The 55,028-nt window shown below is 45.3% G+C and carries 49 protein-coding genes, 9 tRNA genes and 1 other RNA gene (1 of these 59 only partly in view); 13 read left to right on the forward strand and 46 right to left on the reverse strand.

What is annotated here, in order from left to right:
• The 3 genes from NLX74_RS21125 to NLX74_RS21135 all read left to right on the forward strand — a co-directional run.
• A protein-coding gene (locus NLX74_RS21125; RefSeq protein WP_254329938.1) for a hypothetical protein crosses the window boundary here: on the forward strand, positions 1-443 show its 3' portion. Its footprint begins 64 nt before the window's first position; only the last 443 of its 507 coding nucleotides appear in the window; its start codon lies beyond the left edge, outside the window; it ends in the stop codon at positions 441-443.
• A gap of 108 nt (positions 444-551) precedes the next feature.
• Complete coding sequence (asnB, locus tag NLX74_RS21130) at positions 552-2,786, forward strand: asparagine synthase (glutamine-hydrolyzing) (protein ID WP_254329939.1); 2,235 nt, start codon at positions 552-554, stop codon at positions 2,784-2,786.
• Between the two features lie 643 nt (positions 2,787-3,429).
• Entirely contained in the window at positions 3,430-3,945 is a 516-nt protein-coding gene (locus NLX74_RS21135) for a hypothetical protein (protein WP_254329941.1), read from the forward strand.
• Positions 3,946-4,269: 324 nt separating this feature from the next.
• Here the strand turns inward: NLX74_RS21135 and NLX74_RS21140 are convergent, their stop codons facing one another.
• Together NLX74_RS21140 and NLX74_RS21145 are read right to left on the reverse strand one after the other, a co-directional pair.
• Positions 4,270-4,695: a hypothetical protein gene (locus NLX74_RS21140; protein ID WP_254329942.1), complete on the reverse strand. Its 426-nt coding sequence runs from the start codon at positions 4,693-4,695 to the stop codon at positions 4,270-4,272.
• An 83-nt stretch (positions 4,696-4,778) separates the two neighbouring features.
• Positions 4,779-5,024 (reverse strand): hypothetical protein, encoded by a 246-nt coding sequence (locus NLX74_RS21145; protein WP_063212121.1) that lies wholly within the window; start codon positions 5,022-5,024, stop codon positions 4,779-4,781.
• A 228-nt stretch (positions 5,025-5,252) separates the two neighbouring features.
• Between NLX74_RS21145 and NLX74_RS21150 the strand changes: the two genes are divergently transcribed.
• Positions 5,253-6,293 (forward strand): hypothetical protein, encoded by a 1,041-nt coding sequence (locus NLX74_RS21150; protein ID WP_254329944.1) that lies wholly within the window; start codon positions 5,253-5,255, stop codon positions 6,291-6,293.
• A gap of 33 nt (positions 6,294-6,326) precedes the next feature.
• Here the strand turns inward: NLX74_RS21150 and NLX74_RS21155 are convergent, their stop codons facing one another.
• On the reverse strand, positions 6,327-6,689 hold the full coding sequence (locus NLX74_RS21155) for a helix-turn-helix domain-containing protein (protein WP_254329945.1): 363 nt from the start codon (positions 6,687-6,689) through the stop codon (positions 6,327-6,329).
• A 535-nt stretch (positions 6,690-7,224) separates the two neighbouring features.
• Here NLX74_RS21155 and NLX74_RS21160 point away from each other — a divergent pair.
• The 7 genes from NLX74_RS21160 (at position 7,225) to NLX74_RS21190 (ending at position 15,605) form a co-directional block, all read left to right on the forward strand.
• Positions 7,225-8,847 (forward strand): hypothetical protein, encoded by a 1,623-nt coding sequence (locus NLX74_RS21160; RefSeq protein WP_254329947.1) that lies wholly within the window; start codon positions 7,225-7,227, stop codon positions 8,845-8,847.
• Positions 8,848-9,001: 154 nt separating this feature from the next.
• Positions 9,002-9,490, forward strand: coding sequence for a hypothetical protein (locus NLX74_RS21165; protein ID WP_254329949.1), 489 nt, complete (start codon positions 9,002-9,004; stop codon positions 9,488-9,490).
• Between the two features lie 384 nt (positions 9,491-9,874).
• A complete protein-coding gene (locus NLX74_RS21170; protein WP_254329951.1) occupies positions 9,875-10,429 on the forward strand; it encodes a bifunctional DNA primase/polymerase in 555 nt (184 codons plus the stop codon).
• The gene (locus NLX74_RS21175; protein WP_254329953.1) at positions 10,411-12,321 is read left to right on the forward strand and encodes a DNA primase family protein; all 1,911 of its coding nucleotides are present in this window, start codon (positions 10,411-10,413) and stop codon (positions 12,319-12,321) included. The genes NLX74_RS21170 and NLX74_RS21175 overlap by 19 nt, the downstream gene beginning before the upstream one ends.
• 392 nt (positions 12,322-12,713) lie before the next feature.
• Positions 12,714-13,079, forward strand: coding sequence for a hypothetical protein (locus NLX74_RS21180; RefSeq protein WP_139625352.1), 366 nt, complete (start codon positions 12,714-12,716; stop codon positions 13,077-13,079).
• 128 nt (positions 13,080-13,207) lie between these two features.
• Positions 13,208-13,657: a JAB domain-containing protein gene (locus NLX74_RS21185; protein WP_025675870.1), complete on the forward strand. Its 450-nt coding sequence runs from the start codon at positions 13,208-13,210 to the stop codon at positions 13,655-13,657.
• A 388-nt stretch (positions 13,658-14,045) separates the two neighbouring features.
• Positions 14,046-15,605: a recombinase family protein gene (locus NLX74_RS21190; protein ID WP_254329955.1), complete on the forward strand. Its 1,560-nt coding sequence runs from the start codon at positions 14,046-14,048 to the stop codon at positions 15,603-15,605.
• Here the strand turns inward: NLX74_RS21190 and ssrA are convergent.
• The 10 genes from ssrA to NLX74_RS21240 form a co-directional block, all read right to left on the reverse strand.
• Positions 15,566-15,930, reverse strand: a transfer-messenger RNA (tmRNA) gene (gene ssrA / locus NLX74_RS21195). The genes NLX74_RS21190 and ssrA overlap by 40 nt on opposite strands.
• Positions 15,931-16,180: 250 nt before the next feature.
• A complete protein-coding gene (smpB, locus tag NLX74_RS21200) occupies positions 16,181-16,660 on the reverse strand; it encodes an SsrA-binding protein SmpB (protein ID WP_013308270.1) in 480 nt (159 codons plus the stop codon).
• Positions 16,661-16,941: 281 nt separating this feature from the next.
• Positions 16,942-19,557 carry a ribonuclease R gene (rnr, locus tag NLX74_RS21205; protein ID WP_254329956.1) on the reverse strand — a complete coding sequence of 872 codons (2,616 nt, stop codon included), beginning with the start codon at positions 19,555-19,557 and terminating at the stop codon, positions 16,942-16,944.
• Positions 19,558-19,753: 196 nt separating this feature from the next.
• Positions 19,754-19,987 carry a preprotein translocase subunit SecG gene (gene secG, locus NLX74_RS21210; protein ID WP_013308268.1) on the reverse strand — a complete coding sequence of 78 codons (234 nt, stop codon included), beginning with the start codon at positions 19,985-19,987 and terminating at the stop codon, positions 19,754-19,756.
• 341 nt (positions 19,988-20,328) lie between these two features.
• The gene (gene eno, locus NLX74_RS21215) at positions 20,329-21,615 is read right to left on the reverse strand and encodes a phosphopyruvate hydratase (RefSeq protein ID WP_013308266.1); all 1,287 of its coding nucleotides are present in this window, start codon (positions 21,613-21,615) and stop codon (positions 20,329-20,331) included.
• A 63-nt stretch (positions 21,616-21,678) separates the two neighbouring features.
• Positions 21,679-23,223, reverse strand: coding sequence for a 2,3-bisphosphoglycerate-independent phosphoglycerate mutase (gpmI, locus tag NLX74_RS21220; RefSeq protein WP_254329958.1), 1,545 nt, complete (start codon positions 23,221-23,223; stop codon positions 21,679-21,681).
• 1 nt (position 23,224) lies between these two features.
• On the reverse strand, positions 23,225-23,977 hold the full coding sequence (gene tpiA / locus NLX74_RS21225; protein ID WP_013308264.1) for a triose-phosphate isomerase: 753 nt from the start codon (positions 23,975-23,977) through the stop codon (positions 23,225-23,227).
• 59 nt (positions 23,978-24,036) lie between these two features.
• Positions 24,037-25,218: a phosphoglycerate kinase gene (locus NLX74_RS21230; RefSeq protein ID WP_013308263.1), complete on the reverse strand. Its 1,182-nt coding sequence runs from the start codon at positions 25,216-25,218 to the stop codon at positions 24,037-24,039.
• Positions 25,219-25,338: 120 nt separating this feature from the next.
• Positions 25,339-26,349: a type I glyceraldehyde-3-phosphate dehydrogenase gene (gene gap / locus NLX74_RS21235; protein ID WP_165179540.1), complete on the reverse strand. Its 1,011-nt coding sequence runs from the start codon at positions 26,347-26,349 to the stop codon at positions 25,339-25,341.
• A 93-nt stretch (positions 26,350-26,442) separates the two neighbouring features.
• Complete coding sequence (locus tag NLX74_RS21240; RefSeq protein ID WP_013308261.1) at positions 26,443-27,480, reverse strand: sugar-binding transcriptional regulator; 1,038 nt, start codon at positions 27,478-27,480, stop codon at positions 26,443-26,445.
• A gap of 269 nt (positions 27,481-27,749) precedes the next feature.
• Here NLX74_RS21240 and NLX74_RS21245 point away from each other — a divergent pair.
• Together NLX74_RS21245 and clpP are read left to right on the forward strand one after the other, a co-directional pair.
• Positions 27,750-27,824, forward strand: a tRNA-Arg gene (locus NLX74_RS21245).
• Positions 27,825-28,034: 210 nt separating this feature from the next.
• Positions 28,035-28,631, forward strand: coding sequence for an ATP-dependent Clp endopeptidase proteolytic subunit ClpP (gene clpP / locus NLX74_RS21250; RefSeq protein WP_025686039.1), 597 nt, complete (start codon positions 28,035-28,037; stop codon positions 28,629-28,631).
• Positions 28,632-28,756: 125 nt separating this feature from the next.
• Here the strand turns inward: clpP and NLX74_RS21255 are convergent, their stop codons facing one another.
• The 33 genes from NLX74_RS21255 to NLX74_RS21415 all read right to left on the reverse strand — a co-directional run bounded on the left by NLX74_RS21255 (position 28,757) and on the right by NLX74_RS21415 (position 54,826).
• On the reverse strand, positions 28,757-29,860 hold the full coding sequence (locus tag NLX74_RS21255; protein WP_254329959.1) for a PdaC/SigV domain-containing protein: 1,104 nt from the start codon (positions 29,858-29,860) through the stop codon (positions 28,757-28,759).
• 239 nt (positions 29,861-30,099) lie between these two features.
• On the reverse strand, positions 30,100-30,861 hold the full coding sequence (locus NLX74_RS21260; protein WP_254329961.1) for an SIMPL domain-containing protein: 762 nt from the start codon (positions 30,859-30,861) through the stop codon (positions 30,100-30,102).
• Between the two features lie 272 nt (positions 30,862-31,133).
• Entirely contained in the window at positions 31,134-31,403 is a 270-nt protein-coding gene (locus NLX74_RS21265) for an HPr family phosphocarrier protein (protein WP_013308257.1), read from the reverse strand.
• Between the two features lie 136 nt (positions 31,404-31,539).
• Positions 31,540-32,484 carry a DNA-binding protein WhiA gene (gene whiA / locus NLX74_RS21270; protein ID WP_061830212.1) on the reverse strand — a complete coding sequence of 315 codons (945 nt, stop codon included), beginning with the start codon at positions 32,482-32,484 and terminating at the stop codon, positions 31,540-31,542.
• Positions 32,485-32,489: 5 nt separating this feature from the next.
• Positions 32,490-33,476, reverse strand: coding sequence for a gluconeogenesis factor YvcK family protein (locus tag NLX74_RS21275; RefSeq protein WP_023986485.1), 987 nt, complete (start codon positions 33,474-33,476; stop codon positions 32,490-32,492).
• 12 nt (positions 33,477-33,488) lie between these two features.
• On the reverse strand, positions 33,489-34,388 hold the full coding sequence (rapZ, locus tag NLX74_RS21280; RefSeq protein ID WP_013308254.1) for an RNase adapter RapZ: 900 nt from the start codon (positions 34,386-34,388) through the stop codon (positions 33,489-33,491).
• 66 nt (positions 34,389-34,454) lie between these two features.
• Complete coding sequence (locus tag NLX74_RS21285; RefSeq protein ID WP_013308253.1) at positions 34,455-35,405, reverse strand: ROK family glucokinase; 951 nt, start codon at positions 35,403-35,405, stop codon at positions 34,455-34,457.
• Between the two features lie 292 nt (positions 35,406-35,697).
• Complete coding sequence (gene trxB, locus NLX74_RS21290; RefSeq protein ID WP_013308252.1) at positions 35,698-36,651, reverse strand: thioredoxin-disulfide reductase; 954 nt, start codon at positions 36,649-36,651, stop codon at positions 35,698-35,700.
• Between the two features lie 39 nt (positions 36,652-36,690).
• Positions 36,691-38,460, reverse strand: coding sequence for a tetratricopeptide repeat protein (locus NLX74_RS21295; RefSeq protein WP_254329963.1), 1,770 nt, complete (start codon positions 38,458-38,460; stop codon positions 36,691-36,693).
• 237 nt (positions 38,461-38,697) lie between these two features.
• Complete coding sequence (gene hisJ / locus NLX74_RS21300) at positions 38,698-39,522, reverse strand: histidinol-phosphatase HisJ (RefSeq protein ID WP_254329969.1); 825 nt, start codon at positions 39,520-39,522, stop codon at positions 38,698-38,700.
• Between the two features lie 47 nt (positions 39,523-39,569).
• Entirely contained in the window at positions 39,570-40,301 is a 732-nt protein-coding gene (gene hisIE, locus NLX74_RS21305; protein WP_235306902.1) for a bifunctional phosphoribosyl-AMP cyclohydrolase/phosphoribosyl-ATP diphosphatase HisIE, read from the reverse strand.
• A complete protein-coding gene (gene hisF / locus NLX74_RS21310) occupies positions 40,298-41,056 on the reverse strand; it encodes an imidazole glycerol phosphate synthase subunit HisF (RefSeq protein ID WP_013308248.1) in 759 nt (252 codons plus the stop codon). Before hisF ends, hisIE begins: the two co-directional genes overlap by 4 nt.
• Positions 41,057-41,067: 11 nt before the next feature.
• Positions 41,068-41,799: a 1-(5-phosphoribosyl)-5-[(5-phosphoribosylamino)methylideneamino]imidazole-4-carboxamide isomerase gene (gene hisA / locus NLX74_RS21315; protein ID WP_023986478.1), complete on the reverse strand. Its 732-nt coding sequence runs from the start codon at positions 41,797-41,799 to the stop codon at positions 41,068-41,070.
• 96 nt (positions 41,800-41,895) lie between these two features.
• Positions 41,896-42,525, reverse strand: coding sequence for an imidazole glycerol phosphate synthase subunit HisH (hisH, locus tag NLX74_RS21320; RefSeq protein WP_254329977.1), 630 nt, complete (start codon positions 42,523-42,525; stop codon positions 41,896-41,898).
• A 3-nt stretch (positions 42,526-42,528) separates the two neighbouring features.
• Positions 42,529-43,137: an imidazoleglycerol-phosphate dehydratase HisB gene (gene hisB, locus NLX74_RS21325; RefSeq protein WP_061830248.1), complete on the reverse strand. Its 609-nt coding sequence runs from the start codon at positions 43,135-43,137 to the stop codon at positions 42,529-42,531.
• Positions 43,121-44,434 (reverse strand): histidinol dehydrogenase, encoded by a 1,314-nt coding sequence (gene hisD / locus NLX74_RS21330; protein WP_254329978.1) that lies wholly within the window; start codon positions 44,432-44,434, stop codon positions 43,121-43,123. The genes hisB and hisD overlap by 17 nt, the downstream gene beginning before the upstream one ends.
• A gap of 69 nt (positions 44,435-44,503) precedes the next feature.
• A complete protein-coding gene (hisG, locus tag NLX74_RS21335; RefSeq protein ID WP_061830205.1) occupies positions 44,504-45,148 on the reverse strand; it encodes an ATP phosphoribosyltransferase in 645 nt (214 codons plus the stop codon).
• Positions 45,145-46,350, reverse strand: a complete 1,206-nt coding sequence (locus NLX74_RS21340) for an ATP phosphoribosyltransferase regulatory subunit (RefSeq protein ID WP_254329980.1) — start codon at positions 46,348-46,350, stop codon at positions 45,145-45,147. The genes hisG and NLX74_RS21340 overlap by 4 nt, the downstream gene beginning before the upstream one ends.
• Before the next feature lie 340 nt (positions 46,351-46,690).
• Complete coding sequence (locus NLX74_RS21345; protein ID WP_235306898.1) at positions 46,691-47,842, reverse strand: acyltransferase; 1,152 nt, start codon at positions 47,840-47,842, stop codon at positions 46,691-46,693.
• A 137-nt stretch (positions 47,843-47,979) separates the two neighbouring features.
• Positions 47,980-48,474 (reverse strand): acyltransferase, encoded by a 495-nt coding sequence (locus NLX74_RS21350; RefSeq protein WP_165179525.1) that lies wholly within the window; start codon positions 48,472-48,474, stop codon positions 47,980-47,982.
• On the reverse strand, positions 48,471-49,124 hold the full coding sequence (gene ppaX, locus NLX74_RS21355) for a pyrophosphatase PpaX (protein ID WP_254329982.1): 654 nt from the start codon (positions 49,122-49,124) through the stop codon (positions 48,471-48,473). The genes NLX74_RS21350 and ppaX overlap by 4 nt, the downstream gene beginning before the upstream one ends.
• Positions 49,121-50,176, reverse strand: a complete 1,056-nt coding sequence (gene lgt / locus NLX74_RS21360; RefSeq protein ID WP_254329988.1) for a prolipoprotein diacylglyceryl transferase — start codon at positions 50,174-50,176, stop codon at positions 49,121-49,123. The genes ppaX and lgt overlap by 4 nt, the downstream gene beginning before the upstream one ends.
• 43 nt (positions 50,177-50,219) lie before the next feature.
• On the reverse strand, positions 50,220-51,158 hold the full coding sequence (gene hprK, locus NLX74_RS21365; RefSeq protein ID WP_254329990.1) for an HPr(Ser) kinase/phosphatase: 939 nt from the start codon (positions 51,156-51,158) through the stop codon (positions 50,220-50,222).
• A 347-nt stretch (positions 51,159-51,505) separates the two neighbouring features.
• The gene (locus NLX74_RS21370) at positions 51,506-52,630 is read right to left on the reverse strand and encodes an ABC transporter ATP-binding protein (protein ID WP_250241705.1); all 1,125 of its coding nucleotides are present in this window, start codon (positions 52,628-52,630) and stop codon (positions 51,506-51,508) included.
• A 103-nt stretch (positions 52,631-52,733) separates the two neighbouring features.
• Positions 52,734-53,876: a PucR family transcriptional regulator gene (locus NLX74_RS21375; RefSeq protein WP_254329992.1), complete on the reverse strand. Its 1,143-nt coding sequence runs from the start codon at positions 53,874-53,876 to the stop codon at positions 52,734-52,736.
• A 158-nt stretch (positions 53,877-54,034) separates the two neighbouring features.
• Positions 54,035-54,107: transfer RNA gene (locus NLX74_RS21380), tRNA-Lys, on the reverse strand.
• Positions 54,108-54,114: 7 nt separating this feature from the next.
• Positions 54,115-54,200 (reverse strand) — tRNA-Tyr (locus tag NLX74_RS21385).
• A 9-nt stretch (positions 54,201-54,209) separates the two neighbouring features.
• Positions 54,210-54,282, reverse strand: a tRNA-Phe gene (locus NLX74_RS21390).
• A gap of 78 nt (positions 54,283-54,360) precedes the next feature.
• A tRNA-Asp gene (locus tag NLX74_RS21395) sits at positions 54,361-54,437 on the reverse strand.
• Positions 54,438-54,460: 23 nt separating this feature from the next.
• Positions 54,461-54,536 (reverse strand) — tRNA-Thr (locus NLX74_RS21400).
• 4 nt (positions 54,537-54,540) lie between these two features.
• Positions 54,541-54,616, reverse strand: a tRNA-Val gene (locus NLX74_RS21405).
• A gap of 10 nt (positions 54,617-54,626) precedes the next feature.
• Positions 54,627-54,703 (reverse strand) — tRNA-Met (locus NLX74_RS21410).
• A 31-nt stretch (positions 54,704-54,734) separates the two neighbouring features.
• A tRNA-Ser gene (locus tag NLX74_RS21415) sits at positions 54,735-54,826 on the reverse strand.
• Between the last annotated feature and the right edge of the window lie 202 nt (positions 54,827-55,028).

Consider the following 55,028-nt stretch of genomic DNA (forward strand, 5'->3'; position numbering starts at 1 on the left):
AAGAGCGTGCTAGTGGAATATTTAATTATATTATAATGATGGTCGCGCTCGCACGCGACCATCATATGCAACATCAAGATTTAGTGAATTGGATTCACAGACATTTTGAAGAGCGTGGTTATTATGAGGAAACTTTATTGAAATTTGGATCGGGCAACACAAAGTTGTTTTTACAAGATTTTGTAATAGGACGTAGCCTATTATATGAAAATATCGAAGTTTTTATCCACGAAAATGGTAATTATGAAGTTCAAAGTACTTCATGGTGGTTAAATCAACCAACCGATGCTTGTTTCTATTTTGATATGGAACCTGAAGAGATTGTAAAATATGTACAGTCACTTGCTTGCTCCAAAGCAGATCGTCTTGGGATAACTCTAAAAATTTCTCATAACAATGGAATAGAACAAGCATTGATATGCAAAAAGGACACTATTATATAATTCTTGTTTTAAATGTAAAGTGGTTAAATCATGACTCTCTGAAATAGCTCTGATAATGTACTATCCCTAGTATTAATCTACAAAAAATTATTATGGAGGATTTGTACTATGTGTGGAATTGCTGGTGTAGTTAGATTAGACGGTACCTCTTTACCCCAAAATGTAGATACTATATTGCAAAATATGGCCGAAGAAATTTCATATAGAGGACCTGATGATGAACAATTCTTTATAAAAGGACCTTTGGGTTTCGCTTTCCGTAGGCTTTCAATTGTAGATATTAATGGAGGAAAGCAACCTCTTACAAATGAGGACGGTACAATTGTGCTAATTGCAAATGGGGAGATTTATAACAGTACGGAGTTAAGAGCAAAATTATCTTCAAGGCATCAATACAAAACTAATTCAGATTGCGAAATTATCTTGCATTTGTATGAAGAGAAAGGAATAGATCTACTTCAAGATTTAATTGGTATGTATGCATTTGCTCTTTGGGATTCTCGGAAGCAAAAAATGTTTATAGCACGGGACCGTTTTGGGATCAAGCCATTATTTTTTACTGCTAACCGTGAGAGATTGGTATTTGCTTCGGAAATAAAATCATTGATGAAATATCCCGATTGTCCACGATCTCTTGATTGGAATAAAGCTTTAACTGATCCATGGTTGAGTGGCTATATCGCAACTGATCTATCTGATCCTTCTTCATTTTTTGAAGGGATAGAGCATTTACCAGCTGGATGTGCAGTAGAAGTCGACGTTAAGAAGGGCAGTTGGAAGCAAATTCGCTATTGGGATTTATTAGCGAACAATAATCAATCATTTGCAGAACTCAGCGATCAAGAAATTATTAATTATTATGCCAATTTACTTGAAGATTCGGTCCAAAAGTGTTTGCAAAGTGATGTAGAAATTGGATTATTCCTAAGCGGGGGGATCGATTCGGCGTCCATTGCTGCAATAACATCAGAGCGACAAAATATCCATACATTTTCAGTGTTAAGCCAGAGCACCCTAACGAATGAAGATGCTAAGTATGCACATATTACTGCTAAGTACTTAGGACTTCCAAATCATCAAGTCTTATTTCATTGGGATGAGAATGACTTCGAACCAAACCATTGGAGAAAATTGTTATGGTTATGTGAATCACCACTTTGTGGTCCAGAGCAGTTGTACAAATTCCATTTACATCGCTATGCTCGCTCTGTTTGCCCCGATCTAAAAGTAATTTTAACTGGTCAGGGAAGTGATGAATTTAACGGTGGTTACAGTAGTGTTTTAGCTCCTGCTTGGGAGAATAATTGGGAAGGGTTTACAAAAAACCTTAACCGTCTAGAAATGGGAAGATACATGAGTAATTTACCATCTAAACTCTTTGTCTGGGAAGAACACTTTGAGCAATCACCACTCTCAGAGAAATTTATTTTATCTAAGAGCAGTGAGGTTCGTAGGGAAAGTTCTTGGGAAGCCTACATATTAACGAAGTTTAGAGATATCCAAATGTATAATTGTTGGCTTGAGGATAGAATAGCTGCGGGTAATAGTATTGAAAATCGTGTACCCTTTCTCGATCACCGAATTGTTGAATTTGCTCTATCTATCCCGTCCGCTAGGCGAAAAGGACTTTTTTGGGATAAAAAATTACTACGATCAGGCATTCGAAACCGACTCCCCTCAGAATTATATAAGAGATCTAAAGTACCATTCTTTTATGGTGAAGATGCAAGGTTTACACTTCGTATGATGCTGGATCTCTTATTAAAACAGAAGAGCGTATTACTTGAAGAAGCAGTGGCTTCCTCCAAATTTTCTGATTTTATCGATACTGATGCTTTCTTCTCAATAGCTCATCAGCTATCACAAGACCCAGAGGTAACTAATATGGAATATTTTCTCCGTATAGTAAATATGGGTTTATTGCAGCACATGGTTGAGCAAACGAATGTTAAGTATGAAGACTCAGACAATTTTATTATTCTTTCTAACCATCCTATTGAAAACTGGGAGAAAAACGAAGAAGAAATTCACTTGAAATTATCCAAACGCCGTGAAGCAATTAAATTAGAGGACATTCCTTTATTTGCTCCAGAAGTATTTTTGATGCAACGAGATGACATTCAAAAAGATAATCATGCCTATTTAGTTGTGGATAACCATCTTACATACGCTCTTTCTGAAGATGAAGCCGGGCAGTGGTTACGGGTTTTAAGGAAAATAAACGGGGAGCAATCTTTGAAAGAAATTTTGTCTGATTTAGATATAACTGAATCTGAGATTAGAAAATTTTTAGAAGAAGCAATTGACTTTGGTGTTATAACTATGAAACCAATTGCTAACTAAATTTAATATACAAGCTCTTATATAGAGGGAGAAAGCTCGTTTAATTTGTATTTTAAGGTAGGCTGAATTAAGATAACCTTTTAATATACATTCTCATTTTCTCTCATGGCATTTTACAGTAAAACCCACTTCAACTTTTTTCTAGATTCAAACCACTCTTTTTGGGATAATACTGGTTAAATATCATAAAAATGCCTTTATTATAAAATAAAATAGATATTATTACTTTGAAAGGCCATCTATTGATGGTCTTATTTTCTTTTAGGAGGTTACATTATGCGTATTATACAGACCCAGCAAGACATCGACTCACTGCAACACTCTTCGCTTTCCCCCTCTTTTTTAAAACACATCCAAGAATACTTCACTCAGTTTCGCAACTCATTCCATGACCAAGATGATCCGTATTTTTCCCTCAGCCTTCCGGCCCTATCTTCATACTAGAAGCAGGGGATAACCTACACGATCTTAGCCTCGTAGGTTTTAGACGAGAAGACGACGGACTTTTCGGTATTTGCCCTGAATACGTCGAGTTGTACGACCTCGGCAACACCCAAATCTACAAAATCGCCGTCATGAACACCAACGACTATATCATCACCCTGTTCACACAAGTCGGAATTCACCACAAGGAGGCCGAACAGTGGCTAAAAGAACAAGCAGAAGTTTAAAGGCAAATGAGGAAAACATACTGAACAAGCTAAAAGAGGTCATTGAATACAACGGGGACGTTGTAAATAATCCTGAATCGTACGGAAACACTTGGATCATGGCGCTTGCGGTTAGGCCGTTCACCCACAATCAAAAACAGCTTCTACCCGCCTGTTTGGAAGAGCATGAAGTGCTCCATCCCGAACAGGCCTTTTTTGTGCGTATGATCATCAGAACAACCGATCGGAATGGGACAAACAGATACGTGGACGGTACGAATCTATGTGTGACAATAGACCAAGATACCGGAATTGTAGATATTGCAAAAGAGGACGAAGCACTGTCAGACAGCCCTGTATTTCATGGCGGAGAAATTGCAGATGCCTTGCGTTGGGTGAACGAGTTAGCCGATCCTTATTACATCGCGCTAGAAGACCCTTTCCTTACACCGGAGCAACGCCTTCTGTTCATGCAGAGTGCAAAAGAGGATGATCCTTTTACCCTGTAAATGAATTTTTTCCAATCAAAAAGCGACAGTATCGACGAATGTGTCATTCTATGCCAGAGCCGATACTGTCGCTTTTTTCCAACCCAAAAAAACTCTACATTATTGAAAGTTGGCGAGTATTTAATTTTTATAAATTAATCTTATCAACACACCCAGAATAGTCCAAACAATAGCAATAGTTGCTTTCATTCTAAAGGAGCTGCTCATTTTCCCCATCTTGTTCACTTTATTGGAAATCCAGATAAACACTGTCGCAAACAAATATCCTATAATTAAATCAATTATTATATAAATTATTGGCAATAAAATGGACACTAGTCCTCTTCACCCTTTCAGATTAATTCTAGGTACGTTGACAAAATTGTTACTTAGAGTACTAGGACCATAACCCATTTTTTTCAAGAAAAAATCCACCCGACGTTTACTATCTTCTACCTCAATAATAGTAAACCATTTTTGAAAAATGTTAAATTCTTTTAATTGTAGTAGTGCTCTTAAATCCAACGCCCCCACTGCATATCTAGTCTTTTTACTTTTTCTCTCTAAGGTGAATGTATAAGTAGCAAGAGGAACCTCTGGCTCATCAGAAATATACCACTGGAAATTTACATCTGTTGTCGTATGAATTTCGGATAGCTGAACTAATACCTGAACGGACCCGCTCTGCTCAGGGTAAAAAGTATTCGTTATATTAATTGGTTTAAAATCTGAGGTCGTATCTTCACAGACTGTAATAGATTCTATATTCATATTCGTCCACCTGCCTTTCTATACTGTAAATCAAAAAACCAATACTCAAGTATGCCAGTATTGGTTTTTTGATTCATCTTTAATTAGTTACCTTTACCCCAAATAGCCACACCGATACCATAACGTATACCACCCGTTATTGCCCCACCAGCGGCACCAATTGTTCCTCCTAAAATGGCTCCAGGAACAGCTCCTACACCACCAGCGGCTGCGCCAGCAATACCTCCAGTTACAGCTCCTCTTGCTGCACCGGTTGCAGTGGAGCGGCCCACAACATTTCCGTCATTTGGGAACGCCTTATGTAATACAGAATTAACAGTAGAATTCATACTCACACCTCCTTTCAATATACTTTATCGGTACAATAAGGAATAAATTTAATATTTAAATTAAAAATTTTAATAATAAATTTCATAATAAGCACTTTTGTACTATATTTTTAATAATTATCTTCCAGATTCCACGGTATAATCTCACCAGCAATGGTACCCACGAATGCGTCATACTACGCCAAAGTCAGTACCATCGCTATTCCCATTTAGAAATGGAGCGGTACCATGTCAACGTTAACCTTCACGGAAAAAGAAAAACGCGCCCTTGTTGCTCTCATTCAAGAGCAAATGGACACGCATCTATCTCGCTTTCCTTTTGCCAGATACCCTGTATATCCTTTGGAAGAATGGAGGCGTCTTCTGTGTGATCCTGATGTAATCACCCCACCTCTTTTAAAGCAAATACTCGGTTGGACATTCGGGGGCTGGCAACGGAAAGACCTTTACTCTGCACAAAGTAGTGTGGTTAGAAACATCATCAAGTTGTGGTCAGAATTCATCAAAAAGATGCCCCCAACACCCGGAGACATCCTTCAATTTTGGGAAGAGCGGCTGACAGACTGGACAAATGGATTTCAGGCTGTTTCCTTCCTTTTACATCTCATGCGTCCCGATGAATACGAAATCACGGACTCTCATCGCCTTCAAGCCATGTATGAATTACTTCAAACGATCAATCACCAAGAAAACGGCCAGAGTTTGTCACGGTCGTTACTTGACCTCGAAAATTACACTAGCTTTTTCCGCGCCATCTTACCCAAGCTTTCCTTTGGTGATCACAACCGTATTCAGCTCGACCGTTTTCTAAAAGCCTACGGCAACCGTCATGCTTACAAAAATGTAGATAGCAGCTACATGACTAGTGAGCCTCACATCTGGCAATTCTCATGGAATGACGCTAAAACAGAACACTACGACTTGGAGAAAATCACTTTGCGCTCCAATGCAGATGTTCTATTTGCTTGCCTGCTCTCCTTACTGGATAAACAACCTGATGTGGGGCAAAAACTTACCATAGGACAGGTCGTTGAGCTGCTCCCTTTGGGTACTGGAGGCATTTGTAATCCCGCAAGCTTTAAATATGCTCTCATTTCCTTGTTTGGTAAGCAGAAAGGACGGGATTACTTCATTACGGAGGATTCTTCGCTCCAACAGGCTTTTACAGTACAAGCTAACCAATCGACTCGTGACATGAAGTTTTACACTCATTTTCAGGGAACAAAAATTACTGTTAATAAGAAATATATTAAGGAGCATGATCTTTGATCTAATCATCGTAAAATTACATTGAAAACTACATTATTTATTCTTTTCTTTATCAAATGTATGAAGCATGTCGCGCACAACTCTTTGAATCATTGCAACCTCCTCAAAACTTCTTTCCATGAGTAAAGAACGGTGCATTTCTATAACTTGATGCTTCTCTGTATTTCCTTCAATTCCATCTAACGAGCCGAACCTAAAAATTTCGACAGGTTCAACTTCAAGTGCAGAAGTAATTTTATCAATTGATTTCAGCGATATGTTACGCTCTCCTCGTTCAATGCCGCCAATATAGGAGTCCTGTAATTCGGACAGTTCTGCAAGCTTTGCTTGAGAAAGTCCTCGCTGCTTGCGTAAATTCCTGATCCTTGCTCCGACCAATTTTAACAAATCAGACATCTTATACACCCCTTATAAAGTAAGGGTAGTTAAAATGAATAAGGTTAAGTAATACTACTAAACTATAAAAATATCTTGTTTAAGATATTATAAGTACCCTATAATGAATTTATCTTACTTATAGTACTAGAGTAGTAGGCCAAATTGTATGCCCTCGCTATTCTACATAAGTGGCAATTTGTCTTAATCATCTTCTATTTCATACTGAAAGGATTGAATTCAATGTTAATGAAGTGGGCTATTGGGGGAGCATTCCTTGGGCTAATCGGCGCTTACCTTACGGATACAAATGTAGGGTCGGGTATAGTATTTGGTGCTATTCTCACCGTGATCATTCGTAAATGGATCTTTAGAAACCTTTGGATGTAGAACTGGTAGGTTTCTTTCAAAGATAGGAAACAAGGCCAGCCCGAAGCTGGCCTTTTGCACAAAACAACGAATAACTAAACTGGACTAATTCATAATAATACAAACCTCATAATTTATATTTATTTTCATTAGCTACGTTAAATCAATGTAGAAAGGTGTACCTCAAATGCTAACCAAGGCCGAACAAACTCCATCCACACCCAAAAATTTTAATTTTGAATGGAACGGAGGTTTCAGTTATCTTACGTACTTAAAAAAGAGAACAACCGCTACATTCGAGGGCGAAAAGCTGTTGCTCACTAGACAAAACTTCATCTTAGGCGCTTTTCCCTTACAGCCATCGACTCAGGACATTCCGCTCACCAACATCAACTCCATAGCTGTGGGCTCCAAGATCAATTGGTTTGACCTGGTATTTGCTATTTTGTTTGTATTCGTAACTCTGATCACCATGAACTTTTTGCCCTTACTCCTGACTACTCTTTTTCTGTGGCGCACCTTTAACACCAACATTCAAATACGCCAACGCTCAGGAAACAACCTGAACATCCTAACTGGTTCTAAAGGTGATGCAAACTCATTCATTCGAGTTCTAGCCGATACGATCAATCAAGTAAAGTATTCCGACAACACAGAAACGGGACAAAGTTCCATCGTTCCCCAAGTCCTAAGCAACAAGCCTAAAAAAATATTCGGCATAGTAAGTGCGGGGATTGTGGCGATTCTCATTTTACTGCTTGTCATTGCATCACGCGCAGGCTTTGATAATCCATACGTCGCCTGGGTTAAAGATGCTACGGTTCCAGGCGGCACCCATCATACGATGGACGAAGCCCTGAGCAATGACAAGTATTTTAGCAATGTCGTCTGGAAACAGGTCAACAAGGACGGCAACGAAGAAGATGTAAACAAATACGTTATGTACCAAGCCACCTACACCGATCAAGGTGTGAGCATCAACATCCAAACCGTATTTCAAGTGTTTTCCAAAAACCAATTCACTCCCGTTGCTTATACCATTGATGGAGATGGGCAGGAACTGTCGGACTGGACTTACTTTTTAGTAGAGGTCACTTCCAAACTGGATGGAAGTCCCCCATCCTCGGATAAAGGGGCTTGGCAAGAAAGCGCCTCTACTTCTTCCATATCAAAGTCCCCTCAGTCAGAACCCCCGACTCAAACCAATGTCGAAGCCAAATCATCTGAACAGGAACCCGCTCCTCCTGTGCAGGTAGCTACAACACCTGTGAAGGAAGCACAGAAAACAGCGCCAACATCCGATGCCGTCCCAACGGTGAGCTTAAAAAACTTCAACCACTGGACTCCTCCTGCTGCTGATCTCACCTATCCTGTTCATTTAGATGGGGATAACATGGACATTGTGCTGGGTTTGGATCATCCCAATGGCGTGAAAGCACAAGTTGTGGATCATGCTTTGGGGCAGGGCTGGAACATATCCTTGCCTTCCATAGAAGGCAGTAGTCCCTTTGATGAATTTGGAGACCTGTTGCCTGGTTACTCCCTGGCTGTCAAAGAACACGATTTTACTCAAGATGGAACGCCTGAAATTGTTGTAGTCGCCAGCGATGGGCAAGCCGACATGTATGTGTGGATACTCACATATAATTTCATGGCTTCAGAACAAGGAACTTCACCATTAGAACTGATGTGGAGTGGTATGGGACAATCGGATATCTTAATGTCTGGCAACCAGTTCCTACTTCCATACGGTTCGCAGGGACTGTACGAGGAATACAAGTACGCTAATGGAGTTTTTGTTAAAAACTAAACACGAATCTAGCTCCTAGTTTAATAGCAGCTAGATGTACAGAAAGACGAGCTGTGAAATCTCGTCTTTTTTATGCTCTGCAAGTCATCGTAAGTCCTTCTTAACTTTTAGCCTGCTTCCATATATACTTTTCAAGAAGGGAGAGACTACAACGATGAATCCAGCCATTAAAAGAAGCAGAGAGAAACTACGCAATAATATAGGGGCAATTATTAATAAAGCAGATATCCTGTATGCTGATTTTGAAGTTGATATTTTGGATGATCGTATTCTATTAACAATATCAGGACAAGATGAGCACGCGGCTAAGATCGTTAAGGAAATCCTAATAACTAACCAGCCAATAAAGCACTTGTACAATCAAGCTAAGTATAATGAAGTTCTAAAAATACTTAAAGAAGTTTCACAAGAAACGAATAACTTGTTAAGAAAGCTGAAACGAGAAAGAACGAATAAAAATAAGGCGCTAAAAGAAGAAGACAAAGTAGAAATGGCTGAATCCCTTGAACACCTATCCAAGAAATATTTGATTAAAATTATTATTAAATATTTTTCCATAAAACAGATCGACAAACTACGACAGATAGCTGATAAGAAAAAGAAAGAAAAAGAGAAGAACCTTAATTTGAGCGGTGAGGAGTAATTCCTCATCGCTCTTTTTCTAAAAATTTCCTCGATTCAACTATAGTTTTTTTTCAAAACGGGAGAAATTTAACGTAAAACCTCAAAAAAACGAGAAATTCATATAAAAAGCAATGCTCTTGATAGAATTTTGGGAACTTGAATACTCTCAAAAACACAACAGGGGAGCTTCAATATCCCTATTCATTTTTTTTCAAAAATTCAATCCTACTCAACTACAAAAAACGTCCTTTTATCTTTGATATTCTTATTATGCAAGCAACGCAAATTAACTTGAACAAGCTTGCAACAAGTTCTTTGATAACCAAATACGCTTAGCCGCTTTACCTTCTTCAAGAGATAGAAATGCGGTTAAGGTTTAGAAAACAGAGAGGGGAATAACATCATGAACAACCCAAATAGTCAGAATGCTACAGATCGTACGGAGGAAATACGGCGTTACTTTTACAAATACGCAGCCATGGGCTTACCTGTCATACCACTTTGCCCTCACAATCACGAAGGGATGTCTGAGAGGCATAAAGAAACATGCAGACATCCTGGAAAAGTTCCTTTGTTTAAGGGATGGCAAGAGGCTGCGCCACCATCCCAAGCCAAGATTAACCGTTGGCTCTCCAAATGCCCGTCATGTAACATCGGGTTGGTACTAGGAGAAAATAGCAGCATCATCGGCATCGATGTGGATGGAGAGAAGGGATTTGACATCCTAGAGCGCATTTCCCAAGGGTTTGTACCCTCTACATGGCAATTCAGTACCCCTAGTGGAGGAATGAGATACTTGTACAAAATCCCGGAAGGTTCGTCGTTCACTAGTTGGGTAGAGCGACACCCGACGGAGTCACATTGCGAAGTAAACGTGTTGGGAAGTGGACGTCAGACCGTTCTTCCCCCATCCATTCATACAAACGGAGGTCAATACCAATGGATCATCGAACCCTAAAGGCCAGTGCATTGCTGGCAGAAGCACCCTCATGGATTTTTCAGCATCCTACTCGGGTGCCGACCAACAAAAACACGTTTGCATCTGCACAAACCAACGTACAAGGTAACCTGAAAACCTTGTACGGTCGTTGCCCCCGTTTTGCCCAGGATTACGTCACCCAGCAACAACAGGGTCTGGATGAAGAAACCTGGTTTAAGTGGGTACAGTTACTCCCAAAGGAGTTAGCATTAGAGTTTTCTGCGCTTTCTGATAAACACGACACACATAGTCAGAATCGCATTCGTCAATTACAGCAGAACAAGAAGCCACCTACGCGCTGCCGCACGTTTGGCTGTAATGAACAACAAATCGCCACTTGCTTCCAAAACCATGTACGTACAAATGAGGAGGGAATCATCGTGAATAGTCCTGCTAAAATGTTAAGTCAACCCAAAACCAAAAAAAGTACTCGTCCTAATTCCTACATGTCCAAAACGTCCAAACTGAAGTCTCTGCATAATATAGGTCCGAAAGACGTTGGCTTTACCTTAGATAATAACAATAAGCCGACACGCTTAAACCCTAACCTATTTTCTGAATTCATCCGTCGTCATTACCTCAAAACTATTTTTGTAGCTCCTGAGCAACGTTACTATGTTTACAATTCTGGAGTATGGCGGGATCAACTTCCCGATGTACTCAAAAAGAATGTACGAAAAATTCTTCACACTTGGGTTCCTTATTTCTGGAATTCTAAAATCGAAGCGGAGTACATGACTGCCTTGACACGTGATTGCACACGGGAACATCTAATGGACGGCAAGCGCGACTACATTAACCTAAAAAATGGGATGCTTGACCTACGTAACTTCCAGTTGGACGATCATGATCCTAAGTTCTATTCCAGCGTACAGGTTCCCATCGCGTATGACCCTGAAGCTACATGTCCAAAATTTGAAGCCTTTTTGAATGATATTTTCGATCAGGACCAGGAGCGTATTGACCTCATTGCCGAAATCTTTGGCTACTGTCTGACCACATCCACCCAAGCCGAGCAAGTCTTTCTCTTTTACGGCAAAGGATCTAACGGGAAGTCTGTACTCATTCATGTGCTGAAAAGCCTGATTGGAGAACGTAATACATCGGCTCTCTCTTTAAATGACCTGGAAAAACCTTTTGCCCGTTCCGAGATGATTAACAAACTGGTCAACATCACCACCGAGAATGAAGTAGGCAGTAAGGGGATTGAAACGAGCTACCTAAAGGCTATCGCTTCCGGCGATCCCGTTCGTACGGAAGAAAAGTTCAAACAGGGCTACATGCAGGAGCTGTTTTGTAAGCTCATATTTGCAACGAACAACCTGCCCTACTCCAAGGACAAAAGCTACGGACTAATACGTAAAATGACCATCCTTCCCTTTGAAAAGACATTTACAGACGAGCAAAAAGATCCGAATTTGAAGGACAAGCTGATGAAGGAGGGTGCTGGTATTTTGAACTTCGCGTTAAAAGGATTGGAACGTTTACGTAAACACTCATACCGTTTTACAAAGTCGAAAAAGGTACAGCAACTGGCTAACCAGTACAGCCAAATGATCAACCCTGTTCAAATGTTTGTTGAGGATATGATTGAAGCTAATCCTGAGAGTAGACTGCTTAACAAGGGCCTAAAAGCTGGTTTTGTAGACTGGTGTCAGCGTGAAGGCCATAACGGTCTGTCCAACATCAGCAACCAGCAACTGACGAATAAAGTAAAAGAAGTTTTGAATGAACAAGGAATTGTATTTGAAACCAATAAGTCCGGCGGGGAACGTTTAATCAAAGGCATTTGCCTGAAACTCGCTCCTAAGCCTTCTTGGATGAAGAGCACTCAAGTCCAAGTCGTTGATAACATTGATGACCTGGATTAAACGGTAATCCGAGGCGTTGTAGGACAGTCAGGGACGAAGGTGTGGCAGGTAAATCAAAGGCACGCCACGCCTGGACTCCTTGCCTGGTAAGGGGTTTGAAGAAAGCGGGGCGCTTGTGGCTTCTTCCCCCCCCCCTGACAAATCTTTTCATCCTTAATCATCTAAAAATAAAAAGAATAGTTTTTCAGAAAAAGGATCACAAGCGCCACGACACCTAAAAAAAGCCATATCCTGCAAGGAAAGAAGGCCGTGGCACAAGATTTCACAAACGCTCCTTTCGGGTCGCTTCAACGCCACGACACTGAGCACGATTTCTTAAACGATCTTCATTTGTTTGTAATCATTTTCTATGTTGTTTTTCCAAAAACTTTTATCATACGGGGGTAATCACTATGAAATTTTATAATGAACCGTACACAATCAGTGAATTGCTAGAATACATCTATTCCAGTGTCTGCATCCTAGGGCATTACGTTATCCGTATTCCTTGTGACCAAGTACATCTCGATGACTTTTCTATACTCAAACTGACCAAGCATTTACAGGGTACCTGCGAAGATTGGAGCGTTCAGGATGGATGGTACTTCATTACCTTTGAGCCCGGAGATCATGACTATGTTATAACCTTCGAACAACATCATTTTTACACGTCTAGTGTTGTCCGCTCGGTTGCCGAATGGTTACATGTAGATGAAAGCTCTATTGATTTGGAATGTCATCTCCGGTTTACCAATGAATCACGAGATGATTTTAGTTAAGTATATTTGAATACATGTTGTTAAAAGCACGTTAAAACGTTTCAAATAAGGCTTCAAACAGAAATTATAAATAGGATGGGCCTATTAACAGCGTCTATCTTATAATATTCTGCTCTGGAGGTTATCACATGAATAACACTATGAAGCGAGTTCAAGTGATTCACTTGAAGTTAATTCGAGAAAAGTCAATGCTGTTTTCAGGTCGCAAAGTTCATAAGCCGGACGATACCGTCCAACTCTTTCGAGAGTTCATTGGTGATTGTGATCGGGAGTCCTTCTGTATTCTCACGCTGAGCACCAAAAACCAGCCGCTGGCCTTACAGCAGGTTTCACTTGGCACGCTCAATTCATCTATCTTGCATCCCAGGGAGGTTTTCAAATTTTCCATTCTTTCCAATGCAGCATCCATCATCGCTTGTCATAACCACCCGTCGGGTGACCCTACGCCAAGTAGCGAAGATATTTCCATGTCCAGAAGGCTTCAAAAAAGTGGGGAACTGCTCGGTATCGAGCTACTGGATCATATCATTTTAGGCCAGGATGGCTATGTCAGCATGAAGGAAAGGGGGCTATTTTAAATTGGAAAAGTTAATCTTGGCCCTCATCGTTGCAGCAGCTCAACTGACCATAGAGATTATTAGTCAAAATAAAAAATAAGCCATCGGGGGAGATTATCATACTCGTACATTACGTCACTCGTATTTCAAGGCATAAGCTGAAACACACCTGTACTGATCCAGATACGACGTCGTGGAACCAAATCGACCAAGTGCGGGAAACAACGGAATGTTACTATCTTCCTGCTGTGCAGATGCTGGATACCATTCTCAAAAAGCAACGCTGAACCAATAGGCTCGCTTTATCTTTATCTTTATCTTTATCTTGCTGTGCTCCTCTTTCTGAGGAGCCAGCCTTTGATTTCTATTTACTATCATTTCGCCTACATCGAAAGGGGTAATTATACCAATGACTATTCAACGCGCCGCAGCTTACGCTCGCTTTTCCAGTGACAACCAACGGGATGAATCCATCGACGCTCAGGTTCGAGCCATTGAAGCCTACTGCAAACAAAAAGGCTTTGAACTCGTTAAAGTCTATATCGACCGCGCCAAAAGCGCCACCTCAGATAAACGTCCACAGTTCCAGCAAATGATTCTCGACAGTGAAAAAGGATTATTTGATGTGCTCATTGTTCATAAGTTGGATCGTTTCAGCCGGGACAAATACGACAGTGCTAAATACAAACGCAAACTGAAGTTGAACGGTATTAAACTGTACAGCGTCACCGAAAACCTAGATGGCTCTCCCGAAAGTGTCATTCTGGAATCTTTGCTGGAAGGTATGGCTGAGTACTATTCCAAAAACTTGGCCCGTGAGGTCATGAAGGGGATGAAAGAAACAGCATACCAATGTAAACATACAGGCGGCTTACCTCCCATCGGCTATGCTGTAGATCCTGTAACAAAAAAGTACATCATTAATGAAGAGGAACGCGGCATCGTCGAAACTGTTTTTTCTATGTTCCTCGCTGGTCACGGCTATAATCAGATCATTCGAGAACTGACGGAGCAAGGCTACACATCACGTTATGGAAAACCGATCAGCAAGGGAACCTTAGGTACCATTCTTCGCAATGAAAAGTACACAGGCACCTACATTTTCAACCTCACCGACAGCAAGGATGCGGCTGGTAAGCGTAATGGCAACCGGCATAAAAATAGTGAAGATGTAATTCGTGTCGAAGGTGGTATGCCACAACTTGTAACCAAGGAAGATTTTCAGAAGGCACAGGATAAGATGAATCAAAACAAGCGCCAACCTGGCGCTTACAAGGCAAAAGAAATGTACCTGCTTAGCGGACTCATTGTTTGCGGGGAATGTTTGAAAAACGTAGGCATTCAGTATGCCATGATGGGCAATACCAAATACAGCGGTAGAAGCAAACTGAAATATGTCACCTACCGCTGCGGTAACCGTGATCGGACAAAGGCATGTAAAAACCCTGAGCTGCGCCGCGAATACATTGAAGCCTACGTGCTGGCTCAGCTTCAGGAGAAGATTTTTAACGATCAGGCTATCCCTGTTCTGGCTAAACAGCTTAATGAGTACCAGAATTCCAAGCAAACGAGCGTCAAAGCCGATCAACAACGCCTGACCAAGAGTCTGGAAGGTGTGGAGCGCCAGATTGATAACATTGTAAATGCGGTGGCTGGCGGTCTGAACAATCCTACCATTCTTGAAAAGTTGTCCTCACTGGAACAGCAAAAGATTGAGCTAGAAACGAAACTGCTTGAGGCTCAGCAGGTAAAAGAAAAAGCAGCCATCACAGAGGATGCTCTGCGACAACTGCTTTCTGGCTTTCAGGACCACATCACCAGCCGGAACCTTCCTGAGATCAAGAAGTTCATCGGCAGCTATGTAGAAAAGGTGATCGTCTACAAAGAACATGTAGAAGTCATCTTTAAACTACAAGTTGTGGATTTGATCGATGGAGGCGAGGGGAGTCGAACCCCTGTCCGAAGATAACGACACATAAGCTTCTACGGGTGTAGTGACAGTTTTGATGTCACCCTAGAAACTCCCTGTCACCGGATTCCCTTCGGGTCAGCCTGATTATCTTCTTCAGCTCACCGCAGGCGGAGATGAGACAGCGTATTCCACTATTTGTTAGCCCCTATCCCAGTCACATGGACGATGCTGGGTAGAAGCACGCACACAGTTTCTTAGGCTGCGAAAGCGTAGTTGTTTTGTTGTTTGCCGTTTAATAGGCTTTAGCGTTGATGAAGCGGACGCGTCCCCACTACCCGCTACCCATGCTCGAACTATCCCCGTCGAATCCATAAACGCCCCCTTATTATAAAAGGGCTCCACGGTTAAAACCGGAAATACCGGAGCATAAGCATGCATAATATCAAAAGCTGAATCCTAGGATTCAACACTCGAACAAAGTTAAAAGCTTTAAAACTGACTACTTCGTTAGTATACCATATTACAGGTCATTACGAAACGAAATGAAGCTATTTAAGCCTTATAAAATAGCACCATTACAGGAACAAATAACTTCTCCACGTAATTTGTACCATACCCAATAATACAGCAACTTATCTTGCAATTTTCTGCTTCTCGCGCAAAGCACGTTGGATATCACGCTGTGCATCGCGTTTAGCGGCAGCATCACGTTTATCATACTGCTTCTTACCTCTACCCAGTCCGAGCAGAAGCTTGGCATAACCATTGCGAACATAAATCTTTAACGGAACAATCGTGTAGCCTTCCTGTTTGGACAATCCGATAAGCTTGCGAATCTGTTCTTTATGCAACAGCAGCTTACGTGTACGGGTCGGATCGGTAGGATTATTACGATTGCCTTGCTCGAAAGGACTGATATGCATATTGTGAATATGAATTTCGCCATTACGGATCGTAGCAAATGCATCACTTATATTGGAGCGACCATTCCGTAGAGACTTAATTTCTGTTCCCGTAAGCACCATGCCCGCCTCGTAGGTGTCCTCAATAAAATAGTCATGGGAAGCTTTTTTGTTCTGGGCGAGCACTTTCCCGTCTGCCTTCTTACCCATGAATACCACTCCTTATGAATAACGTAATTCACTCTTGAAATCCAAGCATCAAAATCCGGCTACAAAGAGCCACCTAGAAATATATTGTAACAAATTTCAGATGGTAAAAGCAAGAAAGGTCAAGCCTTCTACATTTCAAACTGCACTTATATCACACTTAAAACCAAGCGGCTTCCATCCAATACAGCAGACAGAAACCGCCCGTATAACCTATGCTTCAAAGTCAGCTTCATTCACTGCAATGGAAGCTCCACCCTTCAAAGTAAGTAAACTCTAACTTCCTACTTCTTCTTTTTCCGCACAAAGCCCGCGGTGCTATTGCCGCCACTTCCGCCCTTATTCTTCCGCTTGCGACGTGCTGCGCCTTCACCGTTTGGTCTGGCATCACTACCTGGTGTAGCTGCTCCGCCGATGAAAATACCGCTAGCAGACGTCTTCTTCCGTCGCTTGCTTGCCCCGGATGCTGGTGAGTTATACCCGCCTTTGCCACTGCCAAAGCCGAAGCTGCTAGCTGAGCCGGCTCCAGCTCCGTTTCCGCCGCCGCGCCCGGAACGACCTGCGGTGCTAATCCCTCCGTTACCAGCGCCAGCTTCTTTTGGCTTCCCGGTAACATCACGACCGCCTTTACGCTCTTTGCCAGTCTTGTCCTTGCCGCCCTTGCGGTCACGCCCTTCTCGGCCTTTGCCTTTACCACGGCTCTCGCCACGCGCAAAGTCTCCACCCTGTCCTGTACCGCCAGTCCGTTCACGGCGTTGCCGTTGCTTCATATCGACAAGTTCAAAGTCAATTGTGTAATCTTCCATATTCACACGTGCGACGCGAACTTTAACCTCATCCCCAATGCGGAACACCTTGGAGGTGCGTTCGCCAATCAACGCCATATGCTGCTCGTCAAAATGATAATAGTCGTCCGTAAGCGCACTCAGACGCGTCAGGCCCTCCACTGTATTGTCGAGCTCAATGAACATTCCGAAGCTGGTTACACTGCTGATGATCCCCTCGAATTCCTCGCCGACCTTGTCCAGCATGTATTCAGCCTTTTTCATCTGCTCTGTATCACGCTCTGCATCCACAGCCACACGCTCACGCTCGGAAGATTGCTGCGCAATATCAGGCATACGTGCAGTCAAATATTCCTGACGCTCGGCTGTTAAAGCCCCACCATTCTCCAATACCTCACGAATGACACGGTGAATCACCAAGTCAGGGTAACGACGGATCGGCGATGTAAAATGAGAGTAATACTCCGCTGCCAATCCAAAATGTCCTGTCGACTCCGCATCATACTTTGCCTGCTTCATCGAACGCAGCATCATCGTGCTAAGCACGGTTTGCTCCTTCGTACCCTGAATGTCTTCTAGCAACGTTTGTAGCGCACGCGGATGAATGGAATTCCCTCTACCTTTGATCTGATGCCCAAAATTAGCTGCGAAAGCCATAAAGTTTTGCAGCTTCTCTGGATCTGGGTCCTCATGAATCCGGTACAAGAAAGGTACTTTGAGCCAATGGAAATGTTCGGCTACCGTTTCATTGGCCGCCAACATAAACTCTTCAATAATTTGTTCAGCTATCGTACGATCTCTCTTTACAATATCGACAGCTTTGCCTTCATCATCCACAATCACTTTGGCTTCATCAAAGTCAAAATCAACCGCGCCTCGGCGCATTCGATTAGCACGCAGCTTCAATGCCAATTCCTTCATCGTGCCGAATACTTCAACAAGATCCTTGTACCGTTCCATCAGTTCAGCATCTTCCTCTTCGAGGATTTTGCGAACGTTAGTGTACGTCATCCGTTCCTTCGTTTTAATCACACTGGTGAAAATATCATGCTTTACAACCTTCATATGCTCATTGAATTCCATCTCACAGGATAAAGTCAGTCGATCCACCTGTGGATTCAAAGAACATATTCCGTTCGAAAGTCGATGTGGAAGCATAGGAATGACACGGTCAACCAAATACACGCTACAACCGCGGTTATATGCCTCCTGATCCAGCTTGGAGTTCTCACGCACATAATACCCTACGTCGGCAATATGAACGCCCAGACGGTAGTTTCCGTTCGGCAAGCGCTCTACATTGACAGCATCATCCAGGTCTTTGGCATCCTCACCATCAATGGTAACAATGATCTTATCACGCAGATCGCGCCGTCCCTGACGTACAATCTCTTCTTCCGTAATCGCGTCGGGAGCATTCTCGGCTTCCTCTGTCACTTCATCTGGAAAAGCTTCCGGAAGCTGATGCTTACGAATAACTGACAAAATGTCGACGCCCGGATCATCCTTATGACCCAAAACCTCCAACACTTCGCCTTCCGCTGCTGCTCGTCCTTCTGGATAGCTCACAATACGCACAACGACCTTTTGACCGTTTACAGCTCCATTGAAGCTTGTTTTTGGAATAAAAATATCCCGGTTAATACGCTTATCATCCGGCAAAACGAAACCGTATGCTTCGTGGCTCTGAAACACGCCTACTACTTGAAGCACTGCGCGCTTCACGATCCGTACAACTTCACCTTCTAGTCGACCGCCCGCAGGTCCCTTCGAGGACACTCTTACCAGTACCGTATCTCCATTCATCGCACTCTTTAAATCATTGGCATGAATATATACATCCGGGTGCTCCCGGTCCTCTGGAATCAGAAAAGCAAATCCCTTGGCATGAGCCTGCAAACGCCCACGCTGCAAATCCATTCGTTCCGGCACACCATAACGGTTTGTGCGGGTCAGCAGAATTTTCCCCTCTTCCTCCAAGGCATTCAATAGCTTAAGAAATTCACGGAAATCATCGGCATCCTTAATATCAAAGTGCTGCTCCAGCTCCTGGTAAGTCATGGGTTTGTATGCGGTCTCGCGCATAAAATCGAGTAGTTGTTGCTCTGTTATCATAATATTGTCCACCTCGGGTGACCTTTAATTTTCAGTAATAAAATCCGCATGTCCTTGTTCCTTGCTCCTGATACAAGGCTCTTAATATACTCATACCCTAGTATACACGAATTTAATCGACGGCATCCCTGCCTGTCCAAAATCTAAAAAAAGCCCCCGTTTCCCGCGAAACGAAGGCTTAAGGTACATATTTATCTTATTTTGCAAAAAATGCAACTAAAACAGAAACGATCATGAAACCCGCACCCAAAACAGCAGTTGCGCGTTGTAAAATCAAATCCATACCGCGAGCTTTTGTCTTGCCGAACAGATGCTCAGCACCGCCAGAGATGGCACCGGACAAACCTGCGCTTTTCCCCTTTTGCAGTAAAACAACCGCAATAACAGCAATCGAGAACACAACGAGCAGCACTTTCAAAAAGATTTCCATGAAAAATCCCACCTCCTGAGCTTATACATCTGTTTTGCAAAACAACACAGCCTCTTTTATGAAAACATGTACATATCATGTTATAACTAGCCGGAAATTAACGCAAAACACTATTTCTATTCTACCACAGCTTCCAGTAGATAACAACAGCTATAGCAAGTCACTCAGCCATTAAGCCTTTGCAAAGTTATAAATTCTCATACACATCCATAATAACAAAAAACAGACCTGCTCGCGGTGGCGAGTAGGCCTGTTTTATTCATGCGAAAAAGCTTTGAGCGTTCAGACTTCATGATCATAAACCATGAGTCAAGAGACGCCATCAGCATTTTTGCGCAATATTATTTTTTCAGGTTGTAGAAAGATTTCAGGCCGTGGTATTGAGCCAGTTCACCCAGTTGATCCTCAATGCGGAGCAATTGGTTGTACTTCGCAATACGGTCAGTACGGGAAGGAGCACCTGTTTTAATTTGGCCTGCATTTGTTGCAACAGCGATATCAGCGATTGTGCTGTCTTCGGATTCACCGGAACGGTGAGAGATAACAGCTGTGTATCCTGCACGTTTAGCCAATTCGATGGCATCAAATGTTTCAGTCAGCGTACCGATTTGGTTTACTTTGATCAGGATGGAGTTACCGATGTTTTCATCGATACCTTTAGCCAGACGCTCTGTGTTTGTTACGAACAGGTCGTCACCAACCAGTTGGATTTTGTTGCCCAATTTTTCAGTGAGCAATTTCCAACCTTCCCAGTCATCTTCGGAGCAACCATCTTCAATAGTGATGATTGGGTATTTATCAACCCAAGAAGCAAGCAGGTCAACGAACTCAGCAGAAGTGAAGGATTTGCCTTCGCCTTCCAAAGTGTATTTTCCATCTTTGAAGAACTCAGTGGAGGCAACGTCCATACCGAGGAATACGTCAACACCTGGTTTGTAACCAGCTTTTTCGATCGCTTCGATAATAGTGGACAGAGCTTCTTCGTTAGATTTGAAGTTAGGAGCAAAACCACCTTCATCACCAACAGCTGTGTTCAAACCTTTGGAGTTCAGTACAGATTTCAGGTTGTGGAAGATTTCTGCGCCTACACGCAGAGCTTCTTTAAATGTAGGAGCGCCTACAGGCAGAACCATGAACTCTTGTACGTCAACGTTATTGTCGGCATGAGCGCCACCGTTAACGATGTTCATCATTGGTACTGGCAATTGTTTAGCATTGAATCCGCCCAGGTAAGTGTACAGTGGCAAGCCCAGAGCTTCAGCAGCAGCGCGAGCTACAGCCATGGATACTGCCAGAATTGCATTTGCACCCAATTTACCTTTGTTATGTGTACCATCCAATTTGATCATCAGCGTGTCGATTTCTACTTGGTTCACAGCATCCAAGCCGATTACTTCAGGAGCAATAATTTCGTTCACGTTTTTAACAGCTTGCAGAACGCCTTTACCCAGGTAACGGGATTTGTCGTTATCACGAAGCTCTACAGCTTCGTGAGCGCCTGTGGAGGCACCGGAAGGAACGATAGCACTACCGATAGCACCGGATTCCAGATAAACTTCAACTTCAACCGTAGGGTTACCACGGGAGTCGAGGACTTCGCGAGCGTACACGTCAGAAATAATAGTCATTTGTACTTAATCTCCTTTGTGAATCATGATTTGTTGGTCAAGCCTATACTTATTAAATCAAGCTTACTTGCGGGATGCAATCATAGATTTTCCTGTCATTTCCGCAGGTTGCGGAAGTTGCATCAAATCCAGAAGCGTTGGAGCTACGTCAGCAAGTATTCCATGCTCACGCAAAACGATATTTTCGTCAGTCAAAATGAACGGAACCGGATTAGTTGTGTGAGCTGTGAACGGACGTCCCTGCTCATCAATTTCCATATCGGCGTTACCATGGTCAGCAATGATAATAACCACGCCGCCTTTGGCTTTAACCGCATCTACAACACGTCCAACACATTCATCCGTCGTCTCTACCGCCTTAATCGTTGGCTCCAGCATACCGGAGTGTCCAACCATATCCGGATTGGCAAAGTTCAGGATAATCGCATCATGCTTGTCGGCTTCGATTTCCTTAACAGCAGCATCCGCTACTTCATACGCACTCATTTCCGGCTGCAAGTCATATGTAGCCACTTTAGGCGAGTTGATCAAAATACGAGTTTCGCCAGGAAGCTCCACATCACGTCCGCCACTGAAAAAGAAAGTAACGTGCGGATATTTCTCAGTCTCAGCAATACGCAATTGCTTTTTGTTGTTTTGAACCAACACTTCACCAAACGTGTTATCCAGGTTTTTCGGTTCGTAAGCTACAAAGCCTTCAACCGTTTCGCTGAACAACGTCAGGCAAACAAAGTGCAGATCTTTAGGCCATTTCGGACCACGGTCAAAACCACGGAAGTCCGCGTTTGTAAATACCTGAGACAGTTGAATCGCACGGTCAGGACGGAAATTGAGGAAGATAACAGAGTCATTGCTTTCGACCAGACCTACAGGACTTCCGTCAGCCTTCACAATAACCGTTGGCTCCACAAATTCGTCGAACACTGATTTTTCATACGATTCTTTTAATGCTTCCATTGGATCTGTGTATTGAGGACCTTCTCCGTACACGATTGCACGGTAGGATTTCTCTACACGTTCCCAACGTTTGTCGCGGTCCATAGCATAATAGCGTCCTTGTACAGTCGCAATTTTACCTACGCCCACTTCTTGAATTTTAGCGATCAGCTGCTGCATAAAGCCTACGCCGCTGTCAGGCATAACATCGCGTCCATCCATGAAAGCATGAATGTACACTTCTGTTAAGCCTTCTTTTTTCGCCAAGTCCAGCATAGCGAACAGATGACTGATATGGCTATGCACGCCGCCGTCGGACAGAAGTCCGTACAGGTGAAGTTTCGTGTTGTTCTTCTTGGCATGTTGCACTGCTTTAACCAGTGTTTCATTGTCGTAGAATTCACCTTCACGGATGGACTTCGAAATACGAGTCAAGTCTTGATATACAATTCGGCCTGCGCCGATGTTCAAGTGACCTACTTCGGAGTTACCCATTTGTCCTTCAGGCAGACCCACTGCTTCGCCAGAAGCCGTCAGCGTTGTATGAGGATACTGTTGTAAATACCGGTCGTAATTCGGTTTGTTGGCCTGCGCAACCGCATTACCTTCTACGTTGTCACGCAATCCGAACCCGTCCATAATAATTAAAGCTACCGGTTTTGGTGCTGTCATCTTACTTCGCCCCCTCAACAAGCGCGATGTACGACGCCGGTTGAAGACTGGCACCACCCACGAGCGCGCCGTCGATATCGCTTTGACCCAGGTACTCAGTAACATTTTCAGGTTTTACACTGCCACCATACTGAATACGTACAGCATTTGCTGTATTTTCATCATACAGCTCTTTAATCAGACTGCGGATATAGGAAATCACTTCATTCGCATCCTGCGAAGTGGAGGATTTGCCTGTTCCGATGGCCCAGATCGGCTCATAAGCAACAACTACTTGTGCAGCCTGATCCTTAGCCAAACCAGCAAAAGCTGCTACAGTTTGCACTTTTACAACCTCTTTGGTTTGTCCAGCTTCACGGTCTTCCAGCTTTTCGCCTACACACACGATTGGAGTCAGGCCATGACGGAATGCCGCATGAACCTTTTTGTTCACCGTTTCGTCTGTTTCATTAAAATATTCACGACGCTCGGAGTGTCCGATCACAACGTAATCTACGCCCAGATCTTTCAGCATTCCACCGCTAATTTCACCTGTAAAGGCACCATCTTCTGCAAAGTGCAGGTTTTGTGCGCCAATTTTAATAGACGTACCTTTTACTGCTTCAACCAGGGCAGGAAGATTCGTAAATGGTGCGCAAATCACGCTTTCCACTCCTGCAACCTCTGCTTTGCCTTTGATCTCTTCGATGAAAGTTTTAGCTTCTGGTACTGTTTTAAACATCTTCCAGTTACCCGCGATAATCGGTGTTCTCAATGGTTTCAACTCCTAACTATTAGGTGCCCTAAAGCTTTATTCACGCATAGTGCGTTTGATTATTTATCGTTCAGTGCAACAACACCCGGAAGTGCTTTGCCTTCCATAAATTCCAGTGATGCGCCACCGCCAGTGGAGATATGATCCATTTTATCAGCCAAGTGGAATTTTTCAGCCGCAGCCGCAGAATCCCCGCCACCAATGATGGTGTATGCTTCAGTTGTTGCGCAAGCTTCCGCTACTTCACGAGTACCACCAGCGAAAGGCTCGATTTCAAATACGCCCATTGGTCCGTTCCATACAACCAGTTTGGAGTTTTTGATCACATCTGCATAGATTTTACGTGTTTTCGGTCCAATGTCCACGCCTTCCCAATCTGCAGGAATGCCGTCGATATCCACAATGTCCGTGTTCGCCGTAGCGCTGAAATCGTCAGATACTACAATATCAACCGGAAGATAGAAGTTTTTGCCGAGCTTCTTCGCTTTTTCAATAAATCCAAGAGCTACGTCCAGTTTGGATTCATCCAGCAAAGATTGACCCACTTCATGACCTTGAGCTTTGAAGAATGTATAAGTCAAACCGCCACCAATGATTACGTTATCTGCAATGTTCAGCAAGTTGTCGATCACGTCGATTTTGTCTTTTACTTTGGAACCGCCAATAATGGCTGTAAAAGGACGGTCTGGATTCGACAGAGCCTTACCAATAACAGACAATTCTCTTTCCATCAGCAAGCCAGAAACAGCCGGAAGAATATGAGCGATACCTTCAGTGGAAGCATGAGCACGGTGTGCTGCACCAAATGCGTCATTCACGAAAACGTCGGCCAGTTCAGCAAATTGCTTCGCCAATTCAGGATCATTCTTTTCTTCTCCTGCATAAAAACGTACATTTTCAAGCAACAGCACGTCGCCGTTTTGCAGTTCAGCCACTTTCGCTTTAACAGCTTCGCCTACCGATTCGTCCACTTTAACTACTGGCTTTTTCAGCAGCTCAGACAAACGTACGCCAACAGGAGTCAGACGCATGGATTCAACAACCTGACCTTTTGGACGTCCAAAGTGACTCGCCAAAATAACTTTTGCACCTTTTTCAATCAAGTAGTTAATGGTTGGCAAGGTTTCACGAATACGCTTGTCATCCGTAATTTTACCGTCCTCAACCGGAACGTTAAAATCTACACGAACAAACACCCGTTTTCCATTCAGTTCTATATCACGTACGCTCTTTTTGTTCATCTCCATATTCCTCCGCACCCTTATAATTTTACGAAACAGGAATTTAAGGCACATTTGATATATAAAGAGCGGAAACAATAACCTGTTTCCGCTCTATGTTATTGCTCAATAAGACTGTTCTTATTTAGCCAGTTTTGCGAAGTATTCCAACGTGCGGATCAATTGTGCAGTGTAGGACATTTCGTTGTCATACCAAGCTACAGTTTTCACCAGTTGTTTGTCGCCAACAGTCAGAACTTTAGTTTGAGTTGCATCAAACAAAGAACCGTAAGTGATACCTTTGATGTCGGAAGAAACGATTTGATCTTCAGTGTATCCAAAAGTATCAGCATCAGAAGCTTCTTTCATTGCTGCGTTGATTTCTTCAGCAGTTACGTTTTTCTCCAGAACTGTTACCAACTCAGTCAGGGAACCAGTTGCTACTGGAACACGTTGAGCCGCGCCATCCAGTTTACCTTTCAGTTCAGGAATTACCAGACCGATGGCTTTTGCAGCACCAGTTGTGTTAGGAATGATGTTTTCAGCTGCTGCGCGAGCACGACGGAAGTCACCTTTAGCATGTGGAGCATCCAAAGTGTTTTGGTCGCCAGTGTAAGCGTGAATTGTAGTCATCAAACCTTCGATGATACCGAATTTGTCTTGCAGTGTTTTAGCCATAGGAGCCAGGCAGTTTGTTGTGCAAGAAGCACCGGAGATTACAGTTTCAGTACCGTCCAGAATTTCATGGTTTACGTTATAAACGACAGTTTTCATGTCGCCAGTAGCTGGAGCGGAAATAACAACTTTTTTAGCGCCGCCTTTCAAATGTTTCTCAGCAGCTTCTTTAGTTGTGAAGAAACCTGTGCATTCCAGAACGATATCTACACCCAGGTCTCCCCAAGGCAGTTCTTCAGGGTTGCGGTTAGCCAAAACTTTAACTTCTTTACCGTTTACTTTGAAGAAGCCGTCATGTACTTCTACTTCTCCTTGGAAAGTACCTTGTGTTGTATCATATTTCAACAAATGTGCCAACATTTTGGAATCTGTCAAGTCATTGATTGCTACTACTTCAATACCTTCCACGTTTTGAATCCGGCGGAAAGCAAGGCGTCCAATACGTCCGAAACCGTTAATACCAACTTTAACTGTCATGAGTGAGTTCCTCCCAAAGTTCGTTTAGTTTAGTTTTATATATTCAAGACAGACCCGAAAGCCCGTCAAGACAACACCATTCATAAATCCATCTTAACCATTTAAATAATGACTTACAATCTCGGCAGCAGCGCCTTCGTCGGTGACTAGAATGTCTTCTTGTCCGAAACGCAGTACCGCATGAATAGCGGCCGCCTTGCTCTTGCCTCCAGCTACGCCTAAAACCGTATCGGTACGCCTGATGTCCTCTAATCGAAGTCCAAGCGTCAGCATTCTGTGAACAACGACGCCATCTTCGTTAAAGTAATAACCAAACGATTCGGCAACGGCCCCCTCACTGCTGATCTGGGCGAAGGTTTCGGGATCAAGTTTACGTCTATGTGCCATCGCTATGGCGTTGCCTATCCCGTGAATGATGATACGACTCTCGCGAATCAGGTTCAATATATCCTGAATGTTCGTATCTTCAAGCAAGGAGTTGTAAGCATGATTGCTGAGCAAATCCGGTACATGGAGCAGACGGTATTGAGCGCCTACCTTGCGAGCCATTGTGGAAGCAATTGTGTTGGCCTGCATTTCCATGCTTTCTCCCAAACCCCCGCGTGCCGGTACAAACCACCCACCCTTAAGTGGGCCATTAGAAGGTAGTGCCAGTTGTTCCGCCACGTCGGCAATCGTCGTGCCACCTGTTACAGCGACCACATCCTCGTCGTCCATAACACTCAGCAACGCTTTTGCTCCAGCGCGCCCCAGCTCCTGCTTTGTTAACGGAGAAGCATCCGAATCCCCTGGAACGACAACCACCTTCCTCAAACCATAGGCTTGACGAATCTGGTCCTCCAATTGGGACAGGCCGAACAAGTTGTTCGCAATCGGCTCCAGCTGTTCCAGCAGATCCAGTCCTGCTTTGCTCACCTTCATGCCTACACTCTCAATCTCAATTAGCCCTTGAGCTTTAAGAAGATCGGTTTCGGCGCGCAACACGCGCTCAGTCATGTTCAGTGAAGCTGCCAGTGTTCTGCGTCCAACAACATCGGACAGCATAATCTGATGCAGGATCGTGTACCTTTTTTTCAAAACATCCATGAGGTCGGGCAGAAGCTGCTTCTGTATTTCTAATATCTTTCGCATGCTTTCCACTCCCGCACACTTCTAAGTTCTGTCTCTAATGCTCTATCTCTAACTGGTCTTAAAATGTCCCGGGATAACTTTTTAAGTCCCACGTATATCTTAACCAATATTTGCTCCACATGCAAGTCTATCTGAACCTATATTTCTCAACCATTTGCCTGAATATGCGCATTTAATAAAAGCTTGCAATTCACTGCTGTATATCATATAATCATCTTTGTTTCCAATTAGCTGTTTAATTAGTTAGTTGTTTGCATTGATTGAACTATGCGCCCGTGGTCCAACGGATATGACGTAGGCCTCCGGAGCCTGAGATCGAGGTTCGATTCCTCGCGGGCGCGCCATTTTAAATGAACGCATAAATGCTTCTACATAATGTTTTAACCAATAAGAGCGCTGAGGGCTCTTTTTTTTAATCATTAGTTTGACTTTCTTTGACTTTTTGTTTGAAATTGTTTATCATGTGGTTAATACGGTAACAGTTTATAAATAAGGGACGTGTAATCGGCATGTCCACCAAATCCACTAACGATATTTAAGGGAGGTTTTTTGACGTGAGCTATGTTCCTATGGTAGTAGAACAAAGTAACCGCGGCGAACGCGCCTATGACATTTATTCCAGACTGTTGAAGGATCGCATTATTTTGTTAGGCTCGGACGTCAATGACGTTGTAGCCAACTCTATTATTGCGCAAATGCTGTTTTTGGCTGCCGAAGATCCTGAAAAAGATATTCACTTGTATGTTAACAGTCCTGGCGGTTCCATTACAGCTGGCATGGCCATTTTCGATACGATGCAATACATTAAACCTGACGTATCTACGATTTGCGTAGGTATGGCGGCTTCCATGGGCGCGTTCTTGCTAAATGCAGGCGCCAAAGGTAAACGTTTCGCTTTGCCAAACAGTGAAATTATGATTCACCAACCACTGGGTGGTGCACAAGGCCAGGCAACGGATATTGAAATCCGTGCACGCCGCATTCTGAAAATGCGTGACAAATTGAACCGCATTCTCGCAGATCGCACAGGCCAACCACTGGAGCGCATTGAAAAAGACACAGACCGTGACTACTTCATGTCCGCTGATGATGCCAAGGAATACGGTATTATTGATAAAGTGCTAACTAGCTCCTCTCCAGAAGGTGTATAAGAGAAGAAATTCGCCTCTCGATAGCTGGTAAATGAAAAAGCTGCCCCGGATGTTCTTATCCGGTAGGCAGCTTTTTTTGCTTTATTGTTTTTTAGGTTATAGACAATTGGAATTGTTTACTCCTACTATTCATGCTGTCCCGCAAAAGGCTTTCCGCCTTGAGGCAGCAGTTGACCGAACGAGTAGGTAAACTCCGGAATTCCATACGCGTATGGCGCATAATCATACAAATCAAACACAATTGTTACTCCACTGTTTGTTACATAAAAATTCTGATCTGCCGCCAGCTCTTTAAATTTCTCGAATCCTTCGCCAGCCTGAAGCGCATCGATTTTTTTCTTCAAATCAGCATTGAGGAACTTTTTGTAGTTCGGATTTGCCTTCAATACGTCAGACAATTGCAGCAGTTTACCATCAGCGAGCGAGAACGTATATCCTTTACGTACCGTCATGCCATGTGCGCCACCCGTATACGAGTAATCCTGCATAATCACACTCAGAATACCATCTTTGTTATAGGCAATTGCAAAATCATTTCCGAACTCATACGGTCTTTCTGTTGTAGCCTCTCCCTCAGACATCATCTTTTTGCCTGCTGCCAATATACCCTCTGCATGCTTTTTAAGCACATTGTTAATGGCCTGTTGAGCCTCAGGATTCAGTTGGCTGCCGCTGATTTGCGGATACTTAATCTTGTAGGACACCTTCGCATTACTCGAAGCTGGAAGTGTTAGAGACGCAATTGTGATCGGATTTAGCTGGCTTTTACTCAGCGTTACTGTTTTCTGAGCAGCATTCCATTGAGCATCTATGCCTAGATAGTCTTTCAGCAGACTCATAGGAATGTATAGCTTCCCAGCGATCTGTTTGGCATCCATGCTACGTGTATTGATTCCATTGACGTTGACGTAGGCATCCGAGGAAGAAGCCATAATGTAAAGTTTATTGTACCCGCTACCTACGGTATATGTCGTTGTTTTCGCATCATAGCTTACTGGAGTCCCCAGGCTGTCACGCAAAGCGGCCACCGGAATCATTGTACTCCCGTTCACTTGAACACCTTTAGCGGGCAACGTTTTACCATTCCATTGGATGGTGATTCCTGGTTGCTGTGTTGTCGCTTGTTTGGTCGATGCTGCCTGGATATAGGAAACGGGAACAGCTGCGACTCCTGCTAAAATCCCTGCTGCCAGCAGTGCTGAACCCCATTTTTTCGCATGCTTACTCATATTAAGTATTCCTCCTGTTATTGATCTGTATTGTCTATGTGTGATAATTACTTTTCTTATTATATCTATACCCTATTGTATGTAGTTTACAATCTGTACACTCTCCGATTTCAATATGTACACCTAATAACCCTTAGCTATGACAGACTCATTACAAAAAGGTTTCGATATACAAAAAGAGCCAGCAAGCCAGCCTACGCATGATGCAGGCCGCTTGTGGCTTCGTTTGATGATCTGTATTAGTTCATTTCGTACTGAGCCGACACCTGAACTTTCACTGTTACTTGTCCCGATTGGATCTCTGTCCCGCCACCTGCTACGTCCAAGAGCGATTTTGACATGGCATTTTCACGTTGTGTAAAGACTTGTGCTTCTCCGCCATCTACCGTCACACTCACAAGGGCACCTAACCCGCGTTTGGCTGCTTTAGTTACAGCACTGGCTTTAGATTGTGCGCTTCCCAATGCCTTAGTAATGGCTTCCTCTTCATAAGTCGAAGGGTCTTCCACGGAAAAACGTACATTATCCACGTTATTGGCTCCGGACTTGGTCGCCTCATCCAATAACTGACCAATTTTATCCAAATCGCGGTATTTGACGGAAAGTGTATGGTTGGCAGTGTACCCTTTGAGCTTTTGCCCTTCTTTTTCGTTATAGGTGTAGTTAGGCTGTACATAAAACTGGCTGGTCTGAATGTCATCTGCGCTGATGCTCCACTTTTCTTTCAGCAGTTGTGTAACCTTGTTCAATTTTGTAGCATTGGCTTTTTGAGCAGCGGCTGCCGTATTCCCTTCTGATTGTACACCGATAGAGAGATAAGCAATATTAGGCTTCGCCATTACTTCCCCGCTTCCAGTCACATTAATTACACCGTTTACCGTCGAAGCTGTTGACGCAGCATAGGCACGATCTTCCCCTGTCCATAATCCTCCTGCTACTCCCCCTGCCATTAATGCTCCTGCGAGAACTGCCGTGGCTACTGTTTTTGTCCAAAGTCTCATTGAATTCAACCTCTTTCTTGTAAATGTTTGTACCTTCCAGACGGAAATGACGAAAAAAGGTTGCAGCCAAGCATACATATTTCCGAAACAGAGCATGACCACGGAAATTTTAATTATTTATAACTTGAACTTAATACGGTCTCTATATTCAACAAATCCACACATAGAACAGTTAACGGAGGAGCGTTCGAAGACTTTTTTCTGGATACAAAAAAAGCCCCAAAGGGGCTTTTCACTAAGAGCATACATCATATTACAAAGCAAATCTTTGTTTATTGATTTTCCAGCTCTACCTTACTAACCAAACTTACTAAAGCGTTTACAGCCTGTTCGGCGTCCGCACCTTCAGCACTAATATTGATTTCAGTACCTGTACTGATGGCAAGACTCATAATACCCATGATACTCTTGGCATTAACTTTTTTGTCATCTTTTTCCACAAAAATCTCAGATGAATATTTATTCGCTTCCTGTACGAACAACGCAGCAGGTCTGGCGTGCAGTCCTGTTTTCAAGCGTACGACTACCGGATGTTTTGACATGTCAGCTTACCCCCTCATCAAATAAATCTGGACACTACTTACTCCATTTTATTTATCACATTATAACATTAACCCGGGACAGACACTAGAAAAAAAACTAAAAAAACCGGGGCTAAAAGCCCCATGGACACTCTTTTTACGGAATCAGGCCATTTTCGCCCCTAATTTTGTCAGCCATCTCATCAATTTTGCGAAGCCGATGATTTACACCCGATTTACTCACGACCCCTTTAAGCATTTCCCCGACTTCTTTCAAATTCAAATCGGGATGAGCGAGCCGAATTTCTGCCACTTCACGCAGTTTATCCGGCAAGGTCTCCAAACCAACTTCCCTCTCCAGCAACTTAATATTCTCAATTTGCCGGACAGCAGCTCCGATCGTCTTGTTCAAATTAGCCGTTTCACAATTGACAATGCGATTTACGGAGTTGCGCATATCGCGCATAATGCGTACATCTTCAAATTTGAACAAGGCTTGATGCGCCCCAATGATGCTAAGCAGCTCAATGATCTTCTCGCCTTCCTTGATGTAGAGAATAAAACCTTTTTTTCGCTCAATACAGCGAGCATTTAGATGAAATTCATTCGCAAGATCAACGAGTGCCTGACAATGCTCCTCATACATCGAAGAAATTTCAAGGTGGTAAGACGATCCTTCAGGATTGTTGACAGAGCCACCTGCCATAAAGGCGCCCCGCAAATAAGCCCTCTTACAACAGTTTTTCCGAACGATATCCCGATTAATCCCGTCAGTGAATAAGAAACCTTCTGTGACGATATAAAGATCCTTTAGCAGTTGCTGCACACCATTGGGAATACGGACAATGTACACATTATTTTTTTTCAAGCGCATTTTTTTCCGTACAAGCAGTTCGATATGAAGTTGAAAATGCTTCTTGATCAAGGAGTAAATCCGCCTTGCAATCGCGGCATTTTCTGTGGACACGTCCAATATCACCCTTTTATTCGACAGTTGTACGGATCCGAGCATACGTATGAGCGCAGATAGTTCCGCTTTCTCACAGCAGGACTGGCTTTCAATCATCGTAAGCTCTTTTTTCGTTTGTGCCGCAAAGGACAAGGGACTCACCTCCTTCTTAATATCCAGTTTTGTACCAATTGGTAGATATGCTGGCTCAATTTGTCGGCATCATGCCGTAAATACGTGCGGAACAGAACTAATGTATCTGCCACCACTTTATATCCCCGGTCGGTCAGCTCGCCCATGTCTACTTGAACTGGCTTGGCTCCCTGCTCGGCATACATTTCCTGTACTTGGGGTGGAATTTCTCCGTTATTTACAATGACATAGTCGAAGAGATGATGCCCTACATGCTCAAAAATAGCTTGCAGGTGATCTCCTACCGTATAACCATCGGTTTCCCCAGGCTGGGTCATAACGTTACAGACAAATATTTTGATAGCGTCTGATTTTACTACAGCTTCAGCGAGTTTAGGTACAAGCAAATTTGGTAATATGCTGGTATATAGACTGCCGGGGCCAATCAAAATCGCATCGGCTTCATTAATGGCCTCTACAGCCTCAGGCAACGGCTCCACGTGAGTCGGTTCAAGAAAGACGCGTTTGATGCGTCCGCCCGCTTCCGGGATCTTGGACTCCCCGGTAATCACCGTGCCATCCTCCATCTCGGCGCTTAACACAACGCCTTCCTCGGCTGCCGGTAGCACACGTCCCCGGACAGCAAATACACGGCTAAGCTCACGCACCGCCGTTACGAAATCTCCCGATATATCGGTCATCGCTGCTAAAATCAGATTACCCAGGCTATGGCCTGACAATCCTGATCCCGCACCGAAACGGTATTTCAGCATATCTGACATCACTGGTTCCACGTCAGCCAAGGCAGTCAGCACATTGCGAATATCCCCTGGAGGGGGCATCTGTAGCTCACTGCGCAAAATCCCGGAACTTCCGCCATCGTCAGCGACTGTAACAATAGCCGTAATATCTAGCGGCTTTTGCTTTAAGCCCCGCAGCATGACGGACAAGCCGGTTCCGCCGCCCATAACAACAATACGTGGGCGCTCCCGTTGTGATCCGGTCTCTTTCATGATTTCACCTCATTAATGCCGGTCCCGATCAGCATCCCGATGCGAAACAGAAACAGATTCTGTCTCGCTGGCACCCAGCATTTTTCCTAAATACTCCGATATTGCAACAGAACGATGCTTACCGCCAGTACAGCCAATGCCGATAATGACCTGGCTTTTGCCTTCTTTGCGATATTGCGGAATCAAAAAGTGTAACATATCCAGCAACTTGGTCAAGAATGCCTGAGTCTCGGGCCATTTCATGACATAATCATATACATCGCTATCCTGTCCCGTGTGGGGACGTAGTTGGTCCACATAGTGGGGATTAGGCAGGAAGCGCACATCGAATATAAGATCGGCATCAATGGGAATACCATACTTGAAGCCAAAAGAAGTAATGTTCACGGAAAGCATACTACTCTCCAGATGAGAAAATCGTGAAATAATCCTCGCCTTTAAGGTTGCAGGCTTCATCACACTTGTATCAATAACCTGTGTAGCTGAGCTTTTTAATTCTTCCAACATCTTGCGCTCCAACCGAATCCCATCCAAAGGCATGCCGTCTGGAGCCAACGGATGACGTCTACGGCTTTCCTTATACCGCTGTACGAGAACGCCATCATTCGCATTTAAGAATAAAATTTCACAATGGATCGTAAAATGATCTTTAATATAATTCAAAGATTCCGACAAGGCAGTGAAAAATTCTCGTCCGCGTAAATCAATTACGAGTGCCACCTTGCCTATTTTACCGTTCGACTGCTCAATCAACTCGGCAAATTTGGGAATCAGTACAGGGGGCAAATTATCAACGCAGAAGAAGCCCAAGTCTTCCAGGCTCTGAACCGCAATGGTCTTCCCTGCGCCTGACATCCCCGTAATAATAATGAGCGTTGCCCACGGCGCAGCATTTTTTAGGTTGTCTGTCATATGGACTTCCCTCTCCTTTTGCTTCTTCGCTCTATACCAGTACCCGTATTATCAATAACCTGTGGATCAGGAGCGTAGCAGCAACCCTGCAGCCCCTACGATACCTGCGTCATTGCCTAACACCGCTGGTACGATATATACACCCTTTTGAAGCGGTTCAGGTGCCAGCTTGGCGTATACGCGACGCATCTCTTCAAATAAAAAGTCGCCTGCTTTAGAAACACCGCCGCCTATAATAAACAACTCTGGATTAAGCACAGCGGCAACCGCTGCCATGGATTTCCCCAAATAAAAGGCAGCCCGGTTCACGATACGCAGCGCGACTTCATCTCCAGCTTTAGCAGCATCAAATACTTCCTTGGCAGCAATTTGATCTTCCAGCGCCAGAGAGGTCCGGTCGCCACGTTCCACAGCGTCCTTGGCCATACGAATGATGCCTGTTGCGGAAGATACAGTTTCCAAGCAACCCATTTTGCCGCACCCACACTGAATAGCCTCCAGATCAGGTACGACACTGATATGGCCAATTTCTCCGGCCATGCCCGAAGAACCTTGGTATATTTTACCGTTTATAATAATACCGCCACCTACGCCTGTTCCCAGGGTATAGCATACGCAGTTTTCGATGCCTTTGCCTGCACCAGCCCAAGCCTCACCCAGCGCAGCAACATTCGCATCGTTGTCTATTTTCACAGGCTTGCCAATCCGGTTCTCTAGGAGCGCACGGATCGGTACGTCACGAAAGCCAATATTAGGAGCGAGGACAATAATACCATCACGAACATTCGTAAAACCTGCAACGCCTGCACCGACACCCTTTAGTTGATCCCACTCATAAGGAGATTGCTCAACAATATGCCGCACATATTTTTCGATATTACCGATGACAACGTCTACACCTTTATCGGTTTCGGTTGGTCCCTCATATGTGTGCAAAAGCTGTCCGTTTTCATTACAAATGCCGACTTTAATCGCGGTACCGCCCAAATCGACACCTACATAGATACTTTCAGACATGTTCCAAGCCACCTTTGTGTTTACTTAAAAACCTGGTATGAAATATACGATTACAATTCCTACTTCATAATAGTATTCCTACGTTCCAACTATAATTGAAGCCCCCGTTACGGTCAAGGACACTTCCTTGTTGAAAAGTGTACGATTAGCGGAACTTTTAACCTCATGCACCCATAAAAAGGAGAAAGCCTGTGCAAACGCAGCAGGCTTTCTCTTCCTGAACAAAAGATACGGCATAACAGAGGCTTCCTTCGCTCTCCTGCTAGCCTTTTTGTGTACTATAGTCACTCTTTTATTGATCCAGTGTTTCGCTCCAGTCGTGAACAGCACTGCCTTCGAGATACTTCTCGCAGTCCATAGCCGCCATACATCCCGTTCCCGCAGCCGTAATAGCTTGCCGGTAACGGTTATCCTGTACATCCCCACAGGCAAAAACTCCGGGGATATTCGTTTCTGTTGTGCCTGGCTTCACCACAATATAGCCGTGTTCATCGGTATGGATTTGTCCGTTCAGGAAACCTGTGTTCGGTGTATGCCCGATGGCTACGAATACGCCATCGACCTCAATCAGCTCATCCTGATTGGTCTCATTATTGTGTACCTTCAAACCCTTTAAGCCAGCTTCTCCCGTCACAACTTCCAGAGGAGTCCGGTTTAATGCCCAATGTACTTTTTCGTTCTCACGCGCGCGATCTTGCATAATTTTGGACGCCCGCAACTCATCGCGACGATGGACCAAGGTTACACTGGAAGCAAAACGGGTCAAGAAGCTCGCTTCCTCCATGGCTGAATCGCCACCGCCAACCACGACAATCTTTTTCCCGCGGAAAAAGAAGCCATCGCAAGTTGCGCACGTGCTGACTCCGCGACCTACATTGTCTTGCTCGCCCGGAATGCCTAGATATTTGGCGGACGCACCTGTAGCAATAATGACCGACTCCGCCTCAATGATGCCTTTACCCTCTACCTTCACTTTAAAAGGACGTTTGCTGAAATCCACTTCCTCAACCCAACCGGAAGTAAATTCAGCGCCAAAACGTTCAGCCTGCTTGCGCATATTATCCATCAGTTCAGGCCCGAGGATACCTTGCTCAAAACCCGGGAAATTTTCAATTTCGGTCGTTGTAGTAAGCTGCCCACCGGGCTGCATCCCTTCAATGATCAGCGGATTCATGTTAGCGCGTGCCAAATAAATAGCGGCTGTGTAGCCTGCAGGACCTGTACCAATAATTATGGATTTATACATACGTTTGTTGCCTCCTTTAAGTGATGTTTGGAGCAGGTCTCAGACCTGCTTTTTAAACGTGGAGAGCGGCTGCTTCAGCTTCTGTTTGATACCACACACGCTGTCAATCTGGCGTGCATAGCGGCTTACGGTCGATACGGAAATACCATAACGATCGGCTACTTCCTGATAGGTGACTGAATGATGATGCATTTTAGCTGTCAAATATTCCAGCGCCGCTGCCCATCCCTCAGTGTGCTGAACCATCGGAACTTCCGGGGCAAGCCGATCCAAATACTCCAGCCAAAGCGATCTCAAATCGTGCTGCATGGCCGGATCTGATGGCTTGCTCATGACGGTCAGTACCTTATCCAGCACTGCCTGCCATTGTGGATCGACCGGGGAAGCAGATACACCACCTTCAATTGTATGCGGATCGTTCTCAACCTCCAACTGATCAGAATGTTCCGTTTCCGGGTACATTTTCTGCTCACCCTGCTCCGCCAGTTCTTGCAATACTTGCAAGGCACGGCGTTTCAGCTCATCCTCCTGGTCCGGGTCTTCTACGAAGGACTCCAGTGCCTGACGCACCTCATCATCACCGATCAAGCTTAACGCCTGAATGACCTGAAGCTGAGTCGCCCGATCCCCGTGGCGCAAGGCCCAGAAGAAGGATGACCGGATTAGCGGGTCCTTCTTCATACTGTCAGGCACCTGGTCAGCACCAAACTTCTCCCACATCCGGAATTGCTCCTCAAACGGGAGATGATAATGATAGCTGAGCACTTGCAGCGGTGTACCCTCCTGCTGGAGTTCCTCCAGTCGGGACAGGAAAAACCGCGGAACTTCCGAGGAAGCATCCTGCTTTTGCAAATGACTCCACAACCGCCGAGCTTCCGCATATCTTCCGGTATTGCTAGCAGCTACCGCCGTGTAATGGTACAAAGAAGCATCCGCATTGTTCTCTCCATCGCCATGAAGCAACCTGCGGAAATGTCTGTAGGCCTCCTCATGGCGTCCGAGAATCCCCATAGTGGTCGCCAGCTTGAATACCTGCTCCTCCTGAAACGGTATAGTAACCGCCAAAGTCTGCACCAGACGATCCAATTCCGGGCCGCCGCCCTCGTGCTGATAAAAGATCGCCAAGTTGCACAATGCGTGTAAATTACCCGGCTCATCTTCCAGCACTTGAATAATGGTAGCCTTAGCATTTTGGAACAATCCCATGTAGTAATACGCCAGCGCCAGATTATTCCGCGCAGCGAACATATCCGGTTGTTCCTCTGAAATTTGCTTGAGCAACTGGGCTGCCTGAGCAAATTTCCCCTCCTCCAGCAGGACACGAGCCTGATCATGCTCTACTACTCCCTGCCGGGCCTTAATGCGGTTCAGCTTCGTTGGACGGTCCAGCTCATAATAGAGCAGCTCCATCATTTCCTCCGCTTCATCAAGAAACTGGCCTTCTTCGTCCTCCTCCAGGTACGTGACCAATGCTTTCTCCGCTTCTTCAAACTGCTCCATATTAGCGTAATTATTCGCCATATAGAAATAACACTCTGTCATCGACGAGTCTACGTCACTCAGAACAGAGGACAGGATCTCATTCGAACCTGCATAATCCCCCATCTCTGATAATATACCCGCCATATTGCAATGATTCACCGGATTATCCGGTTCATATTCAACGGCTTTGCGAAAATATTTCAATGCCTTGTCATAATGATTGCGATCAAGCGAGCGCACAGCTTTCTCAAAAAAGAAAGATGCGTCGAAACGCAAAGCAATAATTTTAGGGCTAGGTTCCGATACTCGCAGATGTTTCCCTTTCATAAATAACCAAGGCACCTCCTTTAAAAGTAACTGGCATGTTCATACCCTTCAGTATACCACAACTTCAAAACGACTTGACAGTCGATCCTGCCTCATTCCAAAAATCGGATACACTCTTGTATACCTATAGATATGTATATAAGAATACGCTAAATAGCCGAGCGCTTTTTCCCTGTAGAAATAGGGAGCGTTCGGCTAACCACTGGAAATGATACTTAGACCCAATAAACGTAATAATTAAAGCGTCAGCGGCACCAGCGAGCGCTCGCGATGCTGAAATACGGCAAGCTCGCGATAGCCGACTTCATATAGAAGCGCGCGTGCCTTCTCCAAGTGCTCGGACAGCTTCGCCGGATCATGAGCATCCGATCCGACGGTCAGCGGGATGCCTAGCGAAAAAGCTTCTTCCAGCATGCGGCGGCTCGGGAACATCTCGGCACAGGGCTTCGAAAGCCCTGATGCATTCAGTTCCATCGCCCGACCGCTACGGGCAACGGCTGAAATTGCGGCACGCTCCAGTTCACACAGCTCCTCCATTTCCTCCGGCCTCGGATGATAGCCGAAGCGCTTAATGACATCCAGATGACCCATGATGTCATACAAACCGGTAGCTGCCGCCTTGGAAACCGCATCATAATACGTGCGGTACACCTCAAGCACATTTTTGCCTTCCCAATGGTGTACCTGACGGAAGTCCGTGACATCCCATTCACCGAGAAAGTGGACGGAACCAATCACATAATCCCAGGGATACGCGGTGATGATGTCTTCGATTTCTCGTTCCCAGCCCTCGATGTAGTCGCCTTCCAAGCCAACACGAATATCAATTTGCCCTTTAAAACGTTCCTTCAGTTCCAAACATTCTTCCACGTATCGGGGCAGCTCCTCCATAGGCATTGCCATTTCCGGATAATAGTCAGCCGGTTTTACATGCAGTAGTGGCATGTGATCGGACAAGCCGAGCTGATCCAGCCCTAGCCGAATTCCCTGCTGTACATACTCTTCCAGACTCCCTATGGCATGCCCGCAGCGGGCGTGATGCGTATGATAGTCAATTTTCATGCGGCTCCCCCCCTTTCAACACTACAACAGCACTACAACAAACCGTACTAATCACGACGAGGACGTTCATGGCGGCGATTCAACTCAGCCAGCACGTCATCGAGCGGTAGCTTGCGCTCCTGCAACAGCACCAGCAGGTGATAAATCAAATCGCTGACCTCCAGGCGCAGTTCGTCATTATCTTTATTTTTGGCGGCAATGATTGTCTCGGATGCTTCTTCGCCAACCTTTTTCAAGATTTTGTCTACACCTTTATCAAAAAGATAAGTCGTGTAGGCCCCTTCAGGACGTGTCTCTTCGCGCTCCTTAATAATCGCCTCCAACTGGGCAAGTACCTCAAAGCGGTCTGCTGAAGCACTGGAAACATCATTTACCAACGTGTGGTCTCCTGCTTTTCCTGCAACAGGTGCTACAGCGGTTCCTGGCGCGGAAATATTACGAAAAAAACAGCTCGTTGCTCCTGTATGACAGGCAGGACCGCTCGGAATGACACGTACCAACAGGGCATCACCGTCACAATCCAGCTGGATGGAGGTGATTTTTTGCGTATTCCCCGAAGTAGCCCCCTTGTGCCACAACTCCTGTCTGGAACGTGACCAGAACCAGGTCTCTCCCGACTCCAAAGATAGTTTCAGCGACTCGCGGTTCATGTAGGCCAGCGTAAGCACCTGAAGCGTAGCATCATCCTGCACAATCGCCGAGACAAGTCCTGCCTCATTCCAGCGTACATTATCCAGTATCTGCTCCAGAGATAGCTGTTGGTTCAATTCGTTGCTCATCGTATCTCCACTCCTCTGCGCTTCAAATCCCGTTTTAGCTCAGGGATTCCTATTTCTTTATAATGAAAAATCGTTGCTGCTAATCCAGCATCCGCTTTACCCGCCGTAAACACGTCATAGAAATGCTCCTGTTTTCCTGCTCCGCCAGAAGCGATAACTGGAATCCCGACGGTATCCGATACCGCGGAAGTCAGTGGCAGGTCAAAGCCGTCCTTGGTTCCGTCCGCATTCATGCTGGTCAGTAGAATCTCACCGGCTCCCAACTGTTCAGCTTCCTTGGCCCAGGCCAAGGCTCGGATACCAGATGGCGTGCGGCCTCCGTGCGTATACACTTCCCACTCGCCCCACGCCTCGTTGTACTTGGCATCAATGGCAACAACGATACATTGTGAGCCAAAGCTGCGCGCACCCTCCGCAATCAGCTGAGGGTTACGGACAGCTGCCGTATTTACGCCAATTTTATCAGCTCCGGCACGCAAAATGCGTTTCATATCATCGACATGAGATATCCCGCCACCTACGGTGAAAGGAATGGCAATTTCCCCGGCTGTCTGACGAACTACTTCTTCCATGGTGGCACGCCCTTCAACTGAAGCAGAAATATCCAGAAATACGATTTCGTCCGCCCCTTCTCGATCATAAAGTGCCGCCAATTCCACCGGATCGCCTGCATCGCGTAAGTTCACAAAATTAACGCCCTTAACCACCCTGCCATCCTTTACATCCAAGCAGGGAATAATACGTTTAGCCAGCATGCCTACTCCCCCTATGCCTTTGCTACAGCTTGTACGGCGACCTGTAAATCAATGCTGCCCGTATACAATGCCTTACCCACAATAGCACCGCCTACACCCTCTTTCGCATAGGTGCTCAGCGTGATTAGATCGTCCATCTTGCTGACACCGCCGGAAGCGATCACGGTTCGTCCACTGCTTTTCGCAAGCGCTACGATCGCCTCCACATTCGGGCCTTGCATCATTCCGTCGCGGGAAATGTCTGTAAAAATGAACGTTTCCGCTCCCTTGGAGGCCAACTCAGCAGCCAATTCGTCCGCTCGAACCTCCGAGGTTTCAAGCCAGCCGCGCGTGGCCACATAGCCATTCCGTGCATCCAGACCAATGGCGATCCGATCACCGTAGGTACCCAATACTGCTTCCGTAAAAGCACGGTCCTCAATCGCTGCCGTACCCAAGATCACACGGCTCACGCCCAGCGACAACAGTCGCTCTACATGTTCACGTGTACGCAAGCCGCCACCCACTTGTACAGGCACTTGCACCGCAGAAGCGATGCGCCCAATGAGCTCATCGTTCACCGGTTGACCTGCTTTAGCACCGTCCAAATCAACCAAATGAATGTAGGAGCCGCCCAAACGCTCCCATTCTTGGGCAACCTCTACAGGGTTTTCGTTGTATATCGTCTCCTGGTTATAATCTCCTTGTACCAGTCGTACACATTTGCCATCGCGAATATCAATCGCCGGGTATATCGTGAACAAAGTATGACCCCCTTGTGAGCTATTCAACATCTATATGCCATTACATCAATCAACGACCAAAGTTGGCGTACCACCAATTGCAGACCCATGAATCGTTTACGCTCGCTTTTCCGCTTCCGCTAGTTCCAAAAACTGACGAAGCAGTCGCATCCCCTTCTCCCCGCTTTTCTCTGGGTGGAACTGCATGCCATATACATGGCCTCTGCCTACGATAGCTGTTACGGGCCCACCATAATCGGTCACCGCCAGCAGGTCACTTTCGACCTCCGGCTTCGCATGATAGGAATGTACAAAATACACATGTCCTTCCTCCAAGCCCTGTAACAACGGGTGATCCGGCTGAGTCATACACAGACGATTCCAACCCATATGCGGCACTTTAACCCCCAGATCAGGAGCAAATCGAACGACCTCGCCTGGTAAAATATTAAGCCCTTCGTGACTGCCGTATTCTTCACCACGAGTGAACAACAGTTGCATTCCTAGACAAACACCGAGCAGTGGTTGTCCAGCGCTGGCAACCTCCTGAATTACCCGATCCAATCCGCTGGAACGCAAATGCTCCATAGCATCCCCGAATGCCCCTACGCCTGGCAAAATCACACCGCTGGAGGAACGAATCACTTGGGCATCTCCCGTTACTACAGCCTCATAGCCAAGACGTTCAACCGCCTTGCTCACACTATGCAGATTGCCTCTGCCGTAATCCACAATAGCAATGGACATGGACTACAGCACTCCCTTCGTTGAAGGCACTCCCGTCACCCGCGGATCAATGGATGTCGCTTCATCCAGTGCACGTCCCAGCGCTTTGAACACCGCCTCAATCATATGGTGGGTATTTTGCCCGTAGTGAACGATGACGTGTAGCGTCATGCGAGCCTCCAACGCAAATTTCCACAAAAATTCATGCACCAGCTCCGTCGAAAAACTCCCTACCTGCTGTGACGGATACTCCGCACGATACTCAAAGTGAGGGCGGTTACTCAGATCAATGACAACCTGCGCGAGCGCCTCATCCATCGGTACAAAGACGCTGGCATAGCGCTTGATTCCTTTTTTATCACCCAACGCTTCCAGCAAGGTTTGCCCCAGACAAATACCAATATCCTCTACGGTATGATGATCGTCGATATCAACATCCCCTCTGGCCTGTACATTCAGGTCAAAGTGTCCGTGCTTGGTGAACAAATCCAGCATGTGATTCAGAAACGGAACATCCGTTTCAATCTCAGCCTGCCCTGTGCCGTCTACTGCAAAAGATAGCTGAATATCCGTTTCGTTCGTCTTTCGGCTGACGCTGCCTGTACGTTCTGTTACGTTATTTTCGTTCCCCATCGCCATCCACCGCCTTCTTTTCATTGTCCAATCGAACTTGTATCGCCCGTGCGTGTCCTTCCAGTCCTTCATGGCGGGCAAGCTGCATAATCGTCTCTCCATTGCGCAGCAGTGCTTCCTTGCTGTAATAGATCATACTCGACTTCTTGATAAAATCATCAATATCCACTGGCGAAGAAAACCGCGCCGTTCCATTCGTCGGGATAATGTGGTTAGGTCCGGCAAAATAATCGCCTACTGGCTCCGAGCTGTATGCTCCTAGGAAAATAGCTCCCGCGTTTTCAATCAGACCCACATGCTCCATCGGCTGCTCTGTCATAATTTCCAAATGTTCCGGCGCCAGTCGGTTTACAATATGGATGCCCTCTTCCAAAGTGTCGACGACAATGATAGCCCCATATGCCTCCACCGATGCAGCAGCAATATCTCTGCGCGGCAGCTCCGCCAATTGGCGCTGTACTTCACCTGATACATCTTCGGCCAAGCGTTGCGAAGGCGTAACCAGTATGGCTGAGGCCATTTCGTCATGTTCTGCTTGTGAAAGCAGGTCAGCTGCTACATAAGAGGCATTTGCTGTATCGTCAGCCAACACAACAATTTCACTTGGTCCCGCTATACTGTCGATATCCACCGCGCCATACACCTCGCGCTTCGCCAACGCTACATAAATGTTGCCGGGACCGCAAATTTTATCGACTGGCTCAATGCTATGTGTTCCGTAAGCGAGAGAGGCGATCGCCTGCGCTCCGCCAACCCTATATATTTCCGTTACACCAGCCTCTGCCGCAGCCACCAGTGTATATGGATCTATCCCTGCCTTGCCGCCCGTCGCCGGGGGTGTCACCATGACAATCTCCGGTACACCAGCCACCTGAGCGGGAATGACATTCATCAGCACTGAGGATGGATAGGCTGCTTTACCGCCCGGAACATACACGCCTACACGTTTCAACGGTCGGATAATTTGACCGAGCAAGCTACCATCTGGCTGTAAGTCCATCCACGAATTACGTTTTTGCTTCACGTGAAAAGCACGGATATTATCCGCCGCCTCTCGAATCGCCTGTAAAAAAGAAGGCTCTACCTCATCATATGCCGCCTTCAATTCTTCCTCCGTCACACGAAGTTGCTCTGCTGTCAGCGATACACCATCAAACGATTGCGTATATCGCAGGACAGCCTCATCCCCCTCTTGGCGTACCGACTGAATAATGGTACGCACAGCCTCATTTTGCTCAGGTGTACCGTAATCCACCTCCCGTTGGAGACTGAAATCACGGGCTGATACGATCTTCATTTGTCCATTCCCCCTTACTTGCAGCTTGCAGAATGCCCCTTTAACCCTTGGCTTATTCCTTTAGTCCATTTACTCCCGGGGTGCCACCGCATTTGGAATCACCTGATGCAATCGATCACACAATGCCTGAATCGAGCTGTTTTTCATCCGGTAGCTGACCCGATTGGCAATCAGACGACTGGTAATATCCAGTATGCTGATCTGCTCGACCAATCCATTCTCCCGCAAGGTCTGACCCGTTTCCACCATATCAACAATGCGGTCTGCCAGACCAATTAACGGCGCCAGCTCAATGGAGCCATTCAGCTTAATAACCTCCACCTGCTGGCCTTGCTCCCGAAAATACTGGGAAGCCACATTCGGATATTTTGTAGCGACCCGCTGACGAATACCTGGCTGCCAATCTGGTAAAGCAATCACCGACATCCGACAACGGGCAATCCCGAGATCCAGCAGTTCATACACATCCTTGTTTTCTTCCAGCAAAACATCCTTGCCCACAATGCCGATGTCCGCCGCCCCGTACTCCACATACGTAGGAACATCAACGGGCTTCGCCATAATAAATTCCATACCCAGCTCGGGCAGTGGGATGACCAGCTTGCGCGTCTCGTCCACATCCAGCGGAATGGGAACCCCTGCTCGGCGAAACAGCTCAGAAGCCTGCTTATAAATCCGTCCCTTTGGCATGGCTACCTTCAATGTTTCCGTCATGGCAATTCCCTCCTTTGTACTGGCTGTCTTCCTTCAGCTGTATAGCTGTATACCTCTGCGTACAGGCCCTGCTGCTCACGGCGTCGGTCTTCCGGGCCACCCGTGAGCCCTGTCACCACAGTAAGACCTGTTGCGCGTAGCTCTGCCGCTACGGATAACGCCTCTTGGCGTCCCTGTTCGTCATAGCGGATAAGTACAGGAAGCTTCGTCTCCATTTGGATACCATCCACACCATCGACGATCCGGTTTGTCTTCAATGCAAATCCCGTTGCAGGTACGGATCGACCAAACTGCTGAAGCAGATTGTCATAGCGCCCCCCGTTGCATACCGGGAACCCAATCTCCGCCGCATAGCCCTCAAAAGTCATTCCTGTATAATATGAAAAATCCCCGATCATGGTAAGGTCGATTAACACATGCTCAGATACGCCGTAAGCCTCCAGCACTTCCCATACCTCGCACAAATGTGCAATGGATTGAATCGTTTGCTGCTCCACACTAAGACCGGTAGCCTGTTCGCAAATTTCTTTTCCACCGCGCAGCCGCAGAATAGCCTCAAGTTTATCCCGGTGTTCGGGAGCCAAGCCCAAAGCTTCAATCGCTGTTCGGTAGCCCACTACATCACGACTGAGCAACAGTTCCTTTAGCGCTTGTTGTTCAGCCTGGCGGCCTGGAATGATTTCCTCAAACAAACCGTTCAGGAATCCCACATGCCCCATCGCAATTTTAAAAGAGGTCACCCCTGCTGCCTGTAATGATGCAATTGCCAATGCTACAACTTCTGCATCAGCCTCAGGCGAATCATCACCCACCAGCTCCACACCCGTCTGAAAAAACTCCGCTTCTCTTCCTGCCTCTTCCTCAATCGCCCGAAATACATTTGCGTGATAGGAAAGTCGGAGTGGTACTTCCTCTTCCTTTAGCAACGAAGATACCACCCGTGCAATTGGAGCGGTCATATCCGATCGCAGCACCAACGTGGTCCCCCGGTTATTGAGTAATTTAAACAGCTTCCGATCGGAAGTAGAACTAGCCACTCCCACCGTATCGTAGTATTCCATCGTAGGCGTCATAATCTGGCGGTAGCCCCAACGCTCCATGCATTCGAGTACATTCAGTTCAATGGCCCGCAGCTTCGACACTGCACGCGGAAGATAATCTCGAACCCCTACAGGGATCTCGAATCCTTTTGGCTTAGACATCTCTATCACCTCATGATTTCACAATATCTTTATCATGGTAAAGTGCTAACAAACTAAAGTATATTCGATATATTATCATGCTCTACTTGTGAACGTCAACCGAACGACGCAGCCCTTTTTTACAGATTAGCCAAGCTGCTGCCCCTCTCTATATTTTATCCAATGCAAAATACATGAATCCTATATGAAAAACATCTATCAATGTATTTTCACGGAGCAAGACCGCGCCTACGTTAATTTTTTTGTGCATATTGAGTTGTTCAGTTCTACTGAAAATTTATAAATTCTATACTCAAAAAAAAGACTGCCAGCTTTAAGCTAACAGTCCAAATTAAAATATTTATCTATTCACCTGTTCATCTTTACTCCGGAAAGGAAACTTCGGAACCGTGCCCAAACCGATCCATGCAAATGGAACATATCGAAAACACAGCGTCACAATCAGCCATGAGCCAAACAGCGCCAACAACCATCCACCGGCAACGGAGAAGATATATTCTATCGGTGTTCCATGCAAATCTAACTTGCGATACACCCGCAGTAACGCCGGGTGAAGTAAATAAATACCGAAAGAACATGCCCCCAACCAACTGATTAACATTCGCAGCCTATCATTAGTATGACGATACAATAAAACCGAGCACTGAAACAACACTAATGCAGATACGAGGGCATGTGCATTACGGAGTAGTTCATAGATCAGTGAGTCTGCATAGATGCCTTTGCGATATGCTATAAACCATATTTGTACATAAGCTATACCCACGAGTAGCCAAGCCGCCCACAACCCCCACCAACTGATCAACTGACCACGTCTAATTACTGTACCTGACACTGGAAAAAGCCACTTTTTAAACCCTTCATATCCAATCGCTACAGCTGCGCCCAAGGCAAAATAACTGATATACGTAATCGCAAGGCTTCCTCTTTCCTCTTGCCAAACGTATTTGTTCAGCAATACAAACCCCCATTGAATGACTAACCCTACTGCCAAAATGATACAGGCTGCTCTCCGTGGACTCGATATCCAATGACATAAGCGCTGCACTCCCCACAACAACAGCGGGAAGACCAAATAAAATTGGATGATGATGATGACATAATACAAATGTGTGTACGCCTTTCCCGTTAACAGCACGAGCGGAAGATCACTGAGCGGCATCAACCCGCGTGTTACCAAGGTCAAATAATACACAAGAGAAAACAAAACGTACGGTAACACAATAAACATCAGTCTTTTTCGGAAAAACACAAGCATATTCTTACCACGAAGCGGCCTATCGATATAATTGTAAAATAAAACAAACCCGCTCACAAAAATAAATACGGGCACTGCAAAGCTACTAAACACATTTAAAAATAAAAAAGGATAAAACAATAGAGAATGACGCGCATCAATTAAAGCCATTGAAGTCGCATGAATGGTAACAACGGCTGCAATTAATATTCCCCGGTAAATATCAAGCTCTGGTATACGTTCTTTTTTGACCAAATCAACACGCTCCCATATCGCCTTGCTTTTAACAATTTTTAAACATAATTAACATGCATTACCCCACTTATTATACAGAAAAACAACACAAGAAAGACCCCTTAATACATAAGGGGCCTTCCTTATAGTGCTATTTACTACTCATCCATACCAGAACGTCTTAAATCACGCAACGGATTGCCACCCACAAATGCACCTGCGGGCACGTCTTTATGCACGACCGCTCCGGCCGCTACGATAGCTCCGTCACCAATGGTGACACCCGGCAGAATGGTTGTGTTGGCGCCGATCAGCACATGATCACCAATCACCACTTTACCGATACGATACTCCTCAATGAGATATTCGTGAGCCAGTATCGTCGTGTTATATCCAATGACCGAATTGTTCCCTATCGTAATATGCTCCGGAAAAAAAACATCCACCATCACCATCAGGCCGAAGGCCGCATGTTGCCCCACCTTCATCCCCAGCATTCTGCGGTAAATGACGTTTTTCAGAGAAAGCACAGGACAATACCGGGCAATCTGTATAAAAATAAAGTTCTTAATGCCTTTCCAGCGGCTCACCGTCCGATAAATCTGCCACAACGCATTGGGACCTTCTACAGGATAGCGGTTCACCTTTCTCACGATACATTGACACCTTGAAGCTCCAGCTTCAGCAAATCCCGCATATCATGCAACATATAGTCAGGCCCATATCCGCGCAGAGTTTCCTCGCCCTTTAGCGACCAAGCTACACCAGCGGATTTCACACCTGCTGCCTGAGCTGACAAAATATCAAAAGAACTGTCTCCGACCATCAATGTATGCTTTGCTTCAGCATTCAAGCCTTCTAAGGCCTTAAGGACTGGCTCAGCGTGTGGCTTAGGATGCTCTACATCGTCCACCGTCACAATATAATCCATAGAGGAAGTCAGATTGAACAGATTAAGTACACGTATCGTGGATGGTCGTATTTTGGTTGTCACAACCCCTAGCTTAATTCCTCTCGCACGCAACTCCTGAATAACCTCAATGACATATGGAAATGGCTTCACCATTTGATCATGATGAATCTGATTATAAGCACGGTAGTCCTTAACCAGCCCAGATACATCCGTTAATCCCGAAAAAGTACGAAGTTGATCGTCCAGCGTTCCACCCATATGAGGAATAATATGCTCCCGCGTCAGCGGATCAGCATCCGGATGATTCAAAATGTGTAGAAATGTGCTGATAATCAACTCATTCGTGTCCATGATGGTGCCGTCTAAATCAAACAAAATCGTATTTATCATAGATGCTCCTTCTTGTCCTCGTCCGTGTCTTCCTTAGGTAGCTTATCCGCCGTAGCTGTTGGAGGAACCGCATCTTGTCCTGGACGGGATACCTGTTCTGGCGTCACGTCAGGTACCTGATCAATCCCCGCTTTGCTGGAGATAATCGGATCGCTATACCGAGCAACAGATGTGCCCTTCCGGCGACGAACCAAAATGAAAATCACGGCAGCCACCACAATGAAAATAGGCAGCAATTGTGATATCCGTACGTTACCGTAACTTGGGTCCAGATGCCCTGGTTCAAACCCTAACCATACCATAGGAGACCACAGGGCATTTACAAAGGAAGCGAGCCAATCCGGTCCCTGAAAAGCCAAACTGTCCGTCCGTACACGCTCGATGAAAAAACGACCAATCGAGTACCAAATGAAGTAAAACGCAAACATTTCGCCTGCACGTACAAATTTCATACGACGAATGACGAGCAGCAAAATCACACCTACAATACTCCACAGTGATTCATATAAAAATGTAGGGTGATGAAACACCCCGTTAACGTTCATCTGATTCACAATGAAATCCGGCAGATGCAGTTGATTTCGCAAAAAAGTCTCTTCCGTCGGTCCACCGTAGGCTTCCTGATTGACAAAATTACCCCAGCGTCCAATCGCTTGACCGATCAGTAGGCCTGGTGCACAAATATCAGCGATACGCCAGAAATTATACCCTTTATACCGGAAATAAATGACCGCACATATAATGGCTCCGATCAAGGCACCGTATATCGCAATACCGCCATTCCAAATTTTAAAAACATCCCATAGATTATCTCGGTAGTCTTCCCATTTGAAGGCTACATAATAAATACGCGCTCCAATTATTGCTGATGGAACACCCAGAAGCAGCATATCCATAAAAAAGTCCTGCGGAATACCGAATCTTTTTCCTTCACGGATGGCGAGATATAAACCCACAAGCGCCGCCAGCCCCAAAATAAGCCCATACCAATGGACCTTGATTGCCCCGATTGAAAAAGCGATCGGATTCAGCAGTAATGTTGCCGTTAACATATATTTCTCTCACTCCTCGTTCTTCCTTACAAACGAACAAACCTTAATCCATCTCTTCCATATCTTCAGAAATCGTAGCAGTCAGCTTGTTTGTAAATTGCAGAGCTGCATTAACGCCCATTTGTTTCAAACGATAGTTCATCGCCGCCACCTCGATAATAACAGCCAAGTTTCGGCCCGGACGAACTGGGATTGTAACTAGTGGAACATCTGTATCAATAATGCGTGTCGTTTCTTCATCGAGACCAAGACGGTCATACTGCTTGTCCTGCTGCCATGCCTCCAGACGGACAACCAATGTAATCCGTTTGTTATTACGAACTGCACCAGCACCAAACAGCGTCATCACATTAATAATGCCCACGCCACGAATTTCCAACAGGTGACGGATCAGCTCAGGTGCTGTGCCATGCAGCTGAAAATCAGACGTTTGCCGAATTTCTACCGCATCATCTGCTACCAAGCGATGTCCACGTTTAACCAGTTCCAGTGCTGTTTCACTTTTACCAATTCCACTACTTCCTGTGATAAGCATTCCCACGCCATACACGTCACATAGTACACCATGGATAGTCGCCGTAGGAGCCAGCTTTCTTTCGAGAAAGCCTGTAATGCGGCTTGATAAAATCGTCGTCGCCATATTAGTACGCAGTACAGGAATATCTCGTTCTGCGCTCGCCTCCACTAACTCAGCCGGTACCTCCAGACCACGTGTGATGATAATACATGGAGTCAGCTCTGTACACAGACGCTCCATCCGATCCCGTCGCTCATCAGGAGGAAGCATCCCCAGAAAAGCCAACTCAGACCTTCCCAGAAGCTGTACCCGCTCCTGTGTATGATATTCAAAATACCCGGCCATCTCCAGACCTGGGCGATTCAAATCATCCACTGTGATCAGTCTTCGCAGACCTTTTTCACCAGAAATAACTTCCATTTGAAACTGCTGTACAAGCTCGGATACCTTTACCTGTTTAGCCATTGTATTCTCCCCTTCATCTGCAACACCGGATTCTATACGTCATTTGATTTATGTAGCTTTACCCTATTAACCAACAGCCCAACGCCAGTCTAGCTGCACTGCATCAATCCACACTCCACTTGATTTAACACTATGGTTCCAGGCTAACTCTATTCCGACAGCAGGATTGATCCCATCTAGGACCCTTGCCAACGAACCTTGCCTGCATCTAGACCCGTACCATTGTACCCATCGTATCGGAATTTTCCAATGAATGCAATGCCGAAGCTAGTAGCCGTATGCGATATACAAAAAGAGTCGCAGTTCTCCGCTTGGGGAAAACTGCGACTCTCTTCCAGAGGCAAATTTTATTCGCCAACCAGAATACTCAATTCCGATTCCTTATCAAAAATATGAACCTTGTTCATATCAACAGCCAACTTCGCTTTAACACCATCACGAGTATTGGAACGTCCGTCTACACGGGCAATAATCGTATCATTTCCGGCACCGCTCAAGTACAACAGCATTTCATGACCGAGATTTTCCGTTACATCCACAGTGGATGTAAAGATCGTATTCGGAGAAGCCTCCAGGAATACAGGCTCTTCATGAATATCCTCAGGACGGATACCCAAGATCACTTCTTTGCCGATATAGCCCTTCGCTTTTAAAATCTGTCCTTTACCTTCTGGTACGAACAGATCCAGACCTGGCGCATTAAAGTGCAATGCACCTTCTTTTTCAACCAGTTTACCTGTGATGAAGTTCATCGTAGGAGAGCCGATAAAACCAGCTACGAACAGATTCACTGGACGGTTGTACAGTTCATCTGGGGATGCAGCTTGTTGGATAATACCATCCTTCATAACTACAATCCGGTCACCCATCGTCATGGCTTCGACTTGGTCATGGGTTACGTAGATAACAGTCGTTTCCAGACGCTTAGCCAGCTTCGTGATTTCCGCACGCATCTGACCACGCAGCTTGGCATCCAAGTTGGACAGTGGCTCATCCATCAAGAACACTTGCGGGTCACGGACAATCGCACGTCCCAAGGCAACACGCTGGCGTTGACCACCTGATAACGCTTTCGGCTTACGATCCAGCAGATGCTCAATATCAAGGATTTTAGCCGCTTCACGTACACGTTTATCAATTTCTTCTTTCTTCACCTTACGGAGCTTCAGACCAAAAGCCATGTTTTGGTATACATTCATATGCGGATACAAGGCATAGGATTGGAATACCATCGCGATATCGCGGTCCTTTGGAGCCACGTCGTTCACAACACGATCTCCAATGTACAATTTACCGTCTGAAATTTCCTCCAGACCAGCGATCATACGGAGCGTAGTAGATTTACCACAACCGGAAGGACCAACCAATACGAGAAACTCTTTATCTTGAATGTCCAAATTGACATCAACAACTGTAGCTTTATCTGCACCCGGATATTTCTTGAAAATATGCTCTAAACGTACACCAGCCATAGCTTTTGCCTCCCTAAGATCAAGTTATGAAATCGAATACATTTCTTACTTGTATCTTACCCTAGTCCCCGTAGCATGGCTATTCGCAAACTGCACAAAAATGCTATTTCCTTTTTGTCACTTTGTACAATAGGAGATAGAGCTTGACCAAAACCGCATCATTAAACGTCCGCACGTCCAATCCAGTTTCCTGTTTGATCTTGTCCAAACGGTAAATCAACGTATTTCGATGCACATATAGGCGCTTAGCTGTCTCACTCACATTACAATCCAGTTGAAAAAAGATATCTAATGTAGCCATCGTTTCTGAGTCTTCCAGTATGACAGATGACTTCATTACCTGCTCTAAAAATAGTACGCGTTGTTCCTTGGGAATGCGGTGTAACAGCCTTTCTAAATGAAGCTCCCATGAAAAGTGGATGTGCTCTGTTACATGAAAAATCTTGCCCAGATGTATCGTCTCCCATAACAAATTCAGCTCTTGGGGAAGACTTTGCAAAGGGATCGAAGGCTTGGAAACCGCCAAATGGAACACACCCACCCATTCATTCGCAATAAGCTCATATAGACCCAAGCTAAAAGCCGTAAGAACCTCCTCCAACGATTCCGTAAAATCTGCATCCCTGGACTCAGTGTCTTTATCCCGTTCATCGTCGGCTCCTAATAAAAGCTCCTTTTTAGCCATAATCAGCCAAGACTGTTCGTCCAATGGAGTAAGCAGCACATCCCCTCCAAAATAGCTCGCGAACAATCGATGGAGCTGCGTATAAGTAATAGCCCCCTCCTGTGTTCCCTCGCCATTCAGTAAAATCGGGACCATGCACGCTGATAGCGAATCGCGAAGCTGCAATTCATCAGGAACCTCTTCTTCCCTGTTTAGATTGGCAGCCTGCTGTATGAGCCATTGTCCAAAACGATTCATCCGCTCTTCCTCGCTATAAACTGGGTTATCCGACAATTGTGGACCGTTCTGCCAGACCTGCTCCATGTTCCCCAATAGCGCTTCTACCAGTTTCCGTTCTCGATCCGTCAAATATCTGGCCTCTACCACAAAGGCAGCCAGTTCACCTCCCGACGCACGAAACGGAAAATATAGCTTGTTGTCATGGACAAACGATCTATCCGGTATAACTGAATCGGCTGTCTCTCCCTCTGCCATCATTTCCGGGCACCAAGGCACTATGGTAAAAGGCGCTTGAATAATATTCTGAAGCTGTTGTTGAATCCATTCTGTATCCAGAGTCACGCGATCACCACTTCACTTTTTTAGAATATAGAATAAGCACTAAGCGAACATAATGAACTCATTATAACCTGTCGATACCGTAAAATAAAAAAGCTATATTAAAACATAGCTTAAAACAATACAAAAAAAGCCATCAACCTATAGTTGATGACTTCTGATGAGCCATGAAGGACTCGAACCTTCGACACCCTGATTAAAAGTCAGGTGCTCTACCAACTGAGCTAATGGCTCGCAAAACTGGTGGAGGATGATGGATTCGAACCACCGAACCCGTAAGGGAGCAGATTTACAGTCTGATGCGTTTGGCCACTTCGCTAATCCTCCATATAAAGGTGGCTCGGGACGGAATCGAACCGCCGACACGAGGATTTTCAGTCCTCTGCTCTACCGACTGAGCTACCGAGCCATATCCATTAACAAAAAAATAAAGTGCGGAGGGATACCCCTTCCCACTTTAGTACGGTAAAACTATTGAATTGAAAAATGGCGGAACTGACGGGATTCGAACCCGCGATCTCCTGCGTGACAGGCAGGCATGTTAGGCCTCTACACCACAGTTCCCTATATTTTTCAAAATTCAAAAATGGTGCCGGCGAGAGGACTTGAACCCCCAACCTACTGATTACAAGTCAGTTGCTCTACCAGTTGAGCTACACCGGCACAATGGTGGAGGCTGAGGGGATCGAACCCCCGACCCTCTGCTTGTAAGGCAGATGCTCTCCCAGCTGAGCTAAGCCTCCTGGGTATGTATGGTAGCGGCGGAGGGGATCGAACCCCCGACCTCACGGGTATGAACCGTACGCTCTAGCCAGCTGAGCTACACCGCCATAACATAATATTTCGCTAGCTTGTCCTAAATGGCGGAGAGAGAGGGATTCGAACCCTCGCACCACTTTCGCAGTCTAACCCCTTAGCAGAGGGTCCCCTTATAGCCACTTGGGTATCTCTCCATATAAATGGACTCGCTTAGCAAAACTCCGCAAGTTATTCTTCAACTCACCAAAGTGATTTGGAATATCAAGCGCAATTTCAAGGTTACACCCTGAAAACTGGATCCGAAACTCATTGCGTTTTATTTTAGGATAAGCCCTCGACCGATTAGTATTGGTCAGCTCCATGCATTACTGCACTTCCACCCCCAACCTATCTACC

This window comes from Paenibacillus sp. MZ03-122A, assembly GCF_024213325.1.
GTDB lineage: Bacteria > Bacillota > Bacilli > Paenibacillales > Paenibacillaceae > Paenibacillus > Paenibacillus polymyxa_B.

Bases quoted from the DNA above. Each gene is read 5' to 3' on its own strand.
- asnB (WP_254329939.1), top strand. From the start codon at position 552: ATGTGTGGAATTGCTGGTGTAGTTAGATTAGACGGTACCTCTTTACCC.
- NLX74_RS21140 (WP_254329942.1), bottom strand. From the start codon at position 4,695: ATGAATATAGAATCTATTACAGTCTGTGAAGATACGACCTCAGATTTT.
- NLX74_RS21145 (WP_063212121.1), bottom strand. From the start codon at position 5,024: ATGAATTCTACTGTTAATTCTGTATTACATAAGGCGTTCCCAAATGAC.
- NLX74_RS21150 (WP_254329944.1), top strand. From the start codon at position 5,253: ATGTCAACGTTAACCTTCACGGAAAAAGAAAAACGCGCCCTTGTTGCT.
- NLX74_RS21155 (WP_254329945.1), bottom strand. From the start codon at position 6,689: ATGTCTGATTTGTTAAAATTGGTCGGAGCAAGGATCAGGAATTTACGC.
- NLX74_RS21160 (WP_254329947.1), top strand. From the start codon at position 7,225: ATGCTAACCAAGGCCGAACAAACTCCATCCACACCCAAAAATTTTAAT.
- NLX74_RS21165 (WP_254329949.1), top strand. From the start codon at position 9,002: ATGAATCCAGCCATTAAAAGAAGCAGAGAGAAACTACGCAATAATATA.
- NLX74_RS21170 (WP_254329951.1), top strand. From the start codon at position 9,875: ATGAACAACCCAAATAGTCAGAATGCTACAGATCGTACGGAGGAAATA.
- NLX74_RS21175 (WP_254329953.1), top strand. From the start codon at position 10,411: ATGGATCATCGAACCCTAAAGGCCAGTGCATTGCTGGCAGAAGCACCC.
- NLX74_RS21180 (WP_139625352.1), top strand. From the start codon at position 12,714: ATGAAATTTTATAATGAACCGTACACAATCAGTGAATTGCTAGAATAC.
- NLX74_RS21185 (WP_025675870.1), top strand. From the start codon at position 13,208: ATGAATAACACTATGAAGCGAGTTCAAGTGATTCACTTGAAGTTAATT.
- NLX74_RS21190 (WP_254329955.1), top strand. From the start codon at position 14,046: ATGACTATTCAACGCGCCGCAGCTTACGCTCGCTTTTCCAGTGACAAC.
- smpB (WP_013308270.1), bottom strand. From the start codon at position 16,660: ATGGGTAAGAAGGCAGACGGGAAAGTGCTCGCCCAGAACAAAAAAGCT.
- rnr (WP_254329956.1), bottom strand. From the start codon at position 19,557: ATGATAACAGAGCAACAACTACTCGATTTTATGCGCGAGACCGCATAC.
- secG (WP_013308268.1), bottom strand. From the start codon at position 19,987: ATGGAAATCTTTTTGAAAGTGCTGCTCGTTGTGTTCTCGATTGCTGTT.
- eno (WP_013308266.1), bottom strand. From the start codon at position 21,615: ATGACTATTATTTCTGACGTGTACGCTCGCGAAGTCCTCGACTCCCGT.
- gpmI (WP_254329958.1), bottom strand. From the start codon at position 23,223: ATGACAGCACCAAAACCGGTAGCTTTAATTATTATGGACGGGTTCGGA.
- NLX74_RS21230 (WP_013308263.1), bottom strand. From the start codon at position 25,218: ATGAACAAAAAGAGCGTACGTGATATAGAACTGAATGGAAAACGGGTG.
- gap (WP_165179540.1), bottom strand. From the start codon at position 26,349: ATGACAGTTAAAGTTGGTATTAACGGTTTCGGACGTATTGGACGCCTT.
- NLX74_RS21240 (WP_013308261.1), bottom strand. From the start codon at position 27,480: ATGCGAAAGATATTAGAAATACAGAAGCAGCTTCTGCCCGACCTCATG.
- NLX74_RS21255 (WP_254329959.1), bottom strand. From the start codon at position 29,860: ATGAGTAAGCATGCGAAAAAATGGGGTTCAGCACTGCTGGCAGCAGGG.
- NLX74_RS21260 (WP_254329961.1), bottom strand. From the start codon at position 30,861: ATGAGACTTTGGACAAAAACAGTAGCCACGGCAGTTCTCGCAGGAGCA.
- NLX74_RS21265 (WP_013308257.1), bottom strand. From the start codon at position 31,403: ATGTCAAAACATCCGGTAGTCGTACGCTTGAAAACAGGACTGCACGCC.
- NLX74_RS21275 (WP_023986485.1), bottom strand. From the start codon at position 33,476: ATGAAAGAGACCGGATCACAACGGGAGCGCCCACGTATTGTTGTTATG.
- rapZ (WP_013308254.1), bottom strand. From the start codon at position 34,388: ATGACAGACAACCTAAAAAATGCTGCGCCGTGGGCAACGCTCATTATT.
- NLX74_RS21285 (WP_013308253.1), bottom strand. From the start codon at position 35,405: ATGTCTGAAAGTATCTATGTAGGTGTCGATTTGGGCGGTACCGCGATT.
- trxB (WP_013308252.1), bottom strand. From the start codon at position 36,651: ATGTATAAATCCATAATTATTGGTACAGGTCCTGCAGGCTACACAGCC.
- NLX74_RS21295 (WP_254329963.1), bottom strand. From the start codon at position 38,460: ATGAAAGGGAAACATCTGCGAGTATCGGAACCTAGCCCTAAAATTATT.
- hisJ (WP_254329969.1), bottom strand. From the start codon at position 39,522: ATGAAAATTGACTATCATACGCATCACGCCCGCTGCGGGCATGCCATA.
- hisIE (WP_235306902.1), bottom strand. From the start codon at position 40,301: ATGAGCAACGAATTGAACCAACAGCTATCTCTGGAGCAGATACTGGAT.
- hisF (WP_013308248.1), bottom strand. From the start codon at position 41,056: ATGCTGGCTAAACGTATTATTCCCTGCTTGGATGTAAAGGATGGCAGG.
- hisH (WP_254329977.1), bottom strand. From the start codon at position 42,525: ATGTCCATTGCTATTGTGGATTACGGCAGAGGCAATCTGCATAGTGTG.
- hisB (WP_061830248.1), bottom strand. From the start codon at position 43,137: ATGGGGAACGAAAATAACGTAACAGAACGTACAGGCAGCGTCAGCCGA.
- hisD (WP_254329978.1), bottom strand. From the start codon at position 44,434: ATGAAGATCGTATCAGCCCGTGATTTCAGTCTCCAACGGGAGGTGGAT.
- hisG (WP_061830205.1), bottom strand. From the start codon at position 45,148: ATGACGGAAACATTGAAGGTAGCCATGCCAAAGGGACGGATTTATAAG.
- NLX74_RS21340 (WP_254329980.1), bottom strand. From the start codon at position 46,350: ATGTCTAAGCCAAAAGGATTCGAGATCCCTGTAGGGGTTCGAGATTAT.
- ppaX (WP_254329982.1), bottom strand. From the start codon at position 49,124: ATGATAAATACGATTTTGTTTGATTTAGACGGCACCATCATGGACACG.
- lgt (WP_254329988.1), bottom strand. From the start codon at position 50,176: ATGTTAACGGCAACATTACTGCTGAATCCGATCGCTTTTTCAATCGGG.
- hprK (WP_254329990.1), bottom strand. From the start codon at position 51,158: ATGGCTAAACAGGTAAAGGTATCCGAGCTTGTACAGCAGTTTCAAATG.
- NLX74_RS21370 (WP_250241705.1), bottom strand. From the start codon at position 52,630: ATGGCTGGTGTACGTTTAGAGCATATTTTCAAGAAATATCCGGGTGCA.